Origin of the sequence: Virgisporangium ochraceum (assembly GCF_016863655.1) — a bacterium.
GTDB classification, from domain to species: Bacteria; Actinomycetota; Actinomycetes; order Mycobacteriales; family Micromonosporaceae; genus Virgisporangium; species Virgisporangium ochraceum.
Genome location: NZ_BOPH01000120.1, coordinates 1 through 55791, shown reverse-complemented (window position 1 = coordinate 55791; position 55791 = coordinate 1). Strand labels below are relative to the sequence as shown.

At 74.2% G+C, this 55791-nt stretch carries 58 protein-coding genes (1 of these 58 only partly in view); 33 read left to right on the top strand and 25 right to left on the bottom strand.

The annotated features are described in order from the left end of the window. The 4 genes from mdlC to dnaN all read left to right on the top strand — a co-directional run. Positions 1-1340, top strand: partial view of a benzoylformate decarboxylase gene (gene mdlC, locus Voc01_RS42765; RefSeq protein WP_203933458.1) — the 3' portion only. Its footprint begins 241 nt before the window's first position; only the last 1340 of its 1581 coding nucleotides appear in the window; its start codon lies beyond the left edge, outside the window; it ends in the stop codon at positions 1338-1340. 188 nt (positions 1341-1528) lie between these two features. Next, positions 1529-2062 carry a DUF3887 domain-containing protein gene (locus Voc01_RS42760; protein ID WP_203933457.1) on the top strand — a complete coding sequence of 178 codons (534 nt, stop codon included), beginning with the start codon at positions 1529-1531 and terminating at the stop codon, positions 2060-2062. Positions 2063-2080: 18 nt separating this feature from the next. Then, positions 2081-3478 (top strand): serine hydrolase, encoded by a 1398-nt coding sequence (locus Voc01_RS42755; protein WP_203933456.1) that lies wholly within the window; start codon positions 2081-2083, stop codon positions 3476-3478. A gap of 367 nt (positions 3479-3845) precedes the next feature. Beyond that, a complete protein-coding gene (gene dnaN / locus Voc01_RS42750; protein ID WP_203933455.1) occupies positions 3846-4949 on the top strand; it encodes a DNA polymerase III subunit beta in 1104 nt (367 codons plus the stop codon). A gap of 6 nt (positions 4950-4955) precedes the next feature. Here dnaN and Voc01_RS42745 read toward each other — a convergent pair whose 3' ends face one another. The 10 genes from Voc01_RS42745 to Voc01_RS42700 form a co-directional block, all read right to left on the bottom strand. Beyond that, on the bottom strand, positions 4956-5381 hold the full coding sequence (locus Voc01_RS42745) for a hypothetical protein (RefSeq protein WP_203933454.1): 426 nt from the start codon (positions 5379-5381) through the stop codon (positions 4956-4958). A gap of 31 nt (positions 5382-5412) precedes the next feature. Next, the gene (locus tag Voc01_RS42740; protein WP_203933453.1) at positions 5413-7068 is read right to left on the bottom strand and encodes an FAD-binding dehydrogenase; all 1656 of its coding nucleotides are present in this window, start codon (positions 7066-7068) and stop codon (positions 5413-5415) included. 10 nt (positions 7069-7078) lie between these two features. Then, complete coding sequence (locus tag Voc01_RS42735; protein WP_239160901.1) at positions 7079-7399, bottom strand: DUF4387 domain-containing protein; 321 nt, start codon at positions 7397-7399, stop codon at positions 7079-7081. Further along, the gene (locus Voc01_RS42730) at positions 7396-8763 is read right to left on the bottom strand and encodes an acyclic terpene utilization AtuA family protein (RefSeq protein WP_203933452.1); all 1368 of its coding nucleotides are present in this window, start codon (positions 8761-8763) and stop codon (positions 7396-7398) included. The genes Voc01_RS42735 and Voc01_RS42730 overlap by 4 nt, the downstream gene beginning before the upstream one ends. 1 nt (position 8764) lies before the next feature. Continuing rightward, complete coding sequence (locus Voc01_RS42725; protein WP_203933451.1) at positions 8765-9733, bottom strand: phosphoglycerate dehydrogenase; 969 nt, start codon at positions 9731-9733, stop codon at positions 8765-8767. After that, positions 9730-11007 carry an MFS transporter gene (locus Voc01_RS42720; RefSeq protein ID WP_203933450.1) on the bottom strand — a complete coding sequence of 426 codons (1278 nt, stop codon included), beginning with the start codon at positions 11005-11007 and terminating at the stop codon, positions 9730-9732. Before Voc01_RS42720 ends, Voc01_RS42725 begins: the two co-directional genes overlap by 4 nt. Before the next feature lie 95 nt (positions 11008-11102). After that, a complete protein-coding gene (locus Voc01_RS42715) occupies positions 11103-11822 on the bottom strand; it encodes a GntR family transcriptional regulator (RefSeq protein WP_203933449.1) in 720 nt (239 codons plus the stop codon). A gap of 47 nt (positions 11823-11869) precedes the next feature. Further along, complete coding sequence (locus tag Voc01_RS42710; RefSeq protein WP_203933448.1) at positions 11870-12199, bottom strand: hypothetical protein; 330 nt, start codon at positions 12197-12199, stop codon at positions 11870-11872. Positions 12200-12378: 179 nt separating this feature from the next. Next, the gene (locus tag Voc01_RS42705; RefSeq protein ID WP_203933447.1) at positions 12379-13980 is read right to left on the bottom strand and encodes an acyl-CoA dehydrogenase family protein; all 1602 of its coding nucleotides are present in this window, start codon (positions 13978-13980) and stop codon (positions 12379-12381) included. Then, entirely contained in the window at positions 13977-14594 is a 618-nt protein-coding gene (locus Voc01_RS42700; protein WP_203933446.1) for a TetR/AcrR family transcriptional regulator, read from the bottom strand. The genes Voc01_RS42705 and Voc01_RS42700 overlap by 4 nt, the downstream gene beginning before the upstream one ends. Positions 14595-14651: 57 nt before the next feature. Here Voc01_RS42700 and Voc01_RS42695 point away from each other — a divergent pair, with 57 nt between their 5' ends. Continuing rightward, a complete protein-coding gene (locus tag Voc01_RS42695; RefSeq protein ID WP_203933445.1) occupies positions 14652-15389 on the top strand; it encodes a nucleotidyltransferase domain-containing protein in 738 nt (245 codons plus the stop codon). A 71-nt stretch (positions 15390-15460) separates the two neighbouring features. Continuing rightward, entirely contained in the window at positions 15461-16093 is a 633-nt protein-coding gene (locus Voc01_RS42690) for a pyridoxamine 5'-phosphate oxidase family protein (RefSeq protein WP_203933444.1), read from the top strand. Positions 16094-16098: 5 nt separating this feature from the next. Here the strand turns inward: Voc01_RS42690 and Voc01_RS42685 are convergent, their stop codons facing one another. After that, the gene (locus tag Voc01_RS42685) at positions 16099-16830 is read right to left on the bottom strand and encodes a hypothetical protein (protein WP_203933443.1); all 732 of its coding nucleotides are present in this window, start codon (positions 16828-16830) and stop codon (positions 16099-16101) included. Positions 16831-16924: 94 nt separating this feature from the next. On the opposite strand from Voc01_RS42685, the gene Voc01_RS42680 reads away from it, so the two are divergent. From Voc01_RS42680 to Voc01_RS42665, 4 genes are all read left to right on the top strand, one after another. Then, on the top strand, positions 16925-17710 hold the full coding sequence (locus Voc01_RS42680) for a nucleotidyltransferase domain-containing protein (protein WP_203933442.1): 786 nt from the start codon (positions 16925-16927) through the stop codon (positions 17708-17710). 416 nt (positions 17711-18126) lie between these two features. After that, positions 18127-18600, top strand: a complete 474-nt coding sequence (locus Voc01_RS42675; protein ID WP_203933441.1) for a DinB family protein — start codon at positions 18127-18129, stop codon at positions 18598-18600. Positions 18601-18630: 30 nt separating this feature from the next. Continuing rightward, on the top strand, positions 18631-19005 hold the full coding sequence (locus Voc01_RS42670) for an ankyrin repeat domain-containing protein (protein ID WP_203933440.1): 375 nt from the start codon (positions 18631-18633) through the stop codon (positions 19003-19005). A gap of 24 nt (positions 19006-19029) precedes the next feature. Further along, positions 19030-19638, top strand: coding sequence for a GrpB family protein (locus Voc01_RS42665; protein WP_203933439.1), 609 nt, complete (start codon positions 19030-19032; stop codon positions 19636-19638). Here Voc01_RS42665 and Voc01_RS42660 read toward each other — a convergent pair. Then, positions 19631-20596, bottom strand: a complete 966-nt coding sequence (locus Voc01_RS42660; protein WP_203933438.1) for an EamA family transporter — start codon at positions 20594-20596, stop codon at positions 19631-19633. The genes Voc01_RS42665 and Voc01_RS42660 overlap by 8 nt on opposite strands. 74 nt (positions 20597-20670) lie before the next feature. Between Voc01_RS42660 and Voc01_RS42655 the strand changes: the two genes are divergently transcribed. The 3 genes from Voc01_RS42655 to Voc01_RS42645 all read left to right on the top strand — a co-directional run bounded on the left by Voc01_RS42655 (position 20671) and on the right by Voc01_RS42645 (position 23017). Further along, positions 20671-21201, top strand: a complete 531-nt coding sequence (locus Voc01_RS42655; protein WP_203933437.1) for a CGNR zinc finger domain-containing protein — start codon at positions 20671-20673, stop codon at positions 21199-21201. Positions 21202-21292: 91 nt separating this feature from the next. Continuing rightward, a complete protein-coding gene (locus Voc01_RS42650; protein WP_203933436.1) occupies positions 21293-22681 on the top strand; it encodes an alpha,alpha-trehalose-phosphate synthase (UDP-forming) in 1389 nt (462 codons plus the stop codon). A gap of 141 nt (positions 22682-22822) precedes the next feature. Further along, on the top strand, positions 22823-23017 hold the full coding sequence (locus Voc01_RS42645; protein WP_203933435.1) for a hypothetical protein: 195 nt from the start codon (positions 22823-22825) through the stop codon (positions 23015-23017). A 134-nt stretch (positions 23018-23151) separates the two neighbouring features. Here Voc01_RS42645 and Voc01_RS42640 read toward each other — a convergent pair whose 3' ends face one another. Both Voc01_RS42640 and Voc01_RS42635 read right to left on the bottom strand, forming a co-directional pair. Continuing rightward, the gene (locus Voc01_RS42640; protein WP_203933434.1) at positions 23152-23775 is read right to left on the bottom strand and encodes an amidase domain-containing protein; all 624 of its coding nucleotides are present in this window, start codon (positions 23773-23775) and stop codon (positions 23152-23154) included. A gap of 120 nt (positions 23776-23895) precedes the next feature. Beyond that, the gene (locus tag Voc01_RS42635; RefSeq protein WP_203933433.1) at positions 23896-24333 is read right to left on the bottom strand and encodes a MarR family winged helix-turn-helix transcriptional regulator; all 438 of its coding nucleotides are present in this window, start codon (positions 24331-24333) and stop codon (positions 23896-23898) included. A 71-nt stretch (positions 24334-24404) separates the two neighbouring features. Here Voc01_RS42635 and Voc01_RS42630 point away from each other — a divergent pair, with 71 nt between their 5' ends. Then, positions 24405-25064 (top strand): maleylpyruvate isomerase family mycothiol-dependent enzyme, encoded by a 660-nt coding sequence (locus tag Voc01_RS42630; protein ID WP_203933432.1) that lies wholly within the window; start codon positions 24405-24407, stop codon positions 25062-25064. Between the two features lie 48 nt (positions 25065-25112). Next, the gene (locus tag Voc01_RS42625) at positions 25113-25838 is read left to right on the top strand and encodes a hypothetical protein (RefSeq protein WP_203933431.1); all 726 of its coding nucleotides are present in this window, start codon (positions 25113-25115) and stop codon (positions 25836-25838) included. 1 nt (position 25839) lies between these two features. Here Voc01_RS42625 and Voc01_RS42620 read toward each other — a convergent pair whose 3' ends face one another. From Voc01_RS42620 to rox, 5 genes are read right to left on the bottom strand one after another with little or no spacing between them, the layout of a single operon-like run. After that, positions 25840-26394, bottom strand: a complete 555-nt coding sequence (locus Voc01_RS42620) for a carboxymuconolactone decarboxylase family protein (protein WP_203933430.1) — start codon at positions 26392-26394, stop codon at positions 25840-25842. A gap of 55 nt (positions 26395-26449) precedes the next feature. After that, the gene (locus tag Voc01_RS42615) at positions 26450-29002 is read right to left on the bottom strand and encodes an ATP-binding protein (RefSeq protein WP_203933429.1); all 2553 of its coding nucleotides are present in this window, start codon (positions 29000-29002) and stop codon (positions 26450-26452) included. Between the two features lie 10 nt (positions 29003-29012). Continuing rightward, positions 29013-31454 carry a hypothetical protein gene (locus Voc01_RS42610; protein ID WP_203933428.1) on the bottom strand — a complete coding sequence of 814 codons (2442 nt, stop codon included), beginning with the start codon at positions 31452-31454 and terminating at the stop codon, positions 29013-29015. Next, entirely contained in the window at positions 31427-32794 is a 1368-nt protein-coding gene (locus Voc01_RS54310; RefSeq protein WP_203933427.1) for a dynamin family protein, read from the bottom strand. The genes Voc01_RS42610 and Voc01_RS54310 overlap by 28 nt, the downstream gene beginning before the upstream one ends. A 44-nt stretch (positions 32795-32838) precedes the next feature. After that, positions 32839-34266 carry a rifampin monooxygenase gene (gene rox / locus Voc01_RS42600; protein ID WP_203933426.1) on the bottom strand — a complete coding sequence of 476 codons (1428 nt, stop codon included), beginning with the start codon at positions 34264-34266 and terminating at the stop codon, positions 32839-32841. A gap of 161 nt (positions 34267-34427) precedes the next feature. Between rox and Voc01_RS42595 the strand changes: the two genes are divergently transcribed. Next, the gene (locus Voc01_RS42595; RefSeq protein WP_203933425.1) at positions 34428-34943 is read left to right on the top strand and encodes an NUDIX hydrolase; all 516 of its coding nucleotides are present in this window, start codon (positions 34428-34430) and stop codon (positions 34941-34943) included. 1 nt (position 34944) lies between these two features. Here the strand turns inward: Voc01_RS42595 and Voc01_RS42590 are convergent, their stop codons facing one another. Beyond that, positions 34945-35505, bottom strand: a complete 561-nt coding sequence (locus tag Voc01_RS42590) for a class I SAM-dependent methyltransferase (protein WP_203933424.1) — start codon at positions 35503-35505, stop codon at positions 34945-34947. A 53-nt stretch (positions 35506-35558) separates the two neighbouring features. Here Voc01_RS42590 and Voc01_RS42585 point away from each other — a divergent pair, with 53 nt between their 5' ends. Genes Voc01_RS42585 through chrA form a run of 5 tightly spaced genes read left to right on the top strand, consistent with a single transcriptional unit; the run spans position 35559 to position 39211 of the window. Continuing rightward, a complete protein-coding gene (locus Voc01_RS42585; protein WP_203933423.1) occupies positions 35559-36320 on the top strand; it encodes an AraC family transcriptional regulator in 762 nt (253 codons plus the stop codon). 17 nt (positions 36321-36337) lie between these two features. Continuing rightward, positions 36338-36871 carry a hypothetical protein gene (locus tag Voc01_RS42580; RefSeq protein ID WP_203933422.1) on the top strand — a complete coding sequence of 178 codons (534 nt, stop codon included), beginning with the start codon at positions 36338-36340 and terminating at the stop codon, positions 36869-36871. Positions 36872-36911: 40 nt separating this feature from the next. Beyond that, positions 36912-37685 (top strand): metalloregulator ArsR/SmtB family transcription factor, encoded by a 774-nt coding sequence (locus Voc01_RS42575; RefSeq protein ID WP_239160900.1) that lies wholly within the window; start codon positions 36912-36914, stop codon positions 37683-37685. Beyond that, a complete protein-coding gene (locus Voc01_RS42570) occupies positions 37682-38065 on the top strand; it encodes a VOC family protein (protein ID WP_203933421.1) in 384 nt (127 codons plus the stop codon). Before Voc01_RS42575 ends, Voc01_RS42570 begins: the two co-directional genes overlap by 4 nt. Continuing rightward, complete coding sequence (chrA, locus tag Voc01_RS42565) at positions 38066-39211, top strand: chromate efflux transporter (protein WP_203933420.1); 1146 nt, start codon at positions 38066-38068, stop codon at positions 39209-39211. Between the two features lie 130 nt (positions 39212-39341). On the opposite strand, the gene Voc01_RS42560 is transcribed toward chrA, so the two are convergent. Continuing rightward, positions 39342-40115 (bottom strand): hypothetical protein, encoded by a 774-nt coding sequence (locus Voc01_RS42560; protein WP_203933419.1) that lies wholly within the window; start codon positions 40113-40115, stop codon positions 39342-39344. 102 nt (positions 40116-40217) lie between these two features. Here Voc01_RS42560 and Voc01_RS42555 point away from each other — a divergent pair, with 102 nt between their 5' ends. Then, positions 40218-41174, top strand: coding sequence for a hypothetical protein (locus tag Voc01_RS42555; RefSeq protein ID WP_203933418.1), 957 nt, complete (start codon positions 40218-40220; stop codon positions 41172-41174). Here Voc01_RS42555 and Voc01_RS42550 read toward each other — a convergent pair. After that, positions 41157-41804 (bottom strand): response regulator, encoded by a 648-nt coding sequence (locus tag Voc01_RS42550; protein WP_203933467.1) that lies wholly within the window; start codon positions 41802-41804, stop codon positions 41157-41159. The two genes, Voc01_RS42555 and Voc01_RS42550, sit on opposite strands and share 18 nt — an antisense overlap. 8 nt (positions 41805-41812) lie before the next feature. Then, the gene (locus tag Voc01_RS42545) at positions 41813-42958 is read right to left on the bottom strand and encodes a sensor histidine kinase (RefSeq protein WP_203933417.1); all 1146 of its coding nucleotides are present in this window, start codon (positions 42956-42958) and stop codon (positions 41813-41815) included. 146 nt (positions 42959-43104) lie between these two features. Here Voc01_RS42545 and Voc01_RS42540 point away from each other — a divergent pair, with 146 nt between their 5' ends. The 3 genes from Voc01_RS42540 (at position 43105) to Voc01_RS42530 (ending at position 46874) form a co-directional block, all read left to right on the top strand. After that, complete coding sequence (locus Voc01_RS42540) at positions 43105-44148, top strand: DUF418 domain-containing protein (RefSeq protein WP_203933416.1); 1044 nt, start codon at positions 43105-43107, stop codon at positions 44146-44148. Positions 44149-44214: 66 nt separating this feature from the next. Further along, positions 44215-46284 (top strand): hypothetical protein, encoded by a 2070-nt coding sequence (locus tag Voc01_RS42535; protein WP_203933415.1) that lies wholly within the window; start codon positions 44215-44217, stop codon positions 46282-46284. A gap of 20 nt (positions 46285-46304) precedes the next feature. Beyond that, positions 46305-46874: a DUF998 domain-containing protein gene (locus tag Voc01_RS42530; RefSeq protein ID WP_203933414.1), complete on the top strand. Its 570-nt coding sequence runs from the start codon at positions 46305-46307 to the stop codon at positions 46872-46874. Here the strand turns inward: Voc01_RS42530 and Voc01_RS42525 are convergent. After that, positions 46847-47797, bottom strand: a complete 951-nt coding sequence (locus tag Voc01_RS42525; RefSeq protein ID WP_239160899.1) for a GlxA family transcriptional regulator — start codon at positions 47795-47797, stop codon at positions 46847-46849. The genes Voc01_RS42530 and Voc01_RS42525 overlap by 28 nt on opposite strands. Before the next feature lie 70 nt (positions 47798-47867). Here Voc01_RS42525 and Voc01_RS42520 point away from each other — a divergent pair, with 70 nt between their 5' ends. From Voc01_RS42520 to Voc01_RS42490, 7 genes are all read left to right on the top strand, one after another. Beyond that, complete coding sequence (locus Voc01_RS42520; protein WP_239160898.1) at positions 47868-48818, top strand: NADP-dependent oxidoreductase; 951 nt, start codon at positions 47868-47870, stop codon at positions 48816-48818. Positions 48819-48866: 48 nt separating this feature from the next. Continuing rightward, positions 48867-50075, top strand: a complete 1209-nt coding sequence (locus Voc01_RS42515) for an inorganic phosphate transporter (RefSeq protein ID WP_239160897.1) — start codon at positions 48867-48869, stop codon at positions 50073-50075. A 3-nt stretch (positions 50076-50078) separates the two neighbouring features. Further along, positions 50079-50336, top strand: a complete 258-nt coding sequence (locus tag Voc01_RS42510) for a hypothetical protein (protein ID WP_203933412.1) — start codon at positions 50079-50081, stop codon at positions 50334-50336. Next, positions 50329-50619, top strand: a complete 291-nt coding sequence (locus Voc01_RS42505) for a DUF3349 domain-containing protein (protein ID WP_203933411.1) — start codon at positions 50329-50331, stop codon at positions 50617-50619. Before Voc01_RS42510 ends, Voc01_RS42505 begins: the two co-directional genes overlap by 8 nt. Before the next feature lie 515 nt (positions 50620-51134). Then, entirely contained in the window at positions 51135-51893 is a 759-nt protein-coding gene (locus Voc01_RS42500; protein ID WP_203933410.1) for a putative hydro-lyase, read from the top strand. Further along, positions 51890-52954: a DUF6745 domain-containing protein gene (locus Voc01_RS42495; RefSeq protein ID WP_203933409.1), complete on the top strand. Its 1065-nt coding sequence runs from the start codon at positions 51890-51892 to the stop codon at positions 52952-52954. The genes Voc01_RS42500 and Voc01_RS42495 overlap by 4 nt, the downstream gene beginning before the upstream one ends. After that, the gene (locus tag Voc01_RS42490; RefSeq protein ID WP_203933408.1) at positions 52951-53394 is read left to right on the top strand and encodes a DUF8820 family protein; all 444 of its coding nucleotides are present in this window, start codon (positions 52951-52953) and stop codon (positions 53392-53394) included. Before Voc01_RS42495 ends, Voc01_RS42490 begins: the two co-directional genes overlap by 4 nt. A 70-nt stretch (positions 53395-53464) precedes the next feature. On the opposite strand, the gene Voc01_RS42485 is transcribed toward Voc01_RS42490, so the two are convergent. After that, entirely contained in the window at positions 53465-54196 is a 732-nt protein-coding gene (locus Voc01_RS42485) for a copper homeostasis protein CutC (protein ID WP_203933407.1), read from the bottom strand. Positions 54197-54350: 154 nt separating this feature from the next. Here Voc01_RS42485 and Voc01_RS42480 point away from each other — a divergent pair, with 154 nt between their 5' ends. Beyond that, positions 54351-55355, top strand: coding sequence for a TRAP transporter substrate-binding protein (locus Voc01_RS42480; RefSeq protein ID WP_203933406.1), 1005 nt, complete (start codon positions 54351-54353; stop codon positions 55353-55355). The last annotated feature ends 436 nt before the right edge of the window (positions 55356-55791 follow it).

Sequence of the window (55791 nt, the reverse complement as noted above, 5' to 3'; positions counted from 1 at the left end):
GCGCGGTGTTCAACGCGTTCCGGGACCGCGTTCCGCTGCGCCTGATCGCCGGACAGCAGACCCGCGCCATGCTGTCGACCCGCCCGTTCCTCGCGGCCGACGAGCCGGCCACGTTCCCGCGCCCGTACGTGAAGTGGAGCGCGCAGCCGGACCGCGCGGAGGACGTGCCCGGCGCGGTCGCCGAGGCGTACCGGGTCGCGATGACCCCGCCGCGCGGCCCCGTGTTCCTGTCCGTACCCGAGGACGACTGGGACCGGGCGGCCGAACCGGTCGCGCTCCGCGCGGTCCACCACGATTTTGTGGGCGATCCGGCCGGCCTGCGTGCGGTGGCCGACGCGCTCAGCGGGTCCCGTAGCCCTTGCCTCGTGATCGGGCCGGGCGTCGACGACGACGGCGCGCACGCCGCGGTGACCGACCTCGCCGAGCGACTGACCGCCGCCGTGTGGCTGGAACCGCTGTCGGGGCGGTCCGGGTTCCCCGAGAGCCACCGGCTGTTCCGCGGGTTCCTGCCGCCGGTGCGCGACCGGATCCGGGCGGCGCTGGCGGGTCACGACGTGGTGGTGACGGTGGGCGCGGCGCTGTTCAAGTTCCACGTGCACGTCGACGGGCCGTTCCTGCCCGACGGGACGCGGCTGTTCCACCTCGACTGCGACCCGGCGCTGCTGGCGCGGCAGCCGGTGGGCGACTCGGTGCTGACGACGGTGCGTGCCGGGGTCTCCACCCTGCTGACCCTGGTCTCCGCGCGCGACCGCGCCGCACCGCCCGCGCGGCCCGGCGTGGAACCGGCTCCGGTGCGCGACCCGCTCGACGCGGCGCAGGTGTTCGACGCGTTGCGGGCGGCGCTGCCCGCCGACGCGGTCGTGGTGGAGGAGGCGCCGAGCCACCGGGAGGCGTTCCACGCGCGGGTGCCTATCGACCGGCCGGGCGGCTTCCTCACCACCGGCAGCGGGGCGCTGGGCTGGGGGTTGCCGGTCGCGGTCGGTCGGGCCCTGGCCGGTACGCGGGTGGTCTGCGTGGTCGGGGACGGGTCGAGCATGTACTCGATCCAGGCGGTGTGGACCGCGGTGCGGCACCGCGCGCCGGTGACGTTCGTGGTGCTGAACAACGGCGGCTACGAGGCGGTGAAGCAGCTCGGGCGGCGGCTTTCGAGCCCGGCGACACCCGGAACGGAGCTGCCCGGGATCGACTTCGTGGCGCTGGCGTGGGGGCTCGGGTGTCCGGGGCGGCGGGTCCGGTCGTGTGCGGACCTTCCGGACGCGCTGGCCGCGGCGCTGGCTGCCGACGGGCCGTTCCTGCTGGAGGTGCCGATCGTGGACGCGGTGGCGACCGCCTATCGTTGAATTTCGTGCTAGTTTCGTGCGGCACGGAATTGGAGGTTCTCGTGGCTGCGTGTCTGGCCTGTGGGCGCTCACTGCCCGCGTCGTCCGGTCGCGGGCGGCCCCGGCGGTACTGCGGCGCCACCTGTCGCAGCGCCGCGCGCCGTCAGCGTGCCGGACCTGTCAATTCCGGATTGACATCCGGTGGCGGGGTGTCGATACTCGGTGAGGACCCGATGGTCGCCCTGGCCGCGGCGCACCAAAGGGTCCGTGATGCCCAGTCGCGGTTGCAGCGGGCCGTCGAGGCGGCCCGGGCGGCAGGCCGCACCTGGCACGAGATCGGCGCCGTCCTCGGCACCACCCGGCAGGCCGCGTTCCAGCGGTTCGGCCGGCCGGTCGACCCACGCACCGGTGAGGTCATGGCCGACTCGATCCGGGCCGGCGCCGAGGAGGAGGCCGTCGCGCTGTTCGGCGAGCTCGCCGCGGGGCGCTGGGAGGCGGTCCGTCGGACCTTCACCGCGACGCTGCGGTCGGCGCTCGTCACCGGGCAGTTGGCGGGCGTGTGGGCGCAGCTGATCGGTTCGGTCGGCGCGTACGAGGGCGTCGGCGAGCCGCACGCCTACCAGGCGGGCGACTTCACGGTGGTGGAGGTGCCGTTGCTGTTCGAGGCGGGGGAGGCGACCGGTCAGGTCAGCTTCGCCGCCGACGGAAAGGTCGCCGGGCTGTACCTGCGTCCGGCGGCGTGAGCCCCGGGAGGATCTCAGGTGTTTCACCGACGGGCCGTGCTGGCCGTGTTCGTCATGCTCATCGCGCTGGTCGGTCCGGCCGGGCCGGCACTGGCCCGGGCCCCGCAGTCCCGGGCCGCGCAGTCGCAGGCACCGCAGTCGCAGGCACCGCAGTCGCAGGCACCGCAGTCGCAGGCACCGCTCGCTCCTTCCGACACGACGGCGGGGCAGCAGTTCGCGTGGCTGCTCGACGCATCGGGCCGGCCGCCCGTGGCGGAGTCGGAGCTGCGGCAGCACCTGTCGGTCACCTTTCTCGACGCGGCGGGTGGCCCCGACGGCGTCAACGCGTTCCTCGCCTCGGTCGGTCGGCTGACGCTGCGGGAGGTGCTGCGCTCCGACGCGTCCCGGATCGAGGCGGTCACCGTTGGCGCGGCCGGCACGTTCGTCACGACGCTGGCGGTCGACGCGGCCGGCCTGGTCTCCCTGCTGCTGCTCAACCCGTACCTCGACGCGCCCACCGGCTGGGCCGAACTCGACGCGCGGGTGCGCGCGCTGGCGCCACGGGCGTCGTTCGCGGTGTCGGAGATCGGCGCCGACGGCCGCTGCCGCACGGTGCACGCGGTCGACGGCACCACGCGGCGTCCGCTCGGCTCGGTGTTCAAGCTGTATGTCCTCGGCGCGTTGGGCGACGCGGTCGCCGGTGGGCGGGCGGCGTGGGCGGAGCCGCTGGCGGTCCGCGACGAGTGGAAGAGCCTGCCGACGGGCGTCCTGCAGAACGAGCCGGCCGGCACCACGCTGCCGTTGAGCCGCTACGCCGAGCTGATGATCTCGATCAGCGACAACACCGCGACCGACCACCTCATGCACCGGCTGGGCCGAGCCGCCGTGGAGCGTCAGCTCGTCACGTTCGGACACGACGACCCGCGTTCCACCACGCCACTGCTGACGACCCGGGAGTTCTTCGCGCTCAAGCTCCTCGGGTACCCGACCCTCGCGACGGTGTACGCGGCCCTGCCGCGCGCCGTGCGTCCGCTGGTACTGCCGGCGATCGGGCGGTTGCCCCTCGACGACGTGCAACCCTGGACGACCCCGCGCGCCCTCGACACCGTCGAGTGGTTCGGCTCCCCGTCCGACGTGTGCGACGCCTACGCCGGCCTGCAACGCCAGGCGGCCCGCCCCGGTGGCGAGCCGGTCGCGCGTGCGCTGTCCCGCAACGACGGCGGCATCGCCCTCGACCGTGAGCGGTACCCGGAGATCTGGTTCAAGGGCGGCTCCGAGGTGGGCGTGCTCGACCTGACCTACCGGGTGCGCACGTCCGGCGGGCGGGTGCTGGTCACGAGCGTCATGTTGAGTGACCCGTCCGCGCCCCTGCCAGACGCGGCGGTGATTCCCGAGGCGCAGGCCCTGATCCGGGGAGCGCTCGCCCTGGCCGGCTGACGGGCGCCGAGCCCCCGGTCGGCCCGGTGGGCTGGCCGGTTCGGGTGTGCTGCGGACCCTGCGCGCCGACATGCCGGCCGTGGCCACCACCGGTGCGCCGCGCTCCGCCCCCGGTCGGTGGCCGGTGGCACACATGTGCGGATGTTGATGGGTGGGAGGATAGGCACCTGTCACGCCCTCCAGGGGCGTTCAGATCCTCCCACCCATCGGCGCACACCGCTGCATCGGTGGGCAGGCCGGGATGCGAGTCACGATGTTCACCGGAGTACTCGGCCGGCTGCACCTGTCCGCCTGGGCCTGAACGACCCGTACCTCATCGTCGGGTGGTGCTTGACCCTCACCCTGGTTGAGGCCCCACCGTCCGACCGTGACACACGCGCGACTGGACGCCGCGGCCCTCGCCGGCGCCGCCGGCTGGGTGGCGGCGGCGATACCGGCCCGGCCCGCGGTGCCGGTGCTCGGCGGCATGCTGCTGCGGGTCGCCGACGGGCGGCTCACCCTGAGCGGGTTCGACCACGACGTCAGCGGCGGCGCCGACCTGGACCTGGTCGACGGGCACGACGGCGTGACGCTCGTGCCCGGCCCGCTGTTCGCACGCATCGTCGGCGCGCTGCCGCGTCAGCCGGTGTCGCTTTCCGTCGAAGGGCCGTCGGTGGTGCTCACGTGCGCCACGGCCCGCTTCACGTTGCCGGTGCTGCCCGTCGAGGACTTTCCCGACCTGCCGGACGCGCCGGCGGTGGTCGGCACCGTCGACGCGGCGGCCTTCGCCGGCGAGGTGGCCCGGGTCGCGCTGGCGGCCAGCCGGGACGAGACGGTCCCGGTGCTGGCGACCGTACGCGTCGAGCTCGACGGGGACCTCACGCTGGTGGCGATCGACCGGTACCGGCTCGCCGTCGGACGCCTCGCCTGGCGACCGACCGCCGACGTGGCCGGCGCGTCGGTGCTGCTGCCGGCCCGGGCGGTGGCCGACCTCGCCCGCGGGCTCGGCCACGTCGGCGAGCTCAGCCTCGCGGTCGACCTGGCGCGGCCGGGCAGCGTGCGGTTCAGCGGCGGGGGCCGCCACCGCACGGTGCGCACGGTCGACGGCACGTTCGTCCCGTACCGGTCGATCAACCCGACGTCGTTCGGCACCCGCGTCGAGGTGTCGACCGCGGCGTTGACCGCCGCCGTGAACCGCGTCGCGCTGGTGGCCGAGGTGCAGACGCCCGTGCGGCTCGCGCTCTCCGCGGCGGGCGCGGCCGTGAGCGGGGGCGGCGGCGCCGGTGCCGGCGCCACCGAACACGTGCCGGTGACCCTCACCGGTGACGACGTGAGCCTCGCGGTCAACCCGCGCTACCTGCTCGACGGGCTGAAGGCGGTCACCGCCGAGACGGTGACGCTGTCGATCGCGGACCCGCACCGGCCCGTCGTCCTCGGCTCGCCCACCACGCCGTACACCTACACGGTCATGCCGGTCCGGTCGCGCCGGTAGGGCCGGTCACCAGCCGAAGATCTCCGCGAGGGACGCGTGGCCGAGGAACAGCAGGACCATCACCACGACGAACCCGACCCCCATCCGGACGTAGATGTCCGGGGCGAGCACGCCGCCACTGACCTTGCGGTCGCAGGTGATGCTGGCGGTGCCGGACCACCACGCGTCGCCGTGGTAGCCGCCGTCCTCCCCGGGTGGAACGCTGACCTGACGGCTCCCGCCACCGGCCGGGGCGACCGTGCAGGTCGCCGTGGCGGTGGAGTGCGCCGGCACCTGGAGCCCGAACCCCTGGCCCCGCGAGGCCGCGAACGTCGCCGGCGCGGTGAAGTTCTCCGGCAGCGTCGTCCAGTAGCCGATCCCGAGGGCGACCGCCCCCGCGATGGTGAGTGCCAGCCCCAGATACGCCAGTTTCCGTCGCCCCCGCGCGTTCACCCGGCCGACGGTAGCGGCCGACGCCAACCCGTCAGGTGACCTGCTTCGCCGCGGCCCGGCCGGCGGTGCGCCCGGAGAAGAGGCAGCCGCCGAGGAAGGTGCCCTCCAGCGCGTTGTAGCCCATCATGCCGCCGCCGCCGAAGCCGCTGACCTCGCCGGCCGCGTACAGGCCGGTGAACGGGTGGCCGTCGGACCGCAGGCAGCGGCCGTCGAGGTCGGTGGCCAGGCCGCCCAACGTCTTGCGGGACAGGATGTTCAGCCGCACCGCGATGAGCGGGCCGGCCTTCGGGTCGAGGAGGCGGTGCGGGGTGGCGACCCGGCTCAGCTTGTCGCCGCGGTAGCGGCGCGCGGAGTGGATCGCCATCACCTGGAGGTCCTTGCTGAACGGGTGGCCGAGCTCGCGGTCGCGCGCCTCGATGAGCGACCGGAGGTCGGCCTCGTCGATCGGCGGGGCGTCGGCGTCGGCGATCCCGTTCATGCCGCGGACGAGCTCGGTGAGCGTGTCGGCGACCACGAAGTCCTCGCCGTGGCGCTTGAACGCCTCCACCGGCCCGGGCGCACCCGGCCGCACCCGTTGCAACACCTGGCGGATGTCGCGGCCGGTCAGGTCGGGGTTCTGTTCGGACCCCGAGAGCGCGAACTCCTTCTCGATGATCTTCTGGGTGAGCACGAACCACGAGTAGTCGTACCCCGTGGTGCGCAGGTGCTTCAGGGTGCCGAGCGTGTCGAAGCCGGGGAAGTTGGGCGGCGGCAGCCGCCGGCCGGTGGCGTCGAGCCACAGCGACGACGGGCCGGGCAGGATCCGGATGCCGTGGTTCTCCCAGATCGGGTTCCAGTTGCGCAGGCCCTCGACGTAGTGCCACATGCGGTCGGCGTTGATGAGGCTCGCGCCGGCGTCGCGGGTGATCGTGAGCATGCGTCCGTCGACGTGGGCCGGCACCCCGGCGACCATCGTGCGCGGCGGAGTGCCGAGCCGGTCGGGCCAGGCCTTGCGGACGAGGTCGTGGTCGCCGCCGATGCCGCCGCTGGTGACCACCACCGCCTGGGCCCGCACCACGAAGTCGCCCACCTCGACCCGCGAACTGGGCCGGCCCCGCTCGACGTCCGCCGGCTCCAGAACCCGTCCGTGGACCCCCACCGCCTGCCCGCCCTCGACGACGAGCCCGTCGACGCGGTGCCGGAACGCCAGCGTGATCCGCCCGGAGTCGACGTGTGCCCGGACCCGCTTCTCGAACGGCTCGACCACGCCCGGCCCGGTGCCCCACGTGATGTGGAACCGGGGCACCGAGTTGCCGTGGCCCGACGCGCGCCCGTCACCGCGCTCCGCCCAGCCGACGACCGGGAACACGCGGTGGCCCATCGCCCGCAGCCACGCCCGCTTCTCGCCCGCGGCGAAGTCGACGTACGCCTCGGCCCACCGGCGCGGCCAGTGGTCCTCCTCGCGGTCGAACTGGGCGCTGCCGAGCCAGTCCTGCCACGCGAGGTCGCGCGAGTCGCGCACGCCCATGCGGCGCTGCTCGGGGCTGTCGACGAAGAACAGGCCGCCCAGGCTCCAGAACGCCTGGCCGCCCAGCGACTGCTCGCCCTCCTGGTCGACCAGGACGACGCGCCGGCCGGCGTCGGCCGCCTCGGCCGCGGCCACGAGCCCGGCGAGCCCCGCGACGACGACGATGTCAGTCTCGTTCATCCGCGTGAGGTTACTCGCTGGTAGGTACGGGGAGGAGGGCCAGGGGAACGTGATGCTGGCCGGCGTGGATGTCGCGGTCGCGCAGCGACCCCTGCGGCACCGGCCGGGGGAAGGAGATCTTCACGACGTTGAGCGCCGGTATCCGGAAAATCCGGACCGTGTCGGCGTCGATGCCGTACAGCGACGCGACGACCCGCTCGTCGACGAACGCCTCGTCGGCCACGATCCGGTAGCCGGCCGCGTCACGCATGAACAGCTCCATGGTGACCCAGAACGGACCGGCGTTCTTCGACCGGACCTCCAGCGCGAGGTCGGCGATGGTGGGACTCACAGCGGCATCCCTTCGAGCTCGGTGCGGAACATGGCGGTGGGCGTCACGCTGTCGACGACGTGGTGGAGCACGAACTCGTACGCCCGCCCGCGCTCGACCTCCGGCGGCGACGAGGCGAACGCGAAGCTCGGCAGGTACCGCATGTCGGGGGTCGGCAGGTGCAGCATCAGCGGGTTGGCCGTCTTGGCGATCGCGGTCGCGGTGGCCTGGTCGGGAGCGTTGACGAGCAGCATCACGCCGACCTCGCGCGGCGGTGTGTCACCGGGTTCCAGGTCGCCGAGGACCGCGTCGTAGCCGTAGAGGCGCAGGTCGAACGCGTACTCGTCATCGCCGAGGCCCAAGGTCTGCGTGACCCGCTTGACCAGCATCGTGCGGAAGAACCCGGCCCACGAGTCGAGCCGGCCGAGGATGTGCGGGTCGCGGATCGCGGTGAACGACATCGTCTCGAAGCCGGTCGGCCGGGCACCCTCCAGCTTGACCGTGTGCTGCTCCGCGAGGTGGAACCGGGACCCCTCCACGCGCACCCGCCGGTCGTCGAGCGCGGTGTAGGCCGCCTCGCGGACGTCGAGGGTGCCGGCCGGTTCCCGCATCTCGAACGGGTCGGCGGTCTCGTAGAGCATGTGCGCGGCGACGGAGGTCGGCGTGCACGCGGTGTCGGGGTCGAGGGGCTCGATCGTGAACCCCGTGTCGTCGACGGTGACGAACACCCCGCCGGCCCGCGGAGCGGTGGTGCACTGGTCGCCGCACTCGGCCACCTTTGCGGCGTGCCAGGTGGGCCCGGCGGGCAGGCCCCGCATCAGCGGCACCGCCGCGGCGAGCGCGGTGTCGGTGGCGCGCCCGGCGAGCACCACCCGGGCACCGGCCGCCAGCGCCTCGACGATCGGCTCGTGGCCCATCATCCCGACGATGTGGGTGCAGTCCTCCACGGTCTCCGCCCGCAGGTCGCCCAGCGGCGGCAGCGGGTGCACCCGCCCGGCGTTGAGGTGCTCCTTGATGTCGGCGACGCTCTGCCCGCTGTAGATCCGGGCCATCGGCAGCGACAGCCCGTCGTCGGCCATGAGCTGACGCGCGATGCCGGCGACCCAGTCGACGCCGGCGTCGGTGCCGCTGGTGCCGCACGACCCGACGATCAGCGGGATGTCGGCGCGGGCCGCCGCGCGGAGCAGGATCCGCAGGTCGCGGGCCACGGCCGCGGCACTCAGCTTCGGCTGCGCGGCACCCAGGTAGTAGGGGCCCGAGTCGGTGGACCCGCCGTCGACGGCGATGACGTCGGCGCCGAGCGCCAGCCCCCGTTCGACCTGGCTCTCCGGGAACCCGGCGCCGATCGCCCCGCACGGGACGAGGATCCGCACTGCTTCGGTCATGTCATGCCTTTCCGGATGCTCTTACACGGTTGACGGCGTGGCGCGGCCGTCCGGCGAGCGAGTCGAGCACCTCCGCGGCCCCGCGCAGGCCCGACGCCCGCCGGGCCTCGGCCGTCTGTCCCGCGAGGTGTGGGTACACGACGATGCCGTCGACGGACCGCAGCGGGCTGTCGGGCGGCAGCGGTTCGGCGTCGACGACGTCGAGTGCCGCGCCGGCGATCGTGCCGGAGCGGACGGCGTCGGCCAGCGCGCGCTCGTCGACGACCGGGCCGCGCGCGGTGTTGACGACGACCGCGGTCGGCTTCATGCGGGCGAACGCGGCGGCGTCGAGGAGCCCACGGGTCCGGTCGGTGAGAGCGGTGTGGACCGAGATGTAGTCGGCGACCCGGAGCAGGTCGTCGAGCGGCACGAAGCGCACCCCCTCGCCGTCGCGTTCCGCGGCGGGCACGGACGTCGTGCACACCACGGACATCCCGAACGCCCGGGCCAGCGGGACGACGGCCCGCGCCGTGGCGCCGTACCCGATCAGCCCCAGCGTGGACCCGCGCAGCTCACGCCCGTCGCATCGGGGCCACCGACCGGCCGCGACCCCGCCCGCGGCCTCGACCAGCCGCCGCGCCGACGCGAGCAGCAGACCGAGCGTGTACTCCGCGACCGCCGTGGCGTTGACCCCGGGCAGGTTGCTGACCGTGACACCGTGCCGCGCGGCGGCGGCCACGTCGACGGAGTCGTAGCCCACCCCGGCGCGGACGACGACGCGCAGCGACGGCGCGCGGCCCAGGACGTCGGCGGTCAGCCGTTCGTGGCCGACCAGCGCCGCCTCGACGCCGTGCAGCGCCGCGACGATGTCGTCGGGCCCGCTGCGGGCGGAGAGCGGCCGGTGCACCGTCTCGCACCCGGCCGCGCGCAGCACCCGGTCGGTCTCGTCGCCGGGGCGCAGGTAGTCGGTCGTGACGAGGACGCGGGTCATGCCGGCTCCGCCCGTTCGGCGTCGGCGCGCCGCTTGCCGATGCCCGCCCGGGCCAGCGCGACCCCCGCGGCGACCGTGACGACCGCGATGTCGACGAGCAGCAACGCCCAGCCGGTGACGTCGACCATGCCGCCGACGAGCGCCGGACCGAGGAAGCCGCCACCCGCCCACGCCACCGCGTACAGGCCGGTGTAGGTGCCGAGCACCCGCGCCGACGGCGCGAGGTTCCACAGCACCACCACCGCGTTGATCATGAACCCGGTGGCACCGACCGCGGCGACGGCGAGCGCCACCACGGTGCCGGTCGGCGTGCGCACGACGGCGCCGAACAGCAGCGCGACCCCGAACAGCACCGTGCCGGCCAGCATCACGTGTATCCGGCCGAACCGCTCGGCCAGCAGCGCGGCCGGGTACGCCGCGAGGAGGAATGCGAGCCCGCCCGGCAGCGTCATCCCGCCGGCGTCGCCGCGGGACATGCCGAGGGTCTCCATGCCGTACGGGGTCATGAGCGACCGGGACGCCGCCCACGCGCAGCCGAACAGCACGATCGAGACGAGCAGCCACAGCCGCGCCCGCTCCGGGTCACGGACGATGAAGGCGACGCTGTCGCGCACCCGCGGCCGGTGACGCGCCGGGCCGGCGTCCTCCGCGTCCTCCCGCAGCGCCTGCTGGTACGCCGGCGACCAGCTGTCACGGAGCATCGCCGCCAGCACCGCCACCGCGACCAGCATCAGCACGGGCGGGATCATGAACGCCAGCGAGGGGTGCTCGTCGACGACGAGGATGCTGATGAGCGCGGCGACGATCACCGTCACCGCCGACGCGATTTTGATGATGGCGCTGGCCCGGCTGCGCCGCTGCGGCGGGACGAAGTCGGGCATCAGCGACTCGACCAGCGGCTTGTAGGCGTTGGCGACCAGCGCGTAGCCGAACATCACCGCCACCAGCAGCGGCAGCGACACCGACGCGTACGGCACGAGCAGGAACAACAGCGCCGCGATCGGCATGCCGACCACGATGTACGGGATCCTCCTGCCCCAGGCCGTGCGCGTGTTGTCGGACCGGTTGCCGATCCACGGCTGCACGAAGACGCTGAGCAGGTTGTCCATCCCCATGAGCAGCCCGACGAGCGCCGCGCTCGTGACGTGCTCGCGCACGAGCGGTGGCACCTGGGCGTCGTAGAAGTTCCAGGTGGATTCCTGGGCGAACACCGCGAGCGCGACCAGGAACGTCACGCGCCGCGTACCGACCTGCCGTGGGGCGACCGTCACCATGGTGCGACCTCGCTTCACCCCGCCGAGGCGGTGGCGGGGTGCGGACAGCGTAGGTTTGCTATAGCAAAATCGTCAACGGGTTTCTTCTGGCTTTGCTATCTCGTAGCCGGGCGCAGCGCGGCGACCTCGTCGTCTCCGCGCAGGGCGTCGAGACCGCGCTGGGCGTCCTCCAGCTCGATGCGCTCGGCCTCGGCCGAGTCGCCCGCGCGCAGGGCACGCACCAGCGCGCGATGGTAGGCGTACCGGTCGAGCCCGAACGTCGGGTCCTCGGCGACCCGCCGCAGCTGCAGCTCCCGGCGCTGCACCCGGCTGAAGACGCGGCTCTGTTCGAGCATGCGCGCCAGGACCGGGTTGTGGGCGCAGGCGCTGACCGTGTCGTTGAAGCGCTGCATCGAGTCGAACAGCCCGTGCAGGTGCCGCTCGACGGGCTGGTTGCGCGAGTGCCGCTGCTTGATGAGGATCAGCTGGTCGTCGGTGTCGTCGAGGATCGCGTCGAGGGCGTCGAGCTGCTCCGGGGTCGCGTGCCGGGCCGCGAACCGCGCGATCAGCCCGCGCAGCCCCACCTCCACCTCCGACAGCTCGTCGACGGCGGACTCGTGGAAGGCGGCGACCTTGAGCGTGCGCGGCCCGATGCGCTCGATGAGCCCGTCGAGTTCGAGCCGCCGCAGCGCCTCCCGCACCGGCGTGGGGCTGATCGACAGGCGCTCGGCGACACCCCGCTCGGTGAGCTTCGTACCCGGTGCGAGCTCGCCGGCCGCGATGTCGTTCCGCAGCTGCTGGTACGCCCGGTCGGCCAGCGTCTCCGGAGTCGTCACGCCCGCATCCTATCCGGAGGGTGACGCCGCCGACCGGGCCCGGAACGTCAGTCGCAGTGGTAGGTCAACGTGTAGCGCCAGACGCCGTCGTCGTAGGTCACCCGCACCCGGACCACGTCGTAGGAGTGGCCGGGACAGTGCGCCGCCGCCTCGGCCTCCGCCTCGCGGCGGGCGCGGTCGAGGTCGCGGTCACTCCCGATGGCGTCGTACCGCGGAGGCGTGTACTCGAGGGGGTTGCAGTCGATGTCGAACGGGTCGCACGGCTGGATGTCGGCGTAGGCCGCCGTCGGCGCCGAGACGACCGTGAGGGCCGCCACCGCGGCGAGGCCGGCACCGGCGAGCGTCCGGGACCACCGGCGCTTCGAACTGGGTCTCATGTCGTTCACTTCCTGGTCGGTCGATGTGCTGACGGGACCACGGTGACGACCGCGCGTTGACTGAACCTTGAAGCGACCTTGAATCGGGTTGTGGGTGAGGAAGACGACCTCGGCGGCGAGCTGTGCCTCCGCGGCCGGCCCGATGCCGGCGTCGAGCCGGTCGAGCAGGTCGCGGTCCATCATGCGCGGGCCGCGATGGCCGCGAGGTCCAGTCCCGGATCCAGCGTGCCGTACTCCAGGCCGCGGTCCGGTCCGAGCCGACCGGCGACGAACGCGTCGGCGACCGCGGTCGGCGCCTCCCGGATGAGCACCGCGCCCTGCAACGCCAGTGCCAGCGCCTCCACCACGCGGCGCGCGGTGGAATCCGTGGCACCGGCGAGAAGCTTCCGGGTGACCGCGACGTGCGCGTCGAACGCCGCGTGCGCACCGAGCGCCGACGCGAGCTCGCGCTCGACCGCCTCGACCGACTCGGGCTCCCGCGCCATCGCGCGCAGCACGTCGAGCGCGATGACGTTGCCCGACCCCTCCCAGATCGCCATCAGCGGCTGCTCCCGGTAGCGCCGCGCGAGCGGGAAGCCTTCCGTGTAGCCGTTTCCGCCGAGGCACTCCAGCGCCTCGTACGCGTGGTTCGGTCCGCGCTTGCAGATCCAGTACTTCGCGACCGCGGTCGCCAGGCGCCGGAACGCCACCGACTCGCGGTCGTCGTTCCCGTACGCGGCCGCGAGGCGCATCGCGGTCCACGTGGCGGCTTCGGCCTCGAGCTGAAGGTCGGCGACGACCGCGGTCATCGCCGGCTGGTCGACGAGGACCTTTCCGAACGCGCTGCGGTGACGCACGTGCCACGCCGCCTCGGCGACCGACTGCCGCATGCCCGCGGTGCTGCCGAGGACGCAGTCGAGCCGGGTCTGTGTGACCATCTCGATGATGGTGCGCACCCCGCGCCCCTCCTCGCCGACCAGCCAGCCGGTGGTGCCGTCGAGCTCGATCTCCGACGAGGCGTTCGACCGGTTGCCCAGCTTGTCCTTCAGCCGCTGGATCCGGAAGACGTTGCGGTCGCCGCCGGGCAGTATCCGCGGCACCACGAAGCACGACAACCCGTTCGCGGTCTGCGCCAGCACCAGGAACGCGTCGGACTGCGGCGCCGAGCAGAACCACTTGTGACCGGTGAGCCGCCACGTCCCGTCGCCGGCGTCGACGGCGCGGGTGGTGTTCGCCCGCACGTCGGAGCCGCCCTGCTTCTCGGTCATCGCCATCCCGAAGACGGCCGAGTCCTTCAGCGCGGGGTCCCGCAGTGCCGGGTCGTACGACCGCGAGTAGACCTTCGGCAGCCAGAAGTCGGCCAGCTCCGGCGTGAACCGCAGCGACGGCACCACCGCGTGCGTCATGCTCACCGGGCAGGCATGCCCCGGCTCGACCTGGGCGAAGAGCATGAACGTCGCGGCCCGCGCGACGTGCGCGCCCGCGCGCGGCTCGGCCCAGCAGCTCGTGTGCGCGCCGTGCGCGACCGCCGCGCCCATCACCCGGTGGTAGGCGGGGTGGAAGTCGACCGCGTCGACCCGGTGCCCCCAGCGGTCGTGGCCGGAGAACACGGGCGGGTTCGTGTTCGCCAGCTCCGCGTCCCGTTGGAAGTCCTCCCGACCGACGAGCGCGCCGACCTCGTGGAGCCGGGCGGTGGCCCACTGCGCGTCGTACCGCTCGACGGCCTCGGTCAGCGCCACGTTCGTCGCGTACTCGTCGATCCCGGTGCGCGGCGGCGCCTGGTTGAGAACCTCGTGGGTCATGGTGTCTCCTCGCGGGCGCCGAGGGCGCGGAAGCAGAAGCGGCGGATGCCGTCGGGGAAGTCGGGTGCGGGATCGGCGCCGTCGGGCCGCAGCCACCCGACGAGCGCCTCGGACACGGCGCCCATCACCGCCGACGAGGCGAGCCGCGCGTCCTGCGGCACGAACTCGCCGGCGGCCACGCCCTCAGCGATGATCTGTTCGCCGAGGTCGGTCCACGACCGGCGGTACGTCAGGCGTTCGGCCTCCACCACCGGGCTCACCGGCTCGAACAGCAGCGCCCACGCCATCCGCCGGCCCTGCAGCGCCCGCTCGCTGAACGTGGCGATCAGGGCGCCGAGGCGGTCGGTGGCCGGGCTTCCGGCGGCGGTCACGGCCGCGCGCACCACGTCGATCTCGTGACCCGCTGCGCTGCGGAACACCTCCGCCAGCAGGCCGTCGCGGCTGTCGAAGTACGAGTAGACCGAGCCGACGCTGATCTCGCACCGCGCGGCGACCGCGGCGACGGTGGCCGCCCGGAACCCGCCGGCGGCGACCAGCGACCGGGCGGCACGGAGCAGCCCCTCACGCTTGGTTTCGGCGTTTCGCCGGGTGAGGTCGGTCGGGCGGTAGGGCATCGGTCCTCAAGATATGAATCCGGATTCAGATCAACGTGGCCAGAGTAACCTGGCGCGGTGTTCACCGTCGAGTCCCGTGATGCCGTCCGCCAGCAGTTGCTCGACCGGGCCGCCGCCGACCCCGCCGTCGTGGGGGCCGCGGTCACCGGGTCACACGTCGTCGGCGCGGGCGACCGCTGGTCCGACATCGACCTGGCGCTCGCGGTCGACGGTCCCCTCGACGCCACGATCCGCGCCTGGACCGACGCGATCTACCGCGACCACGACGCTGTCCACCACTGGGACCTGCCGTCCGGGTCGGCCGTGTACCGGGTGTTCCTGCTGAGCACCGGCCTGGAGGTCGACCTCGCGTTCACCCCCACCGCCGACTTCGGGCCGCGCGGACCGCGCTGGCAGACGGTGTTCGGCACCGAGGGCCGGCCGGCGCCGTTCCCGGCGACCGACCCCGGCCACGTGACCGGGCTCGCCTGGCACCACGCACTGCACGCGTGGACGTCGATCCAGCGGGGCCGCCGGTGGCAGGCGGAGCAGTGGATCGCGGCGGTCCGCGGGCACGTGCTGACCCTCGCGAGCCTGCGGCTCGGCCACCCGGCGAGCAACGCGCGCGGTGCCCACCTGCTGCCCGACGACGTGACGGCGCCGTTGGAGGCGACGCTGGTCCGGTCGCTCGACGGCGCCGACCTGCACCGCGCACTCACCGCGGCCGTCGATGCGCTGGTGGCCGAGGTCGCGCGCGCCGACCCGGCCCTCGCCGACCGCCTCCGGCCGGTGCTCGCGGCGGTCCAAATGTCCTGACGTGCGGGAAAGGGGTCGCGGACGGGCCGCCGCATCCTCTAGGCATGAGGTGCCGACGAAGGGAGACAGCGATGGATGTCGCACACGGGGTGGCGATCGACTCGGCCGACGACCTGCGGGCACTGCTGGGCGACGTGATGCCCCGCGCCGCCGCCAAGGAACGGGTGGTGCTGCACCAGCGTGACCGTGAATGGCTGGCCGCGTCGCCGTTCTGCATCATCTCGACCTCCGCGGCCGACGGCACCTGCGACGCCTCGCCCAAGGGCGACCCGCCCGGCTTCACCCTCGTGCTCGACGACTCCACGATCGCGATCCCGGAGCGCCCCGGCAACCGCCGCGCCGACGGGTACCTCAACATCCTGAGCAACCCGCACGTCGGTCTGCTCTACCTGATCCCCGGACGCACCGAGACGCTGCGCATCAACGGCCGGGCGCGGCTGCTGCGCGACGCACCCTACTTCGACCGCATGGTGGTCAAGGGACACCGCCCGATCCTCTCCATCGAGGTCGACATCGAGCAGATCTTCTTCCACTGCGCCAAGGCGTTCCTGCGCTCGAACCTGTGGAAGCCGGAGACCTGGAACCCCGACGTGCTGCCCAGCCACGCCAAGCTGATCAAAGAGGTCCAGTCGACACCGGAGACGCTGGAGCAGCTGGAGGAGTACTACGGCGAGTCCTACCTGAAGCGGCTCTACAACCAGTAGGCCCGCTACTGCCGGTAGCACCTCGTGTTCGCGTTGATTCCCGGGGTGACGCGCAGCAGCTTGTCACCGTTGAGCGGGCCACCCATGGCGTAGAGGGCACCGAACTCCTGCTTGACGTGCAGCACCGGCGATCCTTCGATCCGCAGGTAGTACCAGTTGCCGTCGTACGAGCAGTGGTTGAACCGCGCGCCGGCCTCCAGGTCGGCGACCGGCGAGGTCGGCGAGAGCCGGGTGTTGATCGGGTTCTCGTGGTCGCGGACGAAGCTGACCACGCGGCCGTTGGCGTTGGCGAGGAACACCCACTCGTGCACCGGCCAGTCGCGGTAGGGCACCCAGCACGGCAGGAACAGCTGGTTCCAGCGGTCGACGGCGGGATTGCCGTTGGCGGAGACGTAGCCGGTGTCGGGGTTCACCCGCCAGTTGACGTTCACCCCGCCGCCGGCGATCGTCGTCCAGCCGTCGAGGCACTGCAGGTTCCCGACGGTCTTGAGCCGGGCGGCCGACGCCGCCTGCTGGCTCTTCCGGACCCGTTCCGCGTCCTCCGCCCGGACGAACGTGACGCCCTCGATGGGGCTGCCGTCCCGGAGCACCGGGTTGCCGGCGGCGTCGTACGTCCCCAGCGGCGACCCGGACCGGGCCGCTGTCCCGGTCCCCTCTGATGCGACCGCGGCGGTGGGCGCCGCGGCCACGACGACCGCGACGGCGACCAGCATCGCCCGGATGCGAAGAACGCTCAACGTCGGACCCCTTTCTCCGTCGGGGGTTCATCGTCGCGGAGGTGGCCGCGGCCGCGACAGGAAGAACACCGGCAACTTCGCGTAGGTTGGGCCGGTGCTGGAGCAGGAACGGCTGATAGCCCGGGTGCGCGATCTCTGCGCGGCCGACGACCGGCTCGACGCGGCCCTCATGTACGGCTCGTTCGCCGCCGGCACCGCTGACGCGCACAGCGACCTCGAGTTCTGGCTGTTCTTCACCCGCGGCGACGCCGACCCGCGCGCGTGGTGCGGTGAGGTCGCGCCGCTGCTGCACCTGGTGCGCAACGAGTCCGGCGCCCACGTGGCCGTGTTTCCCGGCCTGGTCCGCGGCGAGTTCCACTTCGCCACGACCGACGACATCGCCGGCGTCGGCACGTGGCCGGCGCGCGGCGCGCCCGTCGAGCGCATGCTCGTCGTCGACAGGCTCGGCCGGCTGCGGCCGGTGCTGGAGTCGCTACCCGAGCACCCGGCGCCGCCGTCGGCGGAGGACGTGTGCGGCCGGTTCGCCAACTGGCTCCTGCTGGCACACCACGTCGCCGCCCGCGGCGAGCACCTGCGCGCCTGGGACGCGCTGGGCCACGTCCACCGGCACCTGCTGTGGATGGCGCGCCTGGCCCACGGCAGCACCACGCACTGGCTGACCCCCTCCCGCCACGCGGAGGTTGACCTGCCGGCCGGCTTTCCGGCCGACCTCCGCCTGACGACGGCGTCGGCCGAGCCGGCGGAGGTCCGGCGGGCGCTCCGGGAGGCCTGGCGCCTCGGCCGCACCTACTGGACCGACCTCACCGACCGGCACGGAACCGCAGTGCCCGACGCCCTGTTCGCCGACCTCGACCGGGCCCTACCCCCTGACCCCACCTGACCCGGCCCGCCCGGCCCGCCCGCCCGGCCCGTCCGCCCGGCCCGTCCGCCCGGCCCGTCCGCCCGTCCGCCCGTCCGCCCGTCCGCCCGGCCCGTCCGCCCGTCCGCCCGTCCGCCCGGCCCATCCGCCCCGCCCGGTCTGGCAGGCCCGGCCGCCACGCCCACTCACGCGCCGATCTTGCAGTTGTGGCCGCCCTTATTTCGCGCTATGTCCGGCTTATCAGGGGCCACCACTGCAAGATCGGCGGCGTGGGCCGGCGGCGTGGGCCGGTGTGGTGGGCCGGTGTGGTGGGCCGGCGGCGGGGTGAGTGGGCGGGAGGGTCGGGAGGGCGAGCGGTTTGCTGGAATCGCAAGGTTTCTGTGGCCGGCAGTGTGTGCGTGCGAGCCTGGGGCGATTCGGTGATCGAGGGGGACGGGATGAAGCTCCGCACGCAGCTCGACGCGCTGCTCGACGAGTACCGCCAGCGGCTGCACGACAGCCTCGACGGGCTCACCGAGGAGGAGGCGCGGGCCCGCCTCGTCCCCTCGAAGACGACCCTGCTCGGGCTCCTCAAGCACGTGACCTACGTCGAGGGCGTGTGGTTCGACGAGGCGGTCACCGGCCGGTCGTACAAGGAGATCGGCATCGCGTCGACGCCCACGCGGTCGTTCACTCTCACGCGCACCGACACGATCGCGTCGGTGCGGGCGGACCACCGGGCCCGGTGCGAGGTCTCCCGCGCGAACACGGCCGGCCTGGACCTCGACGACGTCGTGCGGGGGCGGGGCGGGCGGTACGTGTGGCAGCTCTACCTGCAGATGCTGCGGGAACTGGCCCACCACATGGGCCACGCCGACATCCTCCGCGAACAGCTCCTCGCGGCGCGAAAGGGCAAGAGCCAGAGCGTTTGAGACCGGCGGCGGAGGGAAGGCAGGTGCGCCGTGACCCTGACCGACGACGAACTGGCCTACCTGCACTCGGTGCTCGACCTCGCCCGGCAGGGCCGCACCGACGACCTGCTCGCCGCGATCGACGCCGGCGTGCCGGTGAACCTCACCGGCGGGTCCGGCGACTCGCTGCTGATCCTCGCCGCCTACCACGACCATCCGGGCACGGTCGCGGCACTGCTGGCCGCCGGCGCCGACCCGGACCGGGTCAACGACCGCGGCCAGACCGCGCTCGGCGCCGCGGTGTTCCGCCGGTCGCGGGACAGCGTCGACGCGTTGCTGGCGGCCGGCGCCGACCCGCACGCGGGGGAGCGCAGCGCGGCGCAGGTCGCGACATTCTTCGGACTCACGGAGTACCTCGACCGGTAAGGCCGGACCGGTAAGCTCGTCCGAATGCCCACAGCTGAAGAGATCACCCGGCACGACGACGGTGTGCCACCCGACGGCCTGTCCCCCTGGGTGGGCGACTACCGCCCGCGCACCGGCATCGAGGTGGTCGACCCCGATCCCGCATGGCCCGAGCGGTTCGCCGAGCTGAGAGCCCGCGTCGAGTCGGCGCTCGGAGACCGGGCGCTCGCCGTCGAGCACGTCGGGTCGACGTCGGTGCCGGGACTGCCGGCCAAGCCGATCATCGACATCGATCTGATCGTCGCCGATCCCGCCGACGAGCCCTCGTACGTGACGGCGTTGGAGGAGACCGGTTTCCGGCTGGTCGTCCGGGAACCGTGGTGGCAGGAGCACCGGTGCTTCACGCACGACGACCCGAAATGCAACCTCCACGTGTTCCCGCCCGACGCCGCGGAACCGGTACGCCACCGCATCTTCCGCGACTGGCTGCTCGGCCACCCCGACGACCTCGCGCTCTACCGCGACGCCAAGCGCTCGGCCGCGGCGGCCTCGAACGCGTCGGGCGAGCACGTCATGGAGTACAACGCCCGCAAGCAGGCGGTCATCCGCGAGATCTACGACCGGGCGTTCCGCGCGGCCGGCCTGCTCACCTGAGCGCCGGCTCGGCGTCGCGTGCGGTCGGGGTTTCCACAGTGGACGGACGGCGCAGCGCGTCCAACCGCACGAAGACGATCCCGGCGACGATGAGCGCGCCGCCGACGGCCTGGACCACCGACGGCAGCTCGCCCAGGGCCACCCAGGCGAACAGCACCGCGAACATCACCTCGGTGAGCCCGACGAACGACGCCATCGCCGCGCCGAGCATGCGGGCCGCGCCGATGCCGACGACGTAGGCGACGACCGCCGCCACGAACGACAGCCCGACCACCGGCACGAGCCAGCTCGTGCGCGTGCCGGCGAACTCGACGGTGCCGAACGTGGCGCGCATCGGCATGGCGCCGACGGCACCGAGGGCGAACAGCAGGGCGGCGCCGATCGCCATGCCGCCAGCGGCCAGCGTCACCGACGGCACCTCGGGGTCGATGCGGGCGGAGAGGACGAAGTACGTCGCCAGCCCGACGGCGGCGCCGAGGCCCCACAGCACGCCGACGGGGTCGATGCGGCCGGCGCCGGTGAGGTCGAGCACCAGCACGAGGCCGAGCAGCGCGGTCACGGCGCCGATGATGGTGAGCCGGCGCGGACGCTGCCCGTGCGCGACCCACATCCACAGCACCACGAGCACGATGCCGGAGTACTCGATCAGCAGCGCCACCCCGACCGGCAGGTACCGGACGGCGTTGAAGAACGCCACCTGCGCACCGGCCACCGCGAGCAGTCCGAAGAGGCTGACGGTACCGGCGTTGCGGCGCATGACGTCCCACCGCCCCCGCACGGCGATCAGCGCCGGCACCATCAGGACCAGCGCGGCGATCCCGATGCGCGCGGCCACAGCGGCGTCGGCCGACCAGCCGGCGTCGATGAGCGAGCGGGCGAAGATGCCGGAGGTGCCGAACGTGGCGGCGGACAGCAGCGCCAGACCCAGGCCGGTCGCGGCGGTACGTTCGGTACGCATGTGACACCTCCGTTGTAATATGCAAAGGACGCTTATGCTCATGACACTAGCCGAGGCGGGTGACAGGAGTCAACATGGTCTTTGCTCATGACACCGAGTGCGCGCTGGCCTCTGCCGCCGAACTGGTCAACACGGACCTGCCCGACCCCGCCGCCCTCGCCGACTTCATCACCACGTGGCGGTTCACCGGCCGGCACGAGGGCAGCGAGGCCGAGCTGCGCGGGGTGCGGGCACTGCGCTCGCGGCTACGCCCCCTCTGGGGGCTCGACGAGGCCGGGGTCGTCGAGCTCGTGAACACCCTGCTGCGCGAGGGGAGGGCGCTGCCCCAGCTGGTCCGTCACGACGAGTGGCCCTACCACCTGCACGCGACGCCGTCCGAGGCGCCGCTCGCCGACCGCATCGCCGTCGAGGTGGCGATGGCGATGGTCGATGTCGTGCGCGAGGGCGAGCTCCGGCGGCTGCGGGTCTGCGAGTTCCCCGACTGCGGGAACGTGCTGATCGACCTGTCGAAGAACCGGTCGAGGCGTTTCTGCGACGCTGGGTGCGGCAACCGCGCGGCCGTGAACGCGTACCGGGCCCGGCGGGCCGCGCGTAGCGACGCGTAGCCGCCGCGCCGCCCGTAACGGAGCGACGCGTAGCCGCCGCGCCGCGCGGTGCGGGATGTGGCGGGTCCGGTTGCCGGCGCGCGATCTGGGTATGAGGCGTCGCGTGAGCGGCGGGTACAAGTTCGTTGTCGTGGCCAACCGGCTGGCCGTGGACGCGGCCGAGGACGGGGGATGGAAGCGCAGCCCGGGCGGGCTGGTCACCGCGGTCCATCCGATCGTGCGACGGCTGGGTGGTGCGTGGGTCGGGTGGACCGGTGGGCCCGGTGAGGCGCCGGAGCCGTTCGAGTTCGACGGGATGCGGCTGCATCCGGTCGGGCTCAGCGAGGACGAGGTGGACCGGTACTACGAGGGGCAGTCGAACGCCACCGTCTGGCCGCTGTTCCACGACGCGGTCGAGCAGCCCGTGCACCACCGCGAGTGGCGCGAGGCCTACGAGACCGTCAACCGCCGGTTCGCCGACGCGACCGCCGCGGTGGCGGCCGAGGGCGCGACGGTGTGGGTCCACGACTATCAGTTGATGCTCGTGCCGGGGATGCTGCGCGAGCAGCGCCCCGACCTGCGCATCGGGTTCTTCCTGCACATCCCGTTCCCGCCGGTGGAGCTGTTCATGCAGCTGCCCCGCCGCGCCGACATCCTGCGCGGGCTGCTCGGCGCCGACCTGGTCGGCTTCCAGCGCCCGCTGGCCGCGCAGAACTTCCTGCAGCTGAGCCGCATCCTGCTCGGGCTGGAGCCGAAGGAGGAGAGCGTCGAGTTCGGGGGCCGCACGGTCGTCGCGCGGGCGTTCCCCATCTCGATCGACGTCGACGAGATCGAGCGGGAGGCCGCCGACCCCGAGGTGCAGGCGCAGGCCCGGCACCTGCGGCAGGAGCTGGGTGACCGGCGGCTGCTGCTCGGCGTCGACCGGCTCGACTACACCAAGGGCATCGAGCAGCGGCTCAAGGCCTACCGCGAGCTGCTGGCCGAGGGCACGGTGTCCAACGACGACGTGGTGCTGGTGCAGGTCGCGACGCCGAGCCGGATGCGGGTGCAGCAGTACCAGGACCTGCGCGAGCGGGTCGAGCGCGAGGTCGGCCGGATCAACGGCGAGTTCGGCGAGGTGGGCCGCGCGCCGGTGCACTATCTGTTCCAGTCCCGCAGCCGCGCGGAGCTGGTCGCGATGTACCTGGCGGCGGACGTCATGGTGGTCACCCCGCTGCGGGACGGCATGAACCTGGTCGCCAAGGAGTACGTGGCCGCCCGCGTCGACGACGACGGCACGATGGTGCTCAGCGAGTTCACCGGCGCCGCCGCCGAACTCGACGCGTCGTTCCTGGTCAACCCGCACGACGTCGAGGACCTCAAGCGCGGCCTCTGCGCGGCGCTCGCGGCCACGCCGGAGGACCGGTCGACGCGCATGCGCGCGATGCGCGCCACCGTGAAGGACCACACCGTCGACCGCTGGGCCCGCGAGTTCCTCGACGCCCTGGGCGGCGCGTCCTGAGGGGCGGCCGCTGACGACCGGATGGTCGGGTTCTGGGTCGCGTCCGGGTCACGCCGAGCGGCCGGCGAAACCCTGACCCCGAAAGGTGCCCCAGAGGCGGCGTTTGCGGGGTGCGGCCGAGCGTGGCCGCTGCGCGCGCATGTGGTCGCGCACCCGGGTCATGATGTCGTCGAGCCGGCCGATGTCGTCGTCGTTCAGGCGGTCGAACAGCAGCCGGGGGGCGTCAGGTCCACGCCCGGTGCCAACCGCCGCTTCGACGGCGACGTGCTGTCGGTGCCCGGGGTGACGCACGTGCTGGTCCACTTCGGCATCGACGACCTCGGCTGCCCGGCATGACCGGCGAGCCTCCCCGCGACCGGCCCGACCTCATCCGTCCCGACCTCGACGCCGGCGACGGCATGCACCTCGACGACAGGTGCCGAGGCGATGGCCGGTGCGCTCGACATGGACAGCGTGGGGCTGCCGGCCGCTCAGGGGTCCACATAGGACGGAAGCGGGACGACCGGGTGCAGGGTCATCGCGGGGAAGCGCAGGGCGGCCCTCTTGATCCAGGTGCTCATCGGCATGGTGCGCCGGCTCGGAGACCGTGCGGAGACCGTCGGCTCGGTGAAGTCGAGGAGGGTGTCGCGGCCGACGACGAGGAGGGCATCGTCGACGACGCCGTCGGACTGGCGGTCGACGAACACGAGGTCCCCGGCGGCGAGGGGCCAGACGGTGGCCCAGTCGTCGGCCGCGGTGGCCGGCGCCGCGGCGACCGCGCGGTCGGTGTGGTCGACCGCGAACCGGAGCAGCCGGTCGGCCCGCGACCAGGTCGCGCTCGGACCGTGCGGCCCGGCCAGGTCGGGCGTCCAGGCCAGCGGAGCGTCCGGATCCCTCCCGCCGCGCCGGTTCCAGCCGCCGGCCTCCAGCGCCCGCGACACGAACGGGGTGCCGTCGTCGGTTCCCGCCCGGAGCAACGCGTACCGGGCGGCGGCCCGTCCGTCGTAGGTGTGCGTGACGGCGCCGACGGCCGGGTCCGCGGCGGACACGACGGTGCCCAGCAGACCGCTCGCGAGACCGAGCACAGTGGACAGTAGTGTTCTGAACAGTTTCACGCGTCTCCCCCCGCCGACGCAGCGTAGCGGTCGCACCGGGGATGTCCCGGAACTTCGCCCGCGCCTGTCGGTGGGCGCGTCACCCGGACGGTCTACCGGCCGCGCTCCGCGTGAACCGGCTCAGCGGTAGGGGTCGGTGATCTCCCGCAGCGAGACGAGGGCGTCGGTCATCGCGCGCATGCGGTCGGCGCCGAGGTGGTCGGTCCACTCCGCCAGAATCTCGTCGACGACCTTCCGGGAGGTCTCGACGGCGCGTGCGCCGTGCGCCGCGACGCGCACGAGCCGGGCGCGCGCGTCGGTGGGATCCGGGACCCGCTCGACGTAGCCGGCCTTCTCCAGCGCCTCGATGAGGAAGCCGGCCGACTGCTTGGTGATCTGCGCCTGCTCGGCCAGGTCGGTCTGCCGGGACCCGTGCGGCGCGATGCGCATGAACAGGCGTGCCTGTGCCAGCGTGATGTCGTACCCGAGCCCGGCCAGCGCCTCCAGGACGCGCTGCTCCATGGACCGGTACGCGATGAACAGCAGCACCCCCACGTTCGGGTGCACGTCCTCGGACAAGGGCTGACTCCGTTGACTCGGTCAGATTATCTGACTAATCTGGTCAGAGAATCTTACCAAAGGACGCCGCCATGAACGAGACCACGAACGAGACCAACACGACCATGGACCGCGAGCAGAGCTGGCCCGTCATCATCGAGCGCCGGCTGGCCGTCGCCGAGCTGCTGGACTCGCTGACCGACCGGGAGTGGGAGACGCCCTCGCTCTGTGCCGGCTGGCGGGTCCGCGACGTCGCCGCCCACCTCGCGATGATCCCGGACCCGCCCTCGCCCGGCAGCATGGTCGCCGACACCGTGCGGGCACGCGGCTCCTTCCACCGGATGAACCACGACATCGCCATCCGGGCCGCGCAGCGGCCGCCGGCCGACATCGCCGCCGACATGCGCCGGCACGCCAGCTCCCGCCGCCTGCCGGTGGTGACCAACTACCGCAACGTGATGTTCGACGTCCTCGTCCACTCGCTGGACATCGCGATCCCGCTGGGCCGCGACCTGCCCATGCCCGTCGAGGCGGCCGCGGCCGGCGCGACCCGCGTGTGGCAGATGGGGTGGCCGTTCTGGTCGCGCCGGCGGCTGCGCGGGCTGCGGCTCGACGCGACCGACACCCGGTGGTCGGTTGGCAGCGGAGACCTCGTGGCCGGGCCGATCGAGGCGCTGCTGATGCTGGTGACCGGCCGCACGGAGGCGGCGCTTCCGCGGCTGACCGGCCCCGGAGTACCCAGACTGAAGTAATTTCGCCGTCCGCCGGTGCGGACGTGCCGCGGCTGGCACGATCGACTGGTGTCGGAGAGCGTTGACGAGCGGCGGGAACGCCTGACCGGTCAGGTACCCGAGTGGTACCGGGCGGTCATGGAGCCGCACGATGTCGAGACCGCCTTCATCCTCGGCTCGTACCACATGCTGCAACGCGGCTGGGTGCACGCCAGCCTCGCCCGCGCGTGGTTCGCGGTCGCGGCGGAGAACGCGCCGGTCGACATGGCCTGGCGCATCGCCGACGAGTACTGCCGGTGGGGCGATCCACGCCAGGCGAACAAGTGGATGCGCTACGCCATCGCCACCGAGTACCGGATGCGGCCCGGCGGGGTGGCGGTCGACCCGGGCACGTACGCGTTGGTGATCGACCACCGGGGCAGCGCCGTCGGTCAGGACTTCGGGGTCCAGGTCGTGAGCGCCGACGACGACCGCGCCACCGCCGCGCTGACCGCCGCGGCGCTTCGGTTCGCGACGGTGACCGCCGACGGGCGCGAACTGGGCGCCGGCGGCAACGGGACCGGCGGCCGCGACGCCACGCCCACCTCGGTGTCCGGCCCGGACCCGGCACCGGACGGTCCGACCCTGTCGTGTGACTGCGGCGACCTGCTGGTGCCGCTGATGGCACGCACGATGATCGGCATCCTGGCGGAGGAGATCCGCGCCGCAGGCCTCGACGGCGCCGAGATCCGGCCCCGCCCAGGGTCGCGGATCCGCGACGGCGCCACCCCCACGCTCGCCCACGTGGGCCGGTGACTCAGACCGGCTCGTCCAGGGCATCGCGCAGGGCCGGGTCCAGGGCGTCGTAGGCCTCGTCGGGAACGGCGTGCGCCGCCGCCAGCACCGCGGTGAAGAACCGCCGGGCCGCCACGGCCGCGATCACGTGGAAGATGTCCACCTCGGACAGACCGTGTGCGCGCAGCCCGTCGACGTCGGCCCGGGTGGCGGCGGACGGGTCGGCGGCGATCGCCTCGGCGAAGTCCATCACCGCCACCTCGGCCGGTTCGAGGTCCGACGCGTGCCGGTCGACGGTGATGGCGATCAGCTCCTCGTCGTCGAAGAACCGCTTCCGGAGCACGGAGGCGTGGGCGAGGCTGCAGTACCGCGACCCGAGGCGGCGGGCGGCCGCAAGCGTCACCAGCTCGTAGCGGCGTTCGTCCATACCCGTGCGGACGGCGGTGCCGAGCGCGACCCAGGCGCGGTAGACGTCCGGGCCCAGCGCGAACAGCCGGGTGTAGTTCGCGACGTAGCCCAGCCGCTGCCGGTCGGCCTCGTAGAGGGGCGAGTCCCCGGGCGTGTGCAGGAGTGTCATGGCACCGGACGGTACCGGCCGGGGCGGTGCGGGTCCTGGGGGAAAGCACCTATGTTCAGTCGAGCAGGCCGCGGTCGCGGGCAACGGCGACGGCCCGGCCGCGACTGGCCGCGCCGAGCTTGTCGAGCACCGCCGAGACGTGGTGCTCGACGGTCTTCGGCGACAGGGTGAGACGGGCGGCGATGTCCACGGTGGACAGTCCGGCGGCGAGCAGCCGCAGCACCTCCGCCTGCCGGGCGGTCAGCCCGGCCGCGTTGGCCGCGGTCGACGGTCGCGGCCCGCGCGGCACGCCTGTGACGCCCCGCCGGCGCAGCGCCGCCCGCAACCGGGTCGCCGCCCGCACCGCGCCCACACCGTCGAGCCCGGCGAGCGCCTCCACACAGGCGGCCCGGTCGCCGTGCGCGCGCGCCTCGAGGCGGGCGTGGCGGCGTCCGCGCATGGCCCACGCCGCGGCCGCGGCGGCCCAGTCGCCGTCGACCACCTGGCGAAAGGGACCGTCGGGACGCGCGCCCGCGTCGCCGGCCTGCCACCGGCGGAACGCCAGCTCCGCGGTGAACCACCGGTGCCCCTTCGCCGACGCGAGGTCCCACGCGGGCCGCACCTCCGCGAGTGCCCGCTGCGGGTCGCCGAGGAGCAGGAAGTGCTCCGCCCGCGCCGACGCGACCGGCCCGACCCACTGCACCTCCTCCAGCCCGTACGCGGTGGTGGCCGCCTCGTCCAATGTGGACAGTGCGGCGTCGTCGCCGCGGGCCGAGAGGATGCGGCCGCGCGCGACCAGCGCCGGCACCACGGCCACCCCGGGGCGGCCCGGCCGGTCGAGCGAGGCCCGCGCGTCGTCGAGCGCGCCGTCCCAGTCCAGGCGCTCCAGCCGCACCATCGCCCGCAGCCCCAGCAGGTACTGCCCGTAGCCGTCGAGGTTCTCCGCCGCGGTATACGCCAGCGCCTCGTCGAGCGCGGCGGAACCGGCGTCGTACTCGGACAGCTCGAGCAGCGACGACGACCGGTTCACCAGGGCGCGCGCAGCGTGGTCGGTGAGGCCGGCCGCCGCGGCCGTGTCGTGGATGCGCCGAAGTTCCTGAGCGGCGACAGGATCGCCGGCCAGCGCGCGTGCGGTGGCGATGTTGACCGTGGCGTGGGCGGCCGTCTCGGCGTCGCCGACGGCCTCGGCCAGGCGCCGGGCCCGCTCGCCCCACTCGCGTGCCGCGTCGAGCTCGTGGGCCAGCATGTGCAGCTGCGACCGGTTGCTCACGGCCATCGCGAGCGCGCGTCCCGGCGGCTCCTTCTCCAGGACCTCGACGGACGCCGCGGCGGCCGCGCGGGCCTCCGCGCCCCGGCCGCTCCACCACGCCAGCCGCGAGACCCAGCGCAGGCACGCGCCGGTGCGGGCGCGGTCGCCGAGCGCCGTCCATTCCCGCAGCGCCGCGCGGCACGCGTCGAGCCCTTCGGCCGACACCCCGGCCAGGTACGCCTGCACGGCGAACGCCTCCAGCAGGTCGGCGCGGTCGGCCGGCGGGAGCCGGTCGGCATGCGGCACCACGGCGCGGTAGTGCGCGGCGGCCTCCCGGTGCGCGCCCTGCGCCGCCGCACCGGCCGCCGCAACGGTTCCGTGGCGCAGAACCGCGTCGATGTCACCGGCGAGCCGCGCGTGGTGGGCGAGGCGCGCGGGGTCCGTGGTGCGGGCGTCCGCGAGAAGGCTCAGCACCGTGCGGTGCAGGGCCTGCCGGGTGACCGGGGACAGCGCGTCCTCCACGGCCCGGCGCAGCAGTTCGTGGCGGTACGCGACGCCGTCGCCGGACGGCACCAGCACACCGGCGGCGATGCACCGCTCGACGGCGGCCTCGTGCCCGCGCAGCACCGCCGGCCCGGCCCGCGTCGGCACCACGGCGACCAGGTGCGCCAGCGCGCGGGCCGGCGCGGGCAGGCCCTGCAGCCGCGCCAGCACCAGGGTTCGCACCGTGTCGGGAACCTCCGGCCCGTCGTTGGCGAGGATCTCGGTGACCAGCAACGGGTTGCCGCCGGTGAGCCGGTACACCTCGGCGGCGTCGCGCCCGGCGGCGTTGTCCGCCAGGCACTCCAGCGACAGCGGGGCGACCGCGATCCGGCGCACCACCGCCGGCGGCATCGCCGCCAGGGCCGCGCGCAGCGGGTGCTCCGGCCCCACCTCGTCGTCGCGGTAGGTCACTACGAGCAGCGCGGGCAGCCGCCCGATCCGCCGGGACAGGAACACGAGCAGGTCCATCGTGGCCTCGTCGGCCCAGTGCGCGTCCTCGACGACCACGACCGGTCGCCGCCGCTGGCGCGGACCGGACAGCTCGTCGACGAGCGCGTCCAAGACCTCGCCGCGGTCGGCACCGGCGCGCAGCCGCTCCGCGAGCGCGCCGTCGACCTGGCGCCCGATGTCGTGCAGCGGTCCCAGGGCCCGCGGTGTCACCAGCGGGTCGCAGACGCCCAGCAGGAACCGGGCCCGGCCGGCGCACCGGTCGGCGAACGCGGAGACGAGCGAGGACTTGCCGATGCCGGCCTCACCCGCGACGAGAGCGACCCGGCCACCCTGGCGCAGCAGGTCCTCCAACTGCGCCAGCGGCTCCGCGCGCTCCCACAGCTCCACCGGTCCGATCCTACGAGCCGCCGGGGCTGAGCAGCGCCAGCGCGCCGGCCGCGGTGCCGGTGCGGGCGAGGGCGACCGCCACCTCGGTCACCGCGTGCTCGCGCAGGTCGGCGTCGACCACCGACCGGGCGACGGACAGCGCCCGGTCGACCTCGCCCGACCGGGCCAGTGCCGCGGCCATCGCGGCCCGCTGGCTGTCGGCGACGGCCGGGTCGACGCCCGGGTCGGTCGGGTCCTCTGTGGACGGTCGACCCGGGGTGTAGCCGATCGCGACCCGCGCCCGCGCGATCTCGGCCGCGACCGCCGGTGCCGGCGCCGGTCCGGCGGCCGCGACCGCGCTGTCGATGGACTCCCGCGCCCGGTCGGCCCGGCCGGCGACCGCCCACGCCGACGCGACGTGCGCCCACGCCGTCGCCTGCCGTTCCGGGTCGGCCACCGCCCCGGCGGCGACCCCGGCGGCGATCGCGGCCGGTCCGGCGTCGCCCGCGCGTCCCGCGGCGCGGTAGCCGACCGCGACCCGCGTCATGGCCCGGCAGCGGTCGAGCGGGTCGACGATCTCCTGCGCCGCCCGGACCGCCCGGTACAGCCGGCCCTGCGTGCACCAGACGTCGACGAGCGCGTCGGGCCGGTCCCGGGCGGCCGTCCCGGCGTCGTGCAGGGTCTGCGCGGCGAGGTCCAGGCCGCAGGTCGCGAGTACCGCGTCGAGGATCGCGCGCATGCGGGTCCCCGAACCGCCGTTCTCGCGGGCGGCCGCTTCCGCCAGACGCAGCGTTCCCACGGCGGTGTCGCGCGACCCGGCCCGGACCTGCGCGCGGGCGAGCGCGGTCAGCACGTCCGCGCGGTGACCGGCGTCGGCGACCGACCGGGCGAGCGTGGCCGCGTGGTCGAGGTCGTCGGCCGCGACCCGGGCCCGCACCACGTGCGCCAGCGACCGGTCCCGACCGGCGGGATCGGCGATGGCGGCCGCCTCGGCACCGGCCCGGTCGAGGTCGCCGGCCTTCACCAGCGCGGTGACGAGGTCCGGACCGACGCCGGCCGCGCGGGCGGTGGCCGCGGCCCGGTCGACCGCACCGGCCTGCACGAGCGCGTCGACCACCAGCAGCCACAGCGAGTGCTCCTGCTCGGGTTCGCCGATCGCACCGATGAGGTCGGCGGCGCGCGCCAGCAGGCCGGTCGCCCGGTCGGGCCGGCCGGTGCGGGTGCGGGCCTCGGCCGTCCACACGAGCAGGTACCCGAAGGGCCGCGGGTCCGGGTCGTCCACTGTGGACAGCTCGGCTTCGACACCGTCGAGGATCGCGGCGGCGCGGCCCGGATCGCCGGCCCGGGCCAGCGCCGAGGCGACCGTCACCAGCGCCCGGTTCCGGGGCACCACACCGGTGCGGGCCCGCGCCAGCGCCTCCGCCCGGTCGGGCCGCCCGGCCTCGACCAGGCCGATCGTCACCGACGCGAGCGCGCCGAGCTCGCGGTCGGACGGCTCGGGAACCGGCGCCGTCTCCAGCACCGCGGCCGCCGTGATGGTGTCGCCGGCGGCGACGAGCGTCTTCGCCATGGCGGCCAGGGCGAGCGTGCGGCCGTCGCCGCGCGGGATCCCGTTGACCGCGGCGATTCCGGGCTCCGGGTGACCGGCGACCGCGAGCGCCGTCGCGGTCGCGGTGATCTCCTGGGTGCGTACCGCGGAGCTGACCATGGTGCCGGCCACGGTCAGCGCCAGCCGCAGCGTCGCGACCGCACGGTCGGTGTGCCCGAGGCGGTGCAGCGCCTCGCCAGCGGCGCGCAGGGCCGCGCTGCGGGTGCGGTCGCCGGAGACCCGCGTGCGGGCCAGCACCAGCGCGCGCTCGGCGTACCCGAACGGGTCGGTGTCCGTGGCGGCCGCGGCCAGCGCGCCCGCCACGTGGGCCACGGCGCCGTCCCGGGCGATCTCGTTGGCGATGCCCGACAGGGCGGTGCCCAGTGCCTGTTCGTACTCGCCGGCGTCGGCGAGCGCGCGGACGAGGGCGGCCGCCAGCGAGTCCCGGTCACCGGCGGCCGCCTCCCGGACGACGTCCTGCGCGCGTCGCCAGCGGCCGGTGTCGACGAGCGCGGCGAGCAGGTGCCAGCGCTCCTCGTGCGTCGGCGGGTCGCCGATCCCGTCGAGGACGGCGGCGGCGCGCAGCGGCAGCCCGGCCCGGTCGAGCGCGCGGGCGACCGTCCCCAGGGCCTGTACGCGTTCGGCGGCATGCGCGATCGACCGGGCCAGGCCGATCGCGCGCTCCACCGGTCCGATCCGGGCGAGCGCTCCGGCGACCGACGTCGCCACCCGGACGCGGACGTCGGGATCTGTGACGGTCGCTGCCTCGTCGACGACCCGGTCGATGGTTCCGAACGCCCGGTCGAGCCAGCCGGCGGCCGCCTCGGCCTCGGCGACGGCCAACAGGACCCGGATCCTCAGCACCGGCGTGGAGATCTCCAGCACGGCGCCGAGGGTAGCGGGCTACAGCACCTCGAGGTGGTTCCTGAGCCACCGGATGAGCGGTTCCAGCGCGGCGTCGGTGCGGGCGGCGTCGGGCGGGTCGGCGGCGAGCGCGTGCCGGACCGGGTCGCGGAGGTCGGCGGGAATGACGCCGCGGTACCGTCGCGCCAGCTCCAGCAGCCGCAACTGGCGGAGTGCGGCGCCCTGGCAGGCCCGATCCACGCGGCCGAGGAACGCGTCCCGGTCCTCGCGGCGCTCGAGGGAGCGGGCGACCCACTCGAGCGCGGCGAGGCCGTGCCGGGCCTTGATGGCGTCGCGGTGCCGGTGGAACACGTCGTCGAGGACCGAGGCCAGTCTGGGCAGGCCCGACGCCTGGAGCACCAGCCGCACCACGTCGTCGTCGCTGAGGTCCGGCGAGTTCCGAGCACGCTGACGGCGAACGCGACCCCGTACATGCCCAGCCGGCCGACCAGCCGTTCGCGGACCTCCCGCGGCACCTCGCAGGCGCGGTTGCGGAACAGGGGAGCGGACGCGAGAAGCACCCGCCGCTCGCCCACCGGAAGCCGGGCCAGCCGGCGGAGGGCGTCGACCTCGGTGTGCGCCAGCCCGCCGGTCGCGGTCGCCTCCGCCAGCAGCCCCACCACGGGAATCACGGCCGACACCGACCGGCGCAGCAGCTTCGCCTGGTCGGCGGCCACCTGGTCGGCGACCGGCCACGGGTCGGCACCGGTACCGACGAGCGCGTCGACCCTTGTCAGCACGGCGATCGAGTTGACCGGGTGGCCGGAGAACCGCGAGTCCCGCATCGACAACGCCTGGGCGGCGTCGTGCCGGACCGGCCCGCCGTAGACGTAGACGATCGCCTCCGCGGAGTACAGGGCCCGCCGGGCGGCCACCTCGCCCTCGTCGGGTGCCTTCGGGTCGAACAGGCCCGGGTCCTCATCGTCGAACAGGAAACTGCCCGGGGTGTCGACGACGGTCATGGTGCGTAGGCTCCCGCTGGCCACCCGGACGTCGACGTAGGAGACATCGTCGTCCGGGGCCGCAGCGGTACGGGTGCCGTCATGGAGAACGAGCTCGGTCTCCTCCGGGTCGCCGTACCGGTACTGCGTCACGACGCGCGTGCGCCCGTCGTCTCCGGTCGGCGCGACCCGACGCCCCACCAGGGCATTGACGAGCGTCGACCGGCCGGCCGACCGTCCACCCGCGACGGTGACCCGCAACGGCGGGCCGAGCCGCCGCCGCACAGCGCGGATCCCCGCCCCGGCAACGGGACCGAACCGGTCGGCGATCTCGTCGCAGAGTGCCGCCACCGCGGTGCTGAACGGCCCGGCCTCGTCCACGACCGCATCATCACACAGGCGGTCCAGGCCGGCCGGCTTCGCGCTCAGCCGACCGGGGTGCCGAACCACCGGGCCAGGTGGCCGCTCAGGCCCGGCTGGTCGTCGCCGACCCAGGCGACGTGGCCGTCGGGCCGGAGCAGCACGGCCGGTGCGTCCAGGTCGTCGCTCGGGTCGGCCACGTGGTCGACACGGTCGGCCCAGCCGTCGACCGACAGGCGGCCGGTCCGGTCGAGGAGGAGGCCGCGGCCGCGGCGCATCAGCTCGTAGAGGCGGCCCCGCTTCAGGGGCACGTCGCGCATCCGGCGGCCGAGCAGGGGGTGCCCGTCACCGAGGTCGTAGCGGATGTCGAGACCGGTGACGCGCTCCATCAGGTACCGGTTGACGTCCGCGAAGTCCATCAGCTCCGACATGATGCGGCGCAAAGCCCGCGGTCCCGGCTCGGTGGACATGAGCACGCCCTGTGCCCGGGTGTTGTCGAGCACGGCGGCGGCCACCGGGTGCCGTTCGGTGTGGTAGCTGTCGAGCAGGCCGTCCGGTGCCCGGCCGGCCACCTCCGCGGCCAGCTTCCAGCCGAGGTTGAACGCGTCCTGGACGCCGAGGTTCAGGCCCTGCCCACCCAGCGGCGGGTGCACGTGCGCCGCGTCGCCGGCCAGCAGCACGCGCCCGATCCGGTACCGCTCGGCCTGCCTCGTGGCGTCACCGAAGCGCGACAGCCACCGCGGCGAGTGCACGCCGAAGTCGGTGCCGGCGTACTCCGTCAGCTGCCGCCGGAAGTCGTCGATGGTCGGCGGGACGGCGCGGTCGCCGGTCACCCCGGCGGCGGGAACGACGACACGGTACGCCCCGTCGCCGAGCGGTCCGAGACCGAAGTGCAGGTGCGTCCGGCGGACCTCGGCCACGACGGAGGCCACGGTCTCCGCCGGCGCCGTCACCTCCATCTCGCCGAGCAGCGTCTCCTTCCGGGTCGGCTCGCCGGGGAAGCCGACGCCGAGCAGCTTGCGCACGGTGCTGCGGCCGCCGTCGCAGCCGACGAGGAACCGCGCCCGCACCCGGCTGCCGTCGGCCAGTTCGGCGGTGACGCCGTCGCCGTCCTGGCTCAGCCCGACGACCGCGGTGCCACGCCGGAGCTCCGCGCCGAGACCGGTGGCGTGCTCGGTGAGCAGCCGGTCGGTGATGGTCTGGGGAATGCCGAGGATGTAGGGGTGCGCGGTGTCGAGCCCGTCGGGCCACGGCTTGGTGATGCCGGCGAAGTAGCCGCCGACCTGGAACTGCCTGCCGTGCGCGAGGAACGTGTCGAGCAGCCCGCGCTGGTCCATCACCTCGATGCTGCGGACGTGCAGGCCCAGCGAGCGGACGAACGGCGGCGGCGCGTCGTCCTTCTCGAGCACCACCACGTGGACGCCGTGCAGCCGCAGCTCCCCGGCGAGCATCATGCCCGTGGGTCCGCCGCCGACCACGATCACGTCAACCATGAAACTCCTTTGTCTTCCGGGGTTCCGGTGTCCGGTCGACGATTCTGGGCGACGACCCGGGTCTTGCCGCAAGCCCCGGGGTGCGGTATACGTTGAGTATGGCGAGGAGTTCACTCCTCGCCATTTCCGTCCCTAGTGGACCATCGCGGTAGGTTCGGACCATGGAACCGCTGGCGCAGGACGAGATCCTCGACATCGTCGACGAGCACGACACCGTGATCGGGCAGGCACCGCGCAAGCGCGTCTACGCCGAGCGGCTGCGGCACCGGGCGGCCTTCGTCCTCGTCCGCGACGCGGAGGGCCGCGTCTTCGTCCACCGCCGCAGCGACCGGAAGCTCGTGTTCCCGTCCCACTACGACATGTTCGTCGGCGGCGTCGTCGGTACCGGCGAGACCTACGACGAGGCGGCCCGCCGCGAGGCCGCCGAGGAGCTGGGCGTGCCGGACCTGCCGGCGCCGACGCCGCTGTTCCGGTTCCTCTACGAGACGCCCGAGCACACGTGGTGGGCGGCCATCTACGAGGTGCGCTGCGACGTCCCGGTCGACCCGCAGCCCGAGGAGGTCGCCTGGTACACGTTCCTCACCGACGAGGACCTGCGCCGCAAGCTCGACGAGTGGCCCTGGGTCCCCGACGGTTTCGAGGCCTACCAACGGCTGGAGGCCTTCCACCGCGGGTGACTCAACCGCTCCCGGGCCGCACGGCGCGGAAGCGGAACGCCCGCGGAGCCACCGATGTGCGGGCGTCGGTGAAGCCGACCGACGTCAGGCGGGCCGCCAGGCCCTGGGGATCGACCGGCGTCATGGTGTCGGCGACGTGGTAGAGGCGGAACCGCAGGCTCACCCGGCTGTCGGACCCGGCGAACACCCCACCGGGGCGCAGCACGCGCAGCGCCTCCGCGAACAGGCGGTCCTGCGCGGACGGGTCCGGTAGGTGGTGCAGCATCGTGAAGCAGACCACTGCGCTGAACGTCGCGTCGTCGAACGGGAGCCGGGTGGCGTCGCCGTGCACGACGTCGAAACCCCTGCCGCGCAGGCGTTGCGCGAGGTCACCGTCGATCTCGACGGCGGTCAGCGCGCGGGTCCGGGCCGCGAGCAGGCGCGTGGTGACGCCGAAGCCGGGACCCAGTTCGAGGACCGCGTCGCCGAGGTCGACGCCATGGAGCGCCCAGGGCAGCAGGGTGTGCTCGACCCGGCGGGTCCAGCGGGCGGACCGGCAGTACCGCATGTGCAGACGGTTCATGACCGGCACGCTACGGTGACCGGATGGGCGTCCGGAACACGATAGTCCGCCAAGTGGTGTCGCAATCCGGCCAACTGACCGGGTCGCCGGACGGCGGCATCCTCGTCGGCTCGTTCCGGTACGACGCCGGGCGCACGACCCCGCCCCACGTACACGTCGACCACCAGCTGGTGTGGGCGTCCTCCGGGGTCCTGCACGTCACCACCGACGGCGCCGGCTGGGTGCTGCCGCCGACCCGGGCGGTCTGGGTGCCGGCGGGCGTCGCGCACGTCACCGGTGCCAGCACCCCGGCGACGATGCACAGCCTCTACCTCCCGCAGGACTGCCCGGTCCGCTTCAGCGAGACCGAACCCACCGCGATCGCCGTCGACGACCTGCTGGCCGCGCTGATCGTCCACCTCGCGCGCACCGACCTCACCGACGCGGCCCGGGCCCGCGCCGAGGCGGTGGTCTACGACCTGATCACACCGGCCCGCGCAGGCGTGGTCCACGTGCCGATGCCCCGCGACCCGCGGGCGCTCCGGCTGGCCGAGGCCCTCGCCGCCGACCCGGCCGACGACCGTGACCTCGCGGCGTGGGGCCGGCACGTGGGCGCCAGCGCCCGCACCCTGGCCCGCGTCTTCGTCGCCGAGACCGGCATGAGCTTCGCGCGGTGGCGCACCCACGTGCGGCTGCGGGCGGCGCTGGTCCACCTCGCCGACGGCGTTGCGGTGACGGCCGTCGCCCGCCGGGTCGGCTACCGGACGCCGAGCGCGTTCGTGGCGGTGTTCCGCCGGACGCTCGGGGTCACCCCGCGGTACTACCTGTCGAGGTGAGGCTAGGCTGCGCCCCCGTGGGACACGTGTTCGCGAGACTCGCGGGCTACGGCATGGCCGTGGTGCCGCACTGGCCGTACACCGTCGAGCGCGATGGCGGCGGATCGGACGCTGTGCGGGTCACCCGGTGGAGCGCAACGGGTCCCGAACACGCGGTGGTGACGACGGACCGCGCGCCCGACGTGCGCTGGCCGGTCGGGTTCAGGCTCGAGTCGGGCAACGACCCGGGTGACCGCACCCTGTTCTACCTGCTCGGCGGGGCCGACGAGGCGATCTTTCCGCAGGGTCCGGTGCCGCGCGTGCGGCTGGCCGCGCCCGACGCGCTCGCCGCGCCGGGCCAGACCGTCGTGGACCGGCGGGTCGACGGCGACGGGGTCGGCGTCACCGAACTCGGCTACGAGCACGGCGGCGAGCCGTGGTGGCAGGCGCACTGGACGGTTGCGTGGGACGAGCACCGGTTCCTGGTCGTCACCGCGCAGGCGCCCGCGACGCACGCCGACCACACCCGGGTGGCGGCCGCGGAGGTCGCGGAGAGCATGATCCGCACCTGACGGGATTCACATCAAATCAGTTTGATGTATTCTGGCGGGCGTGGGACCACCGCCGTTCATCCAGGCCGCCGGGCATCCGGTGCGGTGGCGGCTGCTCGGTGAGCTGGCCCGCAGCGACCGGCAGGTGCACGAGCTCACCGCCCTGCTCGGACAGCAGCAGAGCCTCGTGTCGTACCACCTCGGCCTGTTGCGCAAGGCCGACCTGGTACGCACCCGGCGCAGCTCCGCCGACGGCCGCGACATCTACTACCGGCTCGATCTCGGCCGGTGCGGGCACCTGCTGGCACAGGCCGGCGGCGCCCTGCACCCCGGCCTGCGGCTCGCGCCCGCGCCGGCAGCGGCGGCGGTGCCGGCGGTGCGCGTGCTGTTCCTGTGCACCGGCAACAGCTCCCGGTCGCAGATGGCCGAGGCGTTGCTGCGCCGGCGGTCCGACGGGGTCGTGCGCACGTTCAGCGCCGGCAGCCGGCCCAGGGCGCTGCACCCCGACGCGGTAGCGGCGATGGACGGGTACGGCATCGACCTGTCCGGCGCCCGCCCGAAGCACCTCGACGAGTTCGCCGGCGACCGCTTCGACCACGTGATCACGCTGTGCGACCGCGTGCGCGAGGTGTGCCCGGAGTTCCCGGGTCACCCGGCGACCGCGCACTGGAGCATCCCCGACCCGGCCGCCGACCCGGGCGGGCGCGGCGCGTTCGACCGCGTCGCCGCCGAGCTCGACGACAGGATCGGCTTCCTGCTGCACGCGATCGCCGCGAACCGGAAAGCGAACCGGAAAGCGAACCGGGAAGCCACCCGAGAAGGCGAGAGGTCATGACCGACAACACCGTCCACGTCCGCTACCTGGTCGACGACGTCCAGGCGGCGATCGACTTCTACACCACGCACCTGGGGTTCACGACGAACACCAGCTTCCCGCCCGCGTTCGCCGACGTGCTGCGCGGCAACCTGCGGCTGCTGCTCAGCGGCCCGTCGAGCTCGGCGGGACGGGCGATGCCCGACGGCCGCACGCCGCACCCGGGCGGCTGGAACCGCATCCACCTCCTGGTCGACGACATCGACGCCGAGGTCGCCCGGCTGCGGGCCGGTGGCGTCGCGTTCCGCAGCGACGTGGTCAGCGGGCCGGGCGGGCGGCAGATCGTCCTGGACGACCCGGCCGGCAACCCTGTCGAGCTGTTCCAGCCCGCCGGCGCCTGAGTGGAGAGCCTGCGGACGATCCTGGTCGAGTGGGGCCGGATCGGCTGCGTCGGCTTCGGTGGTCCACCGGCGCACATCGCGCTGTTCCGCAAGCTCTGCGTCGACGACCGCAAGTGGCTCGACGCGCGGGAGTTCGAGGACGCGATCGCCGCCTGCAACCTGCTTCCCGGGCCGGCGTCGACCCAGCTGGCGATCTTCTGCGCCTGGCGGGTGCGGGGTCGGGCCGGTGCCCTGGTGGGTGGAGCGGCGTTCATCGTTCCCGGTCTGGTCGTCATCCTCGCGTTGGCCGTGCTGTTCCTCCGGGGTGACCCGCCGACCGCGGTGAAGGCGGCCGGTGCCGGCGCGGGCGCGGCCGTGGCCGCCGTCGCCGTGCACGCCGGTGCCGCCCTGGTTCCGCCGGGCTGGCGGCGCGCGCCCGAGCGGAGCAGCCGCGCGCGGTGGGCGGCGTACCTGGCCGTGGGGGCGGTCGCGGCGGCGACCGTCGGTCCGTGGCTGGTGCTGCTGCTCGTCGGGTGCGGCGTGGTCGAGACGCTCGCTCAGCGGGTCCCGACGACCCCGCGCGGACCCGCACCGCACCTGCCGACGCTGGCCGCGGCCGGACTCGGCGCCGGTGCGCTGCTGCCGCTGACGCTGCTGGCCCTGAAGGTGGGCGCGTTGTCGTACGGCGGCGGGTTCGTCATCATCCCGCTGATGCGCGCCGACGCGGTCGACCAGCACCACTGGATGACCGACGCGCAGTTCCTCAACGCGGTCGCGCTCGGCCAGATCACCCCGGGCCCGGTGGTGCAGACGATCGCGGTCGTCGGCTACGCCGCGGCCGGCCTCGGCGGCGGGCTGCTGGCGTCGGCGGTGGCGTTCGGCCCGTCGTTCGCGTTCATCCTGTTCGGCGCCGACCGCTTCGACCGGCTGCGCGGCAACCGTGGCGTCCGCGCGTTCCTCGACGGCGCCGGGCCGGCCGCGATCGGGGCGATCCTCGGGTCCGCGGTGCCGCTGGCGCTCGCCCTCGGCGAGCCGTGGCAGTACGCGATCCTGGCGGGCGCGGCCGTTCTGATGCTCGCGCTGCGTCGCGGCCCGGTGCTGACGCTGCTGGGCGCCGCCGCGGCCGGCATGCTGATCGTGTGGGCCGGCGGCGCACTACCGCAGTGAGCCCCCGGTCGCGACCCACCCGCCTCAGGCTTGCCGGACCGGCCGGCCCGCCAGGACCCGATCTTGGACACTTGTGCACCGTATTCGATGGACAACTGTCCAAGATCGCCGGGGAGCCTGGCAGGAGTGTTCAGTCCTGCTCGTGGGGGAGCAGCCGGCGCCAGCCCGCCGCCACGAACCGGGCGTCGCGGGTGCGGAACGTCGTGAACGACCACGCGTCGCGGTGCGGGATGTCGCGGGCGGCGGCCCGGGCCGCGCGCCCGTAGAGGTCCGTCGTGCGGGAGACCATGTTGGGACCGGGGACCAGCAGCGGCACGCGCTCCGGCCACGGCCGCACCGGCGTGGCCGGCGGCTGCGCCACCCGCACGACCACCAGCCGCACGGCGTCCGGGGCGAAGGGCCGGCCCGAGCGCAGGGCCTGGTCGCGCAGCCCGGTGCAGCGGTCGAGAAGGTCGTAGAGGGGACGCGGGTACGCGCGGTGTTCGCGCAGCACCTCCAGCGCCTCGGCGGCGATGCTCCACGTGCGGAAGCGGCGGGCGGTGAACTTCGTGGTCGGCACGTCGGCGACCACCGGGGTCCCGGGCCGCTTGACGCCGTTGGCCCGGTTGCTCAGCACGTCGACGGCGAAGTCGAGGAGGTCGTCGAGGCGGCCCTGGCGCAGCCGGACGGAGCGGGCCGCGTCGGCGACCGCGAGCCCGTCGCCGTAGACGGCGAGTTTGGGCGGACGCAGGGCCAGGTAGCCGGCCGGCACGAAGCCGCCCTCCTCCTCCCAGAGCAGCGCCGGCCCGCGCCGGCGCGGCGTCGTGGCCGCCTCGTCCCGCGGTGCCGCCGCGGCGGCCTCACCGGACAGGGCGACGCCACCGGCCACCACCGCGGCCGCGGTCAGGAACCCCCGACGATCCATCTCCGTACCCCCGTGCGTTGCGGATCTCCCGGTGGCCAGTGTCCCGGCGAACGGGTCGTCCGTTGTTCAAAACGGACAAATGCCGCCCGAACGGAGGTGCTCATGACCCGCATCGGACCGGCGGCCATCGTCGGTCTCGTCTGTCTGGCGGTGGCGGTGGCCCTGGCCGGCTGCTCCGGCACCGGCGACGACCCCACGCCGGCCCGCGCCGAGGTCTCCGTTCCGGGCGCCACCGAGGTGGTGACCCCGAGCGCCGTCGCGACCACCAGTGCCACGCCCACCACGCGGACCGTCGCCGTGCCCTCCGGATTCACCGCCGGGGTCGCGGTCTACGACCGGCAGGCCGCGGCGTTCACCGTGCGGCACAACGCCGACCAGCGGTTCCGCTCGGCCTCGCTGGTCAAGCTGCTCATCGCGGTCGACTACCTGCTGACCCACCGGACCATTCCGGCCGCCGACAAGCCGCGCCTGGACATCATGCTCAGCCGCAGCGACGACGCCGCCGCGAGCCACTTCTACACCCTGGGCGGGCGCACGGCCGTCATCGCGCGGATGAACGCGCTTCTCGGCATCGACGTCGTCCCGCCGACCGCGCCCCGCACCGGGTGGGGCTCCACCGAGGTGAGCGCGGCGCACCTGGTGCGCGTCTACCGGTACCTGCTCGACGAGGCGCCGCCGCACATCGGGCAGTACGTCGTCGGAAGGCTGCGCACGGGTACGTTCACCCGCTGCGGCACCGACGGCTACGACCAGTCCTTCGGGATCCCGACCGCGTTCGCCGGCCAGCCGTGGGCCGCGAAGCAGGGCTGGTACGAGTTCGCCGCCGCACCGAAGACCTGCCGCAGCGCGACGCCCGCCGCGCTCGCGGTCGAGGCGGCGGCTCCGGTCGGGGCCGCACCGGTCGATTGGACGGGCGAGGCGCTGCACACCACGGGGATCGTGGGCCCGAACGACCGCAGCATCGTCGTGGTGCTCACCGTGCACCCCCGCGGCACGTCCTACGCCACGGCCACGGCCGCTGTCACCGCGTTCGCGAAGGCGCTACCGCTGACCGGGTGACCGGAGACCCGCGTCGCGGGCGAGCAGCGCGGCCTCGGTGCGGTTGTCACAGCCCAACTTGACCAGCAGCCGCGACACGTAGCCCTTCACCGTCGCCTCCGACAGGTGCAGACGGCGCGCGATCTGCTGGTTCGACCGGCCGGCACCGAGGCTCTCCAGCACCTCGACCTCGCGCTCGGTCAGCGAGCCGACGAGGTCGCGGGCGCGTCCGGCGTCGGCGGTGTTGCTCACCAGCCGCCGCGCCGGCACCGCCGACAGCACCGTGTGACCGGCGGCGGCCACCCGCACCAGGTCGACCAGGTCCTCGGGCGACGTCGACTTCAGCAGGAACCCGACCGCGCCGGCCCGCAGCGCGCGCAGCACGTACTCGTCGAGGTCGAACGTCGTCAGCGCGACCACCCGCGGCGGCGCCGGCGCGGTCGCGATGCGCTCGATCGCGGTGAGCCCGTCGACGCCGGGCATGCGCAGGTCCATCAGCACGACGTCGGGCCGAAGGCGCCACACGGCCTCGACCGCCTCGGCGCCGTCGTAGGCCGAGCCCACCACCTCGATGCCCTCCGCGGCCGACAGGATCGTGGTCAGGTGCGCGCACACCATGCGTTCGTCGTCGACGACGAGGATCCTGACCACCACCGGGTTCACCGCCGCGCCGCCGTCGGCACGTACAGGGGGAGGGTGGCCTTGACGGTGAACCCACCGTCCGATGTGGACCCGGCCGTCAACGAGCCGCCCACCACCTCGACGCGGTGGCGCAGCCCGGCCAGCCCGCTGCCGCCGCCGGCGGCGGTCAGGTCGGCGTCGGGGGTCCGGCGCGGGGGAGTGTTGGAGACCACCGCCCGCACGTTCTCGCGTCCATAGTGGACGGACACGGTGGCGTCGGCACCCGGCGCGTGCTTGTGCACGTTGGTCAGCGACTCCTGCACCACGCGGAAGAGCGTGCGCCGCACGGTCGGCGCGACCACGTCGGGGTCGCCGTCCTCGGCCAGCTCCACCGGCAGCCCGACGGCGCGCGAGTCGTCGACGAGGGACTCCAGCCCGGGCGCGGTGGCGGGATCGGCGGAGCTGGTGGGCGTCCCGTCACCCGTTCTCAGCACACCGACGAGATCACGCAGCTCCGCGAGGGCCTGGCAGCCGGCCACCCGCAGCTCCTCGGCCGCCGTGCGCGCGGCCGGGTCGGTGCTGCTGACCCGCAACGCGCCCGCCTGCAGCACCATCAGGTTGATGCGGTGGGTGACCACGTCGTGCATCTCGCCCGCGAGCCGGATCCGCTCGTCGGCGCGGGCCTGCTCGGCCAGCAGCAGCCGCTCGCGTTCGGCCCGCTCGGCCCGGTCGGTGAGCTCGGCCACCAGGCTGCGCCGGGCGTTGAAGTACATGCCGAGCAGGCCCGACACGAAGATGATGGCCGGCGACGTGAACGGGTCGTCGACCTCCCAGGCCTGCATTCCCACCAGGAACGCCACCGCCAGCAGCCCGATCGCCGTCCACTGCCGCGAACGCCGTCCCGCGCCGTACGCGGTCACCGCGTAGGGGACCAGGAACGCGGCCCACGCCGGCGCGAACAGGCTGACCGCGGCGATGGTGAGCGCGGCCGTGTAGGGGTGCCGGCGCCGCACCAGGAGCATCGCCGCGGCGCCGGCCTGGGCGGCCACGAAGACCCAGGTCGGCGCGGCGACGTGCCTGGTGTCGAGGTTCGGGTCGGCCAGCGCCAGCAGGCTGCCGATCACCGCGGCGACCACCGCCAGCGACACGTCGACGGCCACCGGCAGAACCCGGCTGCGAGACATATGTGCAGGGTAACCGCGGCACCGGGTTTCGGCTCGGCGTGCGCGGCGGGTCCCGACGAACCGACCGCGACCATGCGACGAAAGTAGGTGGCGGTCGCGACCTTCACCGCTGACCACGCCGCGCCGCCGCGCGGTGGGATCGATGGATGACGCAAACCGTGCGAACCCCCGAGACCGATGTGTCGACCGCCGGCCCGCGCATCCACGCCCTCGACACGCTGCGCGGGTTCGCCCTGTGCGGCATCCTGATCATCAACATCTATCAACAGGTGGTGTTCCGCGGCGATGCCGCCGGCAGCGCGCCGAAGATGCCCGAAGCCGTGCAACTGCTGTTCTACGAACGGTTCTACCCGATCTTCTCGATCCTGTTCGGCATCGGCTTCGGCATCTTCCTGCGCCGCGCGGCGCTGCGCGCCGACCGGCCGCGCGTGGTGCTGGCCCGCCGCCTCGGCTGGCTGCTGCTCATCGGTGCCCTCCACTTCGTGGTGCACCCCGGTGAGGCGCTGACCGCGTACGCGCTGGCCGGGCTGCTCGTGCTGATCCCGTTGAGCTTCTTCGGCGGGCGGGTCGCGTTCGTCGTGTCGGTCGTGCTGCTCGTGGTCGGGTCGCAGCTCATCGTCGGCTACGGGCCGATTCCGGGACTGCTCGCGCTCGGCTACGCGCTGGCGATGCTCGACGTGCCGGCCGCGCTGGAACGCCGCACCGGCCGGGTCGCTGTCGCGTTCGTCGTGTTCGGCGCGCTGGCCGCCGCGTACATCGCGCTCGAGGCGGGCGGCGCGGACCTGCCGGTCGTGAACGTCGTCGGTGGACCGGGCGGCGGCGTGAGCCTGATCCCCCCGCTGGCCGGCATCGTCACCGGTCTCGCCTACTGCTGCGGGCTGCTCCTGCTGCTGCGCACGCCGGTCGGACCCGCCCTGTCGGCGGTGCTGTCACCGATGGGCCGCATGGCGTTGACGAACTATCTCAGCGCGACGGTGCTGTTCCTCGTGTTCGGGCCGCTGCTCGGCATCGACGACCCGGCCGACCTGCCGGCGATCGTCGGCCTGACCGTCGCCATCCTCGTGGTGCAGGCGGTGTGGAGCGCGCTGTGGCTGCGCTCGTTCCGGTACGGGCCCGCGGAGTGGGCCTGGCGCTGCCTGACGTGGTGGCGCCGCGCGCCGATCAGGGGGCGGGCCGTGGCCGAAGCGTGACCGTCGTGGCCGTACCGATGCCGTCGGGTGTCCGGACGGATAGCCAGGGACTCCTACCGTCGATGGATGCGGGGATGGGCACTGGCCGTGGTTGCCGCCGCGAGCGTCGCCGGGGTGGCGCTTCCGCAGCCGGCATCGGCGACGGTCGAGGCGTCGGGACAGGTGATCGTCGTCGGGGTGGCGGGCCTGCGGTGGTCGGACGTGTCGACCACCGCCACGCCCACCCTGGCCTCCATTGTGGACGGTGGGGCGGTCGGCGCCCTGTCGGTCCGCTCGGCGCCGGCGCCGCCGCAGGTCACCTGCCCGGGCGAGGGCTGGCTGACCCTCGGCGCCGGCGGGTACGCGGCGGTCGCCGAGCCCTACGGGGCCGGCTGCGTCGGCCGGCATCCGCCGCCGGTCGCGGTCGCCGACCACGAGGCCGACCACGAGGCCGACGACGTTCCCGACGGCGTCACCGCGTGGGTGCCCGACCTGCCGCGGTTCGGCCGGCTCAACGCGGGCCTGCGGTTCGGCGCGCGTCCCGGCACGCTCGGCGACGCGGTGCCGTGCGCCGGCGCGGTCGGACCGGGAGCCGCGCTCGCGGTGGCCGACCGGGCCGGCATCGTCGACCGGTACGTGCCGGCGCTGCCGGCCGACCCGCGTCCGCTGTTCGCGGGCTGCCCGCTCACGATGGTCGACCTCGGGTCGCTGCCCGGCGGACCCACCGGTGCGGCCGACCGCGCCGGCCGGCTGGCCGAGGTCGACCGGGCGCTCGGCACGATCGTCGCGGCCCGTCCGTCCGGGAGCACGCTGCTGGTGCTCGGAGTGGCGGGCAGCGCCGGCGACCCCGCGCCCCGGCTGCACCTGGCCGCTCTCGACGGTCCGGGCGTGGAGGCCGGCTGGCTGCGGTCGCCGAGCACCCGGCGGACCCCCTACGTCCAGCTGAGCGACGTCACGCCGACCGTGTTGACGCTGCTCGGCCGCGAGGTCCCCGCTGGCGTCGCCGGCCTGCCGGTCGACGGCGGTGGTCCGGGCCGGCCATCCACAGTGGACGATACCGTCCACGCCCTCGTCGACCTCGACCGCGCCGCCGGCGCGCAGCGGGCCGCCGTCGCGCCGTTCTTCGCCTGGTACGGCGTGCTCCTGCTGCTGGTGTTCGGCACCTACGCGCTCGTGCGCCGCCGCGGCGGCGAACCGGGTACCGCGGCCGGCCGCGCGGCCCTGCTGCTGGCCGCCGCTCCGGCGGGCACGTTCCTCGCGAACCTGGTGCCCTGGTGGCGCGCGCCGTACCCGATGGTCGCCGCCGGCGCCGCGACGCTCGTCGCGGCCGGGCTGATCGCCGCTGTCGCGCTGGTCGGTCCGTGGCGGGCGCGCCCCGGGCTGATGGTCGCGGCTGTCACCGCGGGCGTGCTCACGGTCGACGCGGTGACCGGCGGGACGCTGCAGATCAACAGCATGCTCGGCTACAACCCGTTGGTGGCCGGGCGGTTCGCGGGCTTCGGCAACCTGGCGTTCGCCGTGTTCGCCACCGCGTCGCTGCTCGCCGCCGCCGCGGCCGCCGGCGCGCTGCGCCGCCGCCGGGCCGGTGCCGTGGTCGTCGTGGCGGCCGGGGCGGTGGCCCTGGCGGTCGACGGGGCGCCGGGCTGGGGCGCCGACTTCGGCGGGGTGCTGACGCTCGCGCCGGCGTTCGCGGTGCTGGCCCTGCTGACCGCCGGTGCCGCCCTGCGGCCGGTGCGGCTGCTGCTGGCCGGCGCGGCCGGTGCCGCCGCGGCGGTCGGGATCGGGGTGCTCGACGCGTCGCGCCCGCCGGAGTCGCGCAGCCACTTCGGCCGGTTCGTCGCCGGTCTCGGTGACGGGTCCGCGGCCGCGACCGTGCTGCGCAAGCTCGACGCGAACCTCGACCTGCTGTTCAGCGGCCCGCACACGATCGCGGCGCTGGTGCTCACGGTGGCCGTGTCGGTCTGGCTGGTGCGGGCGCCCGCCGCGTTCTACGCCCACGCGCCGTGGCTGCGTCCGGCGCTGCTGTCGGCGGTGGCGATGGCCTGGATCGCGTTCGCCACGAACGACTCCGGCGTCGCCATCCCCCTGGTGGCCATGCTGGTGGCGGCGCCGACGGTGCTCGCGGTGCACACGCTGAACCGTCCCGCGGAGCCCTGACGCTCGCGTACGGTGTGCCGGTGCGGTGGTGGGTGCTGCTGTCGTCCGGTCTGGCCCCGGTGCTCCTGATCGGCGGCTTCACGCTGGCCGCGCACCTGCAGCCGGCCGGCTACGACGCCACCCGCGACACGATCAGCGCGCTGGCCGGGCACGCCGCCACCGACCGGTGGGTGATGACCGTCGCGCTGGTCGGGGTCGGCGTGTGCCACGTGGTCACCGCGCTCGGGCTGCGACCCGTCGCGGTCGCCGGCCGGGTGCTGCTCGCCGTCGGTGGCGTCGCCACACTGCTGGTGGCGGCGTTCCCGTTGCCGCGCACCGGATCGTCGGCGCCGCACGCCGTGGCCGCGCTCGTCGCGTTCGGCGCGTTGACGGTGTGGCCCGCGCTGGCGCGGCGTTCCTTCGCCGCGACGGTCGTGCTGTCCGTGCTGCTGGCGTGGTTCGGCTACGAACTGTTCTCCGACGGCGACCGGGTCGGGCTGAGCGAACGGGTGCTGGCGGCGGCGCAGGCTCTCTGGCCGCTGTGCGTCGCCGTCGCCTGCTCACGTGCGTCCACCATGGACGGTCACGCGGCCCGGAACGTGCGCCGGTAGGCCGACGGCGAGACGCCCAGCGTGACGCCGAGATGCTGCCGCATCGAGGCGGCCGTGCCGAAGCCGGCGACCGTCGCGATGCGGTCGATCGGCAGATCGCTCGACTCCAGCAGCTGGCGGGCGTGCTCGACGCGCTGGCGGATGAGCCACTGGCCGGGGGTCATGCCGACCTCGTCGCGGAAGCGGCGGGTGAACGTGCGCACGCTCATGCGGGCGTGTGCGGCGAGATCGGCCAGCTGCAACGGTTCGCCGAGGCGCTGGAGCGCCCACTCGCGCGTGGGCGCGGTGCCGGTGTCCGCCGCCACCGGCACGGGCGTCCTGATGTACTGCGCCTGGCCGCCCTCGCGCCACGGCGGCACCACGCAGCGGCGGGCGACCCGGTTGGCGGCCTGGCTGCCGTGGTCGCGCCGCACGAGGTGCAGGCACAGGTCGATGCCCGCGGCCGCGCCCGCCGAGGTGAGGATGTCGCCGTCGTCGACGAACAGCACGTCGGGCTCGACCCGCACGTTCGGGTAGGTCGCCTGGAAGTGCGTGGCCTCGTGCCAGTGCGTGGTGGCGGTGCGGCCGTCGAGCAGACCCGCGGCGGCGAACACGTAGGCGGCGGTGCAGATCGACACCAGCCGCGTTCCGGGACGCACGCCCGCCAGGGCCTCGGCGGCACCCGGCGGCAGCACTCCGGCGCAGAGCCCGTGCGACGGCGGGACGACGACCGTGCCGGCGGTCGCCAGGATCGACGCGTCGTGGCGCACGGCGACCTCGAAGCCCGCGTCGGTGGTGACCGGCCGCCCGTCGAGCGTGCAGGTGAGCACCTCGTAGAGGGCGTTCCCGTCGACGTCGTGTGCGGCGCCGAAGATGCGCGGCGCGATGCCGAGCTCGAACGGGATGACGCCGTCGAGGGCGAGGACCACGACGCGATGCTTCATGGCCGGATTCTTGCACATGTTGGCGATCAGGCCACTCGTCCGAGATCACCTGTGGCGCGAAGCTCGTGGCATGACCGACACGATGCGGGCGATCAGTCCGGTGACCTGGGGCGATCCGGACGTGCTGACCGAGATCACCGTTCCCCGTCCGACGCCCCTGCCGACCGAGATCCTGGTGCGGGTCCACGCCGCCGGGGTCAACCCGACCGACTGGAAGGCGCGGGCCAGCGGCGGGTTCCGGCTCTGGGGAGACCCGCCGATCCTGGGATTCGACGTGTCCGGCGTCGTCGAGGCCGTCGGTGCGGGGGTGACCCTGTTCCGCCCCGGCGACGAGGTCTTCGGCATGCCCTGGTTCCCCCGCCAGGCCGGTGCCTACGCCGAGTACGTCACCGCGCCCGCGCGGCACTTCGCCCGCAAGCCCGTCACCATCGACCACGTCGCGGCCGCCGCGCTGCCCCTCGCCGCCCTGACCGCGTGGCAGGCCCTCGTGGACACCGCCGACGTGCGGCCCGGACAGCGGGTACTCGTGCACGCCGCCGCCGGCGGGGTCGGCCACCTCGCCGTGCAGATCGCCAAGGCGCGCGGCGCGTACGTGCTCGGCACGGCGCGGGCCGCCAAGCACGGGTTCCTGCGCGGCATCGGCGTCGACGAGCCCATCGACTACACGGCCGTCGACTTCGCGTCGGCGGTCGGCGACATCGACGTGGTGGTCGACGCGATCGGTGGGGAGTACGGGGAGCGGTCGCTGCGCGTCCTGCGTCCCGGTGGCATCCTCGTGTCGCTGCCGTCGCCGGCGGAGGACCGGTGGGTCGGTCCGGCCGCCGCGCTGGGGGTGCGCGCCGGGTTCATGCTCGTCGAGCCCGACGGCGCGGGGCTGCGGGAGATCGCGGCGCTCGTCGAGCGCGGTGAGCTGGCTGTCACCGTCGACGCCGTGCTGCCGCTGGCCGAGGCCGCCAAGGCGCACGAGCTGGGCGAGACCGGTCGCACGACGGGGAAGCTGGTGCTCGCGGTCGAGCAGTGACCTTTCCGCCGATGGTGCGCGAACCGCGGGCAGGCGTTCCATCGACGTGTGACTACCGAAACGGTCATGCTGGTCCTGGTGGTCGTCACGGCCCTGGGCTTCGACTTCACCAACGGCTTCCACGACACCGCCAACGCGATGGCCACCTCCATCGCGACCGGTGCGCTGAAGCCGAAGGTCGCGGTGGCGCTGTCCGCCGTTCTCAACCTCGTCGGCGCGTTCCTGTCGATCGAGGTCGCGCTGACCGTCACCAACGCCGTCGTGCGGATCCAGGGCTCCGACGGCGCCCCGAAGCAGGAAATCGTCGGCGACGGCGGCGCGGGGTTGCTGCTCATCGTGCTCGCCGGGCTCGCCGGCGGCATCCTGTGGAACGTGCTCACGTGGCTGCTCGGGCTGCCGTCGAGCTCGTCGCACGCGCTGTTCGGCGGCCTGGTCGGCGCGACGCTCGCCGGTCCCGGGGTCTCCGGCGTCAACTGGACGGGCGACGGCTCCAAGCTCGACGGCGTCGTGGGCAAGGTGCTGATGCCCGCGGTGATGTCGCCGGTCATCGCCGGTGTGGTGGCGGCGGTCGGCACGTGGCTGGTGTTCAAGGTGACCGCCGGAGTGGCCGGCCGCGTCGCCGACCGTGGCTTCCGGTGGGGCCAGATCGGCAGCGCCTCGCTGGTGTCGCTGGCACACGGCACGAACGACGCGCAGAAGACGATGGGCGTCATCACGCTGGCGCTGATCGCCGCCGGTGACTGGTCCGACACGGAGTCGATCCCGTTCTGGGTCACGGTGTCCTGCGCGGTGGCGATCGCGCTGGGCACCTACCTGGGTGGCTGGCGGATCATCCGGGCCCTCGGCAAGGGGCTGGTCGAGATCTCCTCGCCGCAGGGCATGGCCGCGCAGAGCTCGTCGGCGGCCGTGATCCTCGCGTCGAGCCACCTCGGGTTCGCGTTGTCGACCACCCACGTGGCGACCGGGTCCATCGTCGGCTCCGGCGTGGGGCGGCCCGGTGCGCAGGTCCGGTGGCGGGTCGCGGCCCGGATGGTCACGGCCTGGATGATCACCCTGCCGGCCGCGGCCGTCGTGGGCGCGGTCATGTGGTGGGCCGGTGACCTCGTCGGCGGCGGCCTGCCCGGCGCGCTCGTGGTCTTCGCGATCCTGTGCGGGCTGGCGCTCGGGATGTGGCTGCGGTCGCGGCGCGCGTCGATCGACCACACCAATGTCAACGACGAGTGGACCGGGCCCGCGCCCGAACCCGTGGCGGTCTGAGCCGTGCACAACTTGGGGTTCGCCCTCGACGGCGCGTGGCAGGTGCTGGCCGCCGGTCTGCTGCTGGGCGCGGGGCTGCCGGCCCTGTTCGCGGTCGGGATCCGGGCGATGGCGTCGACGACGCACCGGGCCGGCCGGGTCGTCGGCATCGCGTGCTTCGCCGTCGTGGTGCTCGGCGCGCTGCTGGGCATCGCGTTCATCGTCGCGAGCGGCTTCGGCCTGGACCTGACGTTCGAGCACGGGTACCCGACCGTTGAGTGACGTCCTCGCGCGGGCGCTGGAGTGGCTGCGTGCCGGCTATCCGACCGGCGTACCGCGCCAGGACTATGTCGTGCTGCTCGGCCTGCTGCGCCGCAGGCTGACCGACGACGAGATCCGCCGCATCGCGCGGCAGCTCGCCGACCTGGCCGTCGACGGCGAGCCCATCACGGTGGCCGACATCGAGCGGATGATCGACGGGTCGGTGCTGCAGTCGGCCACCCCGGAAGACGTCGAGCGCGTGTCGGCGCACCTGGCCGCGGGCGGCTGGCCGCTCACCCGGTGACGGGGTCGCTCCCGGCCGCGCGCAGTCGGCGGGGAGCCTTCCCCGCTGCTGCGTAGCCGCCGACCACGGCCGTTCCGGCCCACAGCCCCACGCACCCGCCGGCAGATCTTGGAATTTTGTACATCGATTTCGATGCACAAGTGTCCAAGATCGCGGCGGGTGCGTGGCTGGGCGGCTGGGCCGCGGGCGGGTGGGTGGCGGGCCGCGGCTGGAGGACCGGTGCGAGCGCGTCCCGGCGCACCGCGCGAGCGCGTCCGGCGCATGCGTAGGTGCGCCCCCGGGGCGTTGTGCGAGCCCATCCGGGGGCATCGTGCGGGTCCATCCCGGGGCGTCGTGCGGGCGCATCCCGGGGCATCGCGTCAGTGGGTCACCGGGATCGTGTGGCGATGGGCCGCAAACGCCGTCGCGGGGAGGCGGCCGCTGCGCCTTCGCATCCTCGCGGCGCCTCGAGGGTTGAGCTTTTGTTGAACGATTCTTATGCTCAACACATTGGCACCGAGGTACCGGAGGCGCCCATGACACCCGAGGAGCTGCGGCACGCGTTCCGTGCCGGGCAGGTCAGGCCCACCGCCGGCCTCGCGCCCGGCGCCGTGCAGGCCAACCTCATCGCCGTGCCGCGGGAGTGGGCGTTCGACATGCTGCTGTTCGCCCAGCGCAACCCGCGTGCCTGCCCGGTGCTCGACGTCAGCGAGACCCCCTCCACCGTCCTCGCGCCGGGCGCCGACCTGCGTACCGACCTGCCCCTGTACCGCGTCTGGCGAGACGGGCGGCTCGACCGCGAGACCCCGGACGTCACCGCCGACTGGGCCGACGACCTCGTCACGTTCCTCATCGGGTGCAGCTTCACCTTCGAGGCGGGCCTGCTCGCCGCGGGCATCGAGGTCCGTCACATCAGCGCGGGCCGCAACGTGCCGATGTACGTCACCGCCCGCGAGTGCCGGCCCGCCGGCCGCCTCCACGGAAACCTCGTCGTGTCGATGCGGCCCGTCGCCGCCGACCGGGTCGCCGACGCGGTGCGCATCAGCGGCCGGTATCCCGCCGTACACGGCGCGCCCGTCCACGTCGGAGACCCGGCCGGTCTCGGCGTCCACGACCTCGGCCGGCCGGACTTCGGCGACGCCGTGGAGGTCCGGCCGGGCGAGGTACCCGTGTTCTGGGCGTGCGGCGTCACCCCGCAGGCGGCCATCGTGGCGTCGGGCGTGCCGTTCGCCGTCACCCACGCGCCGGGCCACATGCTCGTCACCGACGCCCCGGACCGGGACTACGAAACATGATCGGGGCCACCGTCGAGCGCGCGCTGCGTCCGCGCCCGCTCAGCGCCGCCGAGCGACAGTCCATAGTGGACGCGCTACGTCGCTGCCATGAGGAGGCGGGGCTGCCCTGGCACGCCAACGTCCGGTGGACACCGTCCCCGTCGGCGACTGCCGTCGCCGGGGCGCTGCGCGCACGCGCGTCCCGGAGGCCCCTGACCTTCCGCGACCGCCTCCGCCGCCGCCGGCCGCCCCCGGAGCCCGCGCCCGACGACACCTGGAAGCGCCTCGAGGCGCGCCTGCGCCAGCCGTGGGACGCGGCGCCGTGGCCGCTGTGCATGCCCGGTGTGGTGTTCGACGAGAACCACGACCCGCTGGCCCGGGTCCGCGACGCGCTCGCCGACGACCTCGACCGCGCCGGCGCGCCACCCGACCGGTTCGACGGCGCGCTCGACGGCCGGCTCGTCCTCATCCCGGTGATCGCCGGCATGGGTCCGCTCGGTGCGCCGGCCGACGAACCGATGCTGCGGGCGTTCGCCGACGCGAGCCGCGCCGGGCCGTGGTGGCCGCGCGCCCACGTGACGGTGGTGAGCGAACCGCCGACCCGGGTGAGTGTCGAGCGGCTCGGCGAGCTCACCTACCGATTGCACGACGCCGACGGCCCGGCGATGGCGTGGTCCGACGGCTACGCCCTCCACCGCTACCGCGGCACCGCCGTACCCGCCGACCTCATCGGGTCGGGCTGGCACGGCAGCGCGGTGCACCGGCACCCGAACAGCGAGGTCCGCCGCGCGGGCATCGAACGCATCGGCTGGGCGAGGTACATCGCCGAGGCCGGCTGGCGGCTGGTCGGCACCGCACCCGACCCGGGCAACGAGCCGCACTCCCTGTACCTGTACGAGGACCCGTCGGCCCGCGAGGCCGTGCGGGTCCTGGTGATGACCAACGGCAGCCCCGACCGGTCGGGTGAGCCGCGCCGGTACGCCGAGGCCGTTCCGGCCCGCTTCACCTGTCCCGTCGAGGCGGCGGCGTGGCAGTACGGCTGCCCGCCCCGCGTGTACCGGAAACTGCGGAGGCGCACATGACGACGTTCCGGGAAGCACTGGCGCTCCTGGGAACCAGCGTTCCCGACCACCTCACCGCCGACGCCGAGGTCCCCGTCCTCGCCGGTCCGCAGGCCCAGGGCGACCTGCTGGTGTTCCGCCGGGCCGCACCGGCGACGGTGGAGTGGCTCCCGCTGCCGGCCGGGGGCCTGCGCCTGGTGCACGGCGAGGCGACCGGCAACACCCACTGGCTGCACGCCGGCTTCGGCTCGGACGGGGTCCGGTGGGCCAGGTCGACCGCCGGCCCGCCCCGGCTGGCCCTGCTCCACGTCCCGGACGGCCAGACCGCCCTCCTCATCCACACCGACGAACACGGCGCCAACGGCATCGGCCCCGGCACGTACGCGATCCACCGCAAGCGGGAGCTGTCGATCCCGTCCACGGCGGAGACGGTCACCGAGGTCCGCCTCGTCACCGACTGAACGGCGGGCGGCGGCTCCTTCTGCCGGAGGCGGCCTCAGCGGGCGGCGGCTCCCTCTGCCGGAGGCGGCCTCAGCGGGCGGCGGCGAGGACCGCCTCGATGACGGCCCGGCTGGTGGTGCGGCGCTCGTAGTCGCCGGCCGGGCCGGACAGGGCCACCCGCTCGTTGCGGTACCGGGCGGCGCTGGCCACCCGGTCCCGGCCGGAGAAGTGGATCTCGCGGACCCCGGTGGCCGCCACGATCCGGGCCACGTTCCCGGCGGTGACGCCGCCGCCGGCCATCACGGTCAGCCGGTCGCCGGCGGCACGTACCAGGGCGGCGATCAGCGGGGCGCCGGCCAGGGCCGTCGCCTCCTGGCCGGAGGTGAGCAGCCGGTCGGCACCCAGGGCGAGCACCGCGTCGAGCGCGTCGAGCGGGTCGCGGGCCAGGTCGAAGGCGCGGTGGAACGTGACCGGCCGGCCGGCCGCCGCGTCCACCAGCCTTCCGCACGTGTCGAGGTCGACGTCGCCGTCGGGGGTGAGCGCGCCCACCACGACGCCGTGGGCGCCGAGCCGCACGGCGAGGCCCACGTCGCGGGCCATCACCGCCACCTCGTGAGCGTCGTGGACGAAGTCCCCCTCGCGGGGGCGGACCAGCACGTGGACCGGCAGCGCGATCGCGGCGAGCACCTCCTCGACGAGCCCGGCGCTCGGCGTCAGGCCACCGGTGCCCAGAGCGGAACACAGTTCCACCCGGTGGGCTCCGGCCTCCTGGGCGGCCAGCGCGCCGGCCACCGAGTCGACGCACACCTCCGCCCTGAGCACGAGCGGGAGCCTACCGCCGGGGCACCGGGACGCCCCGTGAGACAGCGGTGACGCGAACGGCCGACCAGGTGGAGCCGGACGGCGGGTTGCGCCGGCGCCCTGGATCATGAGGAATACGTGAGGCGCTTTCACACCAGTACCACGGGGGAGATCAATGAACAGGCGGCGGTTCCTGTCCCTGTCGCTCGCCACCACCGGTCTCGCCGCCGGAGCCGGTGCGCTCACCGGCTGTGGCGACGACGAGGTGGGCAGCGGCGACCGGGTGGAGGTCCGGCTCGGCGACACGGTCAACGAGACCAACCCGCAGATCGCGGCCGAGCGGTTCTTCGGCGAGCGGCTGGCGGCGCTCACCGACGACGCCTACGAGGTGAAGGTCTTCCCGAACGGCCAGCTCGGCGACCACAACAAGATGAACGAGCAGGTCCACAACGGCTCGCTGCCGATGACGAAGACGCTGTTCGCGAACCTGACCGCGTTCGACAAGCGCCTCGGCGTCATGTCGTTGCCGTACTCGTTCGCCAAGCAGGAGGACCTGTTCGTCGCGCTGGTCGGGGGTCTGGGCCAGCAGCTCGGCCGCATCCTGGAGTACTACGACCTCAAGGTGCTGGCGTTCTTCGACTCGGGCGCGCGCAACGTCTACAACAAGAAGCGCCCGATCCGCACGCCGGCCGACCTCAAGGGTCTGAAGATCCGGGTGCCGCAGGACGCCGTGGCCATCGAGACGTTCAACACTCTCGGCGCCACGGCGACGCCGATGGCCACCGGCGAGATCTACGGAGCGTTGCAGAAGGGCACGATCGACGCCGCCGAGAACAACCCGATCTTCTACGTGACCAACAAGCACGTGGAGGAGGCGAAGTTCTGGTCGTGGACCCGCCACCAGTTCGGCGTCGACGCGCTGCTGGTCAGCAAGAAGTGGTTCGACGGCCGGCCCAAGCCGCACCAGGACGCGTTCGTCGAGGCGGGCTGGGAGACCCAGCAGCGCGAGCGCGAGCTCTGGGCCGCCGAGACCGAGAAGTACATCAAGCAGGCGGCCGACAGCGGCGCCCAGATCAACGACGACATCGACTTCGCCGCGTTCCAGCAGGCCGTCCGCCCGGTGGTGGACAAGTACCGCGGCACCTTCGGCGACCTGCTCGACCTGCTGCCACTGGGCTGACGGTCCGCCCGCGCGGTGCGGGCACGGGGTCGGCCGCGCCCCCGCCATCTGACCGGCGTGCGCGGGCCGACTCGCCGTGTCCGACACCCCGCCCGCCACGCCCCTGCTCGCAAAGCTCCTACCGGTACGCGCTGGACGGGCCCTCCAGCGCGTCATCCGCCCGCCGATCTTGCAGTTCTGGCCGCACCTAAAACACGACATGTCACCACATAGGTACGGCCACAACTGCAAGATCGGCGCGCCCGTGTAGGCGGGCCGGCCAGGGCGGGTGGCCAGGGTGGGCCGGCGAGGGCGGGCTGGCCGAGGCGGGCGGCCAGGGCGGGGCGGCCGGGGCGGGCTGGCCGAGGCGGGGCGGCCGGGGCGCGGCGGCCGGGGCGGGGTGGCCGGGGCGGGGTGGCCGGGGCGGGGTGGCCAGGGTGGGGCGGGTCGGCGAGGG

What these genes read in the sequence shown, in the direction of transcription:
- Voc01_RS42620 (WP_203933430.1), bottom strand. Translation starts at nt 26,394, where the DNA reads ATGACACTCCTGCACACGCCCGGGGACTCGCCCCTCTACGAGGCCGAC.
- Voc01_RS42540 (WP_203933416.1), top strand. Translation starts at nt 43,105, where the DNA reads ATGACGCAAACCGTGCGAACCCCCGAGACCGATGTGTCGACCGCCGGC.
- Voc01_RS42710 (WP_203933448.1), bottom strand. Translation starts at nt 12,199, where the DNA reads ATGAGACCCAGTTCGAAGCGCCGGTGGTCCCGGACGCTCGCCGGTGCC.
- Voc01_RS42630 (WP_203933432.1), top strand. Translation starts at nt 24,405, where the DNA reads ATGAACGAGACCACGAACGAGACCAACACGACCATGGACCGCGAGCAG.
- Voc01_RS42590 (WP_203933424.1), bottom strand. Translation starts at nt 35,505, where the DNA reads ATGAACCGTCTGCACATGCGGTACTGCCGGTCCGCCCGCTGGACCCGC.
- Voc01_RS42675 (WP_203933441.1), top strand. Translation starts at nt 18,127, where the DNA reads ATGAAGCTCCGCACGCAGCTCGACGCGCTGCTCGACGAGTACCGCCAG.
- Voc01_RS42690 (WP_203933444.1), top strand. Translation starts at nt 15,461, where the DNA reads ATGGATGTCGCACACGGGGTGGCGATCGACTCGGCCGACGACCTGCGG.
- Voc01_RS42570 (WP_203933421.1), top strand. Translation starts at nt 37,682, where the DNA reads ATGACCGACAACACCGTCCACGTCCGCTACCTGGTCGACGACGTCCAG.
- rox (WP_203933426.1), bottom strand. Translation starts at nt 34,266, where the DNA reads ATGGTTGACGTGATCGTGGTCGGCGGCGGACCCACGGGCATGATGCTC.
- Voc01_RS42535 (WP_203933415.1), top strand. Translation starts at nt 44,215, where the DNA reads ATGCGGGGATGGGCACTGGCCGTGGTTGCCGCCGCGAGCGTCGCCGGG.
- Voc01_RS42725 (WP_203933451.1), bottom strand. Translation starts at nt 9,733, where the DNA reads ATGACCCGCGTCCTCGTCACGACCGACTACCTGCGCCCCGGCGACGAG.
- Voc01_RS42520 (WP_239160898.1), top strand. Translation starts at nt 47,868, where the DNA reads ATGACCGACACGATGCGGGCGATCAGTCCGGTGACCTGGGGCGATCCG.
- Voc01_RS42660 (WP_203933438.1), bottom strand. Translation starts at nt 20,596, where the DNA reads ATGCGTACCGAACGTACCGCCGCGACCGGCCTGGGTCTGGCGCTGCTG.
- Voc01_RS42650 (WP_203933436.1), top strand. Translation starts at nt 21,293, where the DNA reads ATGAGGCGTCGCGTGAGCGGCGGGTACAAGTTCGTTGTCGTGGCCAAC.
- Voc01_RS42720 (WP_203933450.1), bottom strand. Translation starts at nt 11,007, where the DNA reads ATGGTGACGGTCGCCCCACGGCAGGTCGGTACGCGGCGCGTGACGTTC.
- Voc01_RS42560 (WP_203933419.1), bottom strand. Translation starts at nt 40,115, where the DNA reads ATGGATCGTCGGGGGTTCCTGACCGCGGCCGCGGTGGTGGCCGGTGGC.
- Voc01_RS42595 (WP_203933425.1), top strand. Translation starts at nt 34,428, where the DNA reads ATGGAACCGCTGGCGCAGGACGAGATCCTCGACATCGTCGACGAGCAC.
- Voc01_RS42490 (WP_203933408.1), top strand. Translation starts at nt 52,951, where the DNA reads ATGACGACGTTCCGGGAAGCACTGGCGCTCCTGGGAACCAGCGTTCCC.
- Voc01_RS42705 (WP_203933447.1), bottom strand. Translation starts at nt 13,980, where the DNA reads ATGACCCACGAGGTTCTCAACCAGGCGCCGCCGCGCACCGGGATCGAC.
- Voc01_RS42480 (WP_203933406.1), top strand. Translation starts at nt 54,351, where the DNA reads ATGAACAGGCGGCGGTTCCTGTCCCTGTCGCTCGCCACCACCGGTCTC.
- Voc01_RS42730 (WP_203933452.1), bottom strand. Translation starts at nt 8,763, where the DNA reads ATGACCGAAGCAGTGCGGATCCTCGTCCCGTGCGGGGCGATCGGCGCC.
- Voc01_RS42700 (WP_203933446.1), bottom strand. Translation starts at nt 14,594, where the DNA reads ATGCCCTACCGCCCGACCGACCTCACCCGGCGAAACGCCGAAACCAAG.
- Voc01_RS42655 (WP_203933437.1), top strand. Translation starts at nt 20,671, where the DNA reads ATGGTCTTTGCTCATGACACCGAGTGCGCGCTGGCCTCTGCCGCCGAA.
- Voc01_RS42545 (WP_203933417.1), bottom strand. Translation starts at nt 42,958, where the DNA reads ATGTCTCGCAGCCGGGTTCTGCCGGTGGCCGTCGACGTGTCGCTGGCG.
- Voc01_RS42740 (WP_203933453.1), bottom strand. Translation starts at nt 7,068, where the DNA reads ATGAACGAGACTGACATCGTCGTCGTCGCGGGGCTCGCCGGGCTCGTG.
- Voc01_RS42555 (WP_203933418.1), top strand. Translation starts at nt 40,218, where the DNA reads ATGACCCGCATCGGACCGGCGGCCATCGTCGGTCTCGTCTGTCTGGCG.
- Voc01_RS42500 (WP_203933410.1), top strand. Translation starts at nt 51,135, where the DNA reads ATGACACCCGAGGAGCTGCGGCACGCGTTCCGTGCCGGGCAGGTCAGG.
- Voc01_RS42525 (WP_239160899.1), bottom strand. Translation starts at nt 47,797, where the DNA reads ATGAAGCATCGCGTCGTGGTCCTCGCCCTCGACGGCGTCATCCCGTTC.
- Voc01_RS42495 (WP_203933409.1), top strand. Translation starts at nt 51,890, where the DNA reads ATGATCGGGGCCACCGTCGAGCGCGCGCTGCGTCCGCGCCCGCTCAGC.
- Voc01_RS42665 (WP_203933439.1), top strand. Translation starts at nt 19,030, where the DNA reads ATGCCCACAGCTGAAGAGATCACCCGGCACGACGACGGTGTGCCACCC.